Annotated in this window: 67 protein-coding genes and 1 pseudogene; 34 read left to right on the plus strand and 34 right to left on the minus strand. The window is 59.4% G+C overall.

Translation table 11 applies throughout. The annotated features are described in order from the left end of the window. Window positions 1-155: 155 nt before the first annotated feature. The 8 genes from EYE42_RS14785 to EYE42_RS14820 form a co-directional block, all read right to left on the minus strand. Window positions 156-380: a hypothetical protein gene (locus EYE42_RS14785; RefSeq protein WP_130992089.1), complete on the minus strand. Its 225-nt coding sequence runs from the start codon at window positions 378-380 to the stop codon at window positions 156-158. Then, entirely contained in the window at window positions 373-2,751 is a 2,379-nt protein-coding gene (locus EYE42_RS14790; protein WP_130992090.1) for a VirB4 family type IV secretion system protein, read from the minus strand. Before EYE42_RS14790 ends, EYE42_RS14785 begins: the two co-directional genes overlap by 8 nt. Beyond that, window positions 2,741-3,019 carry a VirB3 family type IV secretion system protein gene (locus EYE42_RS14795; protein ID WP_130992091.1) on the minus strand — a complete coding sequence of 93 codons (279 nt, stop codon included), beginning with the start codon at window positions 3,017-3,019 and terminating at the stop codon, window positions 2,741-2,743. Before EYE42_RS14795 ends, EYE42_RS14790 begins: the two co-directional genes overlap by 11 nt. A gap of 4 nt (window positions 3,020-3,023) precedes the next feature. After that, window positions 3,024-3,341, minus strand: coding sequence for a TrbC/VirB2 family protein (locus EYE42_RS14800; protein ID WP_130992092.1), 318 nt, complete (start codon window positions 3,339-3,341; stop codon window positions 3,024-3,026). Continuing rightward, window positions 3,338-3,958, minus strand: coding sequence for a lytic transglycosylase domain-containing protein (locus EYE42_RS14805; protein WP_130992093.1), 621 nt, complete (start codon window positions 3,956-3,958; stop codon window positions 3,338-3,340). Before EYE42_RS14805 ends, EYE42_RS14800 begins: the two co-directional genes overlap by 4 nt. Before the next feature lie 25 nt (window positions 3,959-3,983). Continuing rightward, window positions 3,984-4,325 carry a hypothetical protein gene (locus EYE42_RS14810; protein WP_130992094.1) on the minus strand — a complete coding sequence of 114 codons (342 nt, stop codon included), beginning with the start codon at window positions 4,323-4,325 and terminating at the stop codon, window positions 3,984-3,986. A 169-nt stretch (window positions 4,326-4,494) separates the two neighbouring features. Continuing rightward, a complete protein-coding gene (locus EYE42_RS14815) occupies window positions 4,495-5,124 on the minus strand; it encodes an acyl-homoserine-lactone synthase (protein WP_130992095.1) in 630 nt (209 codons plus the stop codon). Continuing rightward, window positions 5,090-5,404 (minus strand): hypothetical protein, encoded by a 315-nt coding sequence (locus EYE42_RS14820; RefSeq protein ID WP_130992096.1) that lies wholly within the window; start codon window positions 5,402-5,404, stop codon window positions 5,090-5,092. The genes EYE42_RS14815 and EYE42_RS14820 overlap by 35 nt, the downstream gene beginning before the upstream one ends. A gap of 66 nt (window positions 5,405-5,470) precedes the next feature. On the opposite strand from EYE42_RS14820, the gene EYE42_RS14825 reads away from it, so the two are divergent. The 4 genes from EYE42_RS14825 to EYE42_RS14840 all read left to right on the plus strand — a co-directional run bounded on the left by EYE42_RS14825 (window position 5,471) and on the right by EYE42_RS14840 (window position 8,430). After that, window positions 5,471-6,091: a helix-turn-helix transcriptional regulator gene (locus EYE42_RS14825; protein ID WP_130992097.1), complete on the plus strand. Its 621-nt coding sequence runs from the start codon at window positions 5,471-5,473 to the stop codon at window positions 6,089-6,091. Window positions 6,092-6,443: 352 nt separating this feature from the next. After that, window positions 6,444-6,722, plus strand: coding sequence for a hypothetical protein (locus tag EYE42_RS14830; protein WP_130992098.1), 279 nt, complete (start codon window positions 6,444-6,446; stop codon window positions 6,720-6,722). 79 nt (window positions 6,723-6,801) lie between these two features. After that, the gene (locus EYE42_RS16440; RefSeq protein ID WP_246020838.1) at window positions 6,802-7,368 is read left to right on the plus strand and encodes a hypothetical protein; all 567 of its coding nucleotides are present in this window, start codon (window positions 6,802-6,804) and stop codon (window positions 7,366-7,368) included. 312 nt (window positions 7,369-7,680) lie between these two features. Continuing rightward, on the plus strand, window positions 7,681-8,430 hold the full coding sequence (locus tag EYE42_RS14840) for a helix-turn-helix domain-containing protein (protein ID WP_211657956.1): 750 nt from the start codon (window positions 7,681-7,683) through the stop codon (window positions 8,428-8,430). Between the two features lie 528 nt (window positions 8,431-8,958). Here EYE42_RS14840 and lspA read toward each other — a convergent pair. After that, window positions 8,959-9,453 carry a signal peptidase II gene (lspA, locus tag EYE42_RS14845; protein ID WP_130992099.1) on the minus strand — a complete coding sequence of 165 codons (495 nt, stop codon included), beginning with the start codon at window positions 9,451-9,453 and terminating at the stop codon, window positions 8,959-8,961. Continuing rightward, a complete protein-coding gene (locus tag EYE42_RS14850; RefSeq protein ID WP_246020839.1) occupies window positions 9,450-10,319 on the minus strand; it encodes a cation efflux transmembrane domain-containing protein in 870 nt (289 codons plus the stop codon). Before EYE42_RS14850 ends, lspA begins: the two co-directional genes overlap by 4 nt. Before the next feature lie 69 nt (window positions 10,320-10,388). Here EYE42_RS14850 and EYE42_RS14855 point away from each other — a divergent pair, with 69 nt between their 5' ends. After that, window positions 10,389-10,775 carry a MerR family transcriptional regulator gene (locus tag EYE42_RS14855; RefSeq protein WP_119136422.1) on the plus strand — a complete coding sequence of 129 codons (387 nt, stop codon included), beginning with the start codon at window positions 10,389-10,391 and terminating at the stop codon, window positions 10,773-10,775. Between the two features lie 28 nt (window positions 10,776-10,803). On the opposite strand, the gene EYE42_RS14860 is transcribed toward EYE42_RS14855, so the two are convergent. From EYE42_RS14860 to EYE42_RS14880, 6 genes are read right to left on the minus strand one after another with little or no spacing between them, the layout of a single operon-like run. Next, on the minus strand, window positions 10,804-11,214 hold the full coding sequence (locus tag EYE42_RS14860) for a MerR family transcriptional regulator (RefSeq protein WP_246020844.1): 411 nt from the start codon (window positions 11,212-11,214) through the stop codon (window positions 10,804-10,806). Further along, window positions 11,103-11,642, minus strand: coding sequence for an MFS transporter (locus EYE42_RS16445; RefSeq protein ID WP_246020845.1), 540 nt, complete (start codon window positions 11,640-11,642; stop codon window positions 11,103-11,105). The genes EYE42_RS14860 and EYE42_RS16445 overlap by 112 nt, the downstream gene beginning before the upstream one ends. After that, window positions 11,642-12,349, minus strand: coding sequence for an arsenical resistance protein ArsH (gene arsH / locus EYE42_RS14865; protein WP_130992101.1), 708 nt, complete (start codon window positions 12,347-12,349; stop codon window positions 11,642-11,644). The genes EYE42_RS16445 and arsH overlap by 1 nt, the downstream gene beginning before the upstream one ends. Beyond that, the gene (gene arsB, locus EYE42_RS14870; protein ID WP_130992102.1) at window positions 12,346-13,422 is read right to left on the minus strand and encodes an ACR3 family arsenite efflux transporter; all 1,077 of its coding nucleotides are present in this window, start codon (window positions 13,420-13,422) and stop codon (window positions 12,346-12,348) included. Before arsB ends, arsH begins: the two co-directional genes overlap by 4 nt. A 15-nt stretch (window positions 13,423-13,437) precedes the next feature. Then, window positions 13,438-13,863, minus strand: coding sequence for an arsenate reductase (glutaredoxin) (arsC, locus tag EYE42_RS14875; RefSeq protein WP_130992103.1), 426 nt, complete (start codon window positions 13,861-13,863; stop codon window positions 13,438-13,440). Window positions 13,864-13,865: 2 nt separating this feature from the next. Next, the gene (locus EYE42_RS14880) at window positions 13,866-14,225 is read right to left on the minus strand and encodes an ArsR/SmtB family transcription factor (RefSeq protein ID WP_130992104.1); all 360 of its coding nucleotides are present in this window, start codon (window positions 14,223-14,225) and stop codon (window positions 13,866-13,868) included. Window positions 14,226-14,526: 301 nt separating this feature from the next. On the opposite strand from EYE42_RS14880, the gene EYE42_RS14885 reads away from it, so the two are divergent. Further along, on the plus strand, window positions 14,527-15,108 hold the full coding sequence (locus EYE42_RS14885; protein WP_130992105.1) for a recombinase family protein: 582 nt from the start codon (window positions 14,527-14,529) through the stop codon (window positions 15,106-15,108). A 237-nt stretch (window positions 15,109-15,345) separates the two neighbouring features. Here the strand turns inward: EYE42_RS14885 and EYE42_RS16060 are convergent, their stop codons facing one another. Further along, window positions 15,346-15,735 carry an FUSC family protein gene (locus EYE42_RS16060; protein ID WP_165455811.1) on the minus strand — a complete coding sequence of 130 codons (390 nt, stop codon included), beginning with the start codon at window positions 15,733-15,735 and terminating at the stop codon, window positions 15,346-15,348. 153 nt (window positions 15,736-15,888) lie between these two features. Between EYE42_RS16060 and EYE42_RS16065 the strand changes: the two genes are divergently transcribed. Both EYE42_RS16065 and EYE42_RS16550 read left to right on the plus strand, forming a co-directional pair. Beyond that, window positions 15,889-16,233, plus strand: coding sequence for an MliC family protein (locus EYE42_RS16065; protein WP_165455812.1), 345 nt, complete (start codon window positions 15,889-15,891; stop codon window positions 16,231-16,233). 224 nt (window positions 16,234-16,457) lie between these two features. Continuing rightward, window positions 16,458-16,565, plus strand: a pseudogene (locus EYE42_RS16550) (DinB/UmuC family translesion DNA polymerase); the annotation flags it as partial. A gap of 31 nt (window positions 16,566-16,596) precedes the next feature. On the opposite strand, the gene EYE42_RS14905 reads toward EYE42_RS16550, so the two are convergent. Continuing rightward, window positions 16,597-17,169 (minus strand): recombinase family protein, encoded by a 573-nt coding sequence (locus tag EYE42_RS14905; RefSeq protein WP_130992107.1) that lies wholly within the window; start codon window positions 17,167-17,169, stop codon window positions 16,597-16,599. A gap of 254 nt (window positions 17,170-17,423) precedes the next feature. On the opposite strand from EYE42_RS14905, the gene EYE42_RS14910 reads away from it, so the two are divergent. From EYE42_RS14910 to EYE42_RS14920, 3 genes are all read left to right on the plus strand, one after another. Continuing rightward, window positions 17,424-17,672 (plus strand): AbrB/MazE/SpoVT family DNA-binding domain-containing protein, encoded by a 249-nt coding sequence (locus tag EYE42_RS14910; RefSeq protein ID WP_130992108.1) that lies wholly within the window; start codon window positions 17,424-17,426, stop codon window positions 17,670-17,672. Further along, window positions 17,665-18,054 (plus strand): type II toxin-antitoxin system VapC family toxin, encoded by a 390-nt coding sequence (locus tag EYE42_RS14915; RefSeq protein WP_130992109.1) that lies wholly within the window; start codon window positions 17,665-17,667, stop codon window positions 18,052-18,054. Before EYE42_RS14910 ends, EYE42_RS14915 begins: the two co-directional genes overlap by 8 nt. Before the next feature lie 937 nt (window positions 18,055-18,991). Then, entirely contained in the window at window positions 18,992-20,110 is a 1,119-nt protein-coding gene (locus EYE42_RS14920) for an ImmA/IrrE family metallo-endopeptidase (protein ID WP_130992110.1), read from the plus strand. Here the strand turns inward: EYE42_RS14920 and EYE42_RS14925 are convergent. The 5 genes from EYE42_RS14925 to EYE42_RS14945 form a co-directional block, all read right to left on the minus strand. Beyond that, window positions 20,095-21,009 (minus strand): alpha-glutamyl/putrescinyl thymine pyrophosphorylase clade 3 protein, encoded by a 915-nt coding sequence (locus tag EYE42_RS14925; RefSeq protein WP_130992111.1) that lies wholly within the window; start codon window positions 21,007-21,009, stop codon window positions 20,095-20,097. The genes EYE42_RS14920 and EYE42_RS14925 overlap by 16 nt on opposite strands. Before the next feature lie 35 nt (window positions 21,010-21,044). After that, a complete protein-coding gene (locus EYE42_RS14930) occupies window positions 21,045-22,085 on the minus strand; it encodes a thymidylate synthase (protein ID WP_130992112.1) in 1,041 nt (346 codons plus the stop codon). 128 nt (window positions 22,086-22,213) lie between these two features. Then, window positions 22,214-23,203 carry a Shedu anti-phage system protein SduA domain-containing protein gene (locus tag EYE42_RS14935; protein ID WP_165455813.1) on the minus strand — a complete coding sequence of 330 codons (990 nt, stop codon included), beginning with the start codon at window positions 23,201-23,203 and terminating at the stop codon, window positions 22,214-22,216. A gap of 574 nt (window positions 23,204-23,777) precedes the next feature. Next, window positions 23,778-25,055, minus strand: coding sequence for a nitric oxide synthase oxygenase (locus EYE42_RS14940; protein WP_130992114.1), 1,278 nt, complete (start codon window positions 25,053-25,055; stop codon window positions 23,778-23,780). Further along, window positions 25,055-26,608, minus strand: coding sequence for a B12-binding domain-containing radical SAM protein (locus tag EYE42_RS14945; RefSeq protein ID WP_130992115.1), 1,554 nt, complete (start codon window positions 26,606-26,608; stop codon window positions 25,055-25,057). Before EYE42_RS14945 ends, EYE42_RS14940 begins: the two co-directional genes overlap by 1 nt. 357 nt (window positions 26,609-26,965) lie before the next feature. On the opposite strand from EYE42_RS14945, the gene EYE42_RS14950 reads away from it, so the two are divergent. Next, window positions 26,966-28,207 (plus strand): glycosyltransferase, encoded by a 1,242-nt coding sequence (locus tag EYE42_RS14950; RefSeq protein WP_130992116.1) that lies wholly within the window; start codon window positions 26,966-26,968, stop codon window positions 28,205-28,207. A 305-nt stretch (window positions 28,208-28,512) separates the two neighbouring features. Here the strand turns inward: EYE42_RS14950 and EYE42_RS14955 are convergent, their stop codons facing one another. From EYE42_RS14955 to EYE42_RS16240, 6 genes are all read right to left on the minus strand, one after another. Beyond that, window positions 28,513-29,052, minus strand: a complete 540-nt coding sequence (locus tag EYE42_RS14955; protein WP_130992117.1) for a DUF4167 domain-containing protein — start codon at window positions 29,050-29,052, stop codon at window positions 28,513-28,515. Between the two features lie 172 nt (window positions 29,053-29,224). Further along, window positions 29,225-29,500, minus strand: a complete 276-nt coding sequence (locus EYE42_RS14960) for a hypothetical protein (protein ID WP_130992118.1) — start codon at window positions 29,498-29,500, stop codon at window positions 29,225-29,227. A gap of 70 nt (window positions 29,501-29,570) precedes the next feature. Continuing rightward, window positions 29,571-29,738: a hypothetical protein gene (locus EYE42_RS16070; protein WP_165455814.1), complete on the minus strand. Its 168-nt coding sequence runs from the start codon at window positions 29,736-29,738 to the stop codon at window positions 29,571-29,573. 244 nt (window positions 29,739-29,982) lie between these two features. Next, window positions 29,983-30,321 (minus strand): hypothetical protein, encoded by a 339-nt coding sequence (locus EYE42_RS14965; RefSeq protein ID WP_130992119.1) that lies wholly within the window; start codon window positions 30,319-30,321, stop codon window positions 29,983-29,985. Window positions 30,322-30,463: 142 nt separating this feature from the next. Next, window positions 30,464-30,664 carry a VOC family protein gene (locus EYE42_RS16235; protein WP_211657957.1) on the minus strand — a complete coding sequence of 67 codons (201 nt, stop codon included), beginning with the start codon at window positions 30,662-30,664 and terminating at the stop codon, window positions 30,464-30,466. Between the two features lie 3 nt (window positions 30,665-30,667). Further along, on the minus strand, window positions 30,668-30,919 hold the full coding sequence (locus EYE42_RS16240; protein WP_211657958.1) for a VOC family protein: 252 nt from the start codon (window positions 30,917-30,919) through the stop codon (window positions 30,668-30,670). Window positions 30,920-31,216: 297 nt separating this feature from the next. On the opposite strand from EYE42_RS16240, the gene EYE42_RS14975 reads away from it, so the two are divergent. From EYE42_RS14975 to EYE42_RS15030, 12 genes are all read left to right on the plus strand, one after another. Further along, window positions 31,217-31,630 (plus strand): helix-turn-helix domain-containing protein, encoded by a 414-nt coding sequence (locus tag EYE42_RS14975; RefSeq protein ID WP_246020840.1) that lies wholly within the window; start codon window positions 31,217-31,219, stop codon window positions 31,628-31,630. 512 nt (window positions 31,631-32,142) lie between these two features. Beyond that, the gene (locus tag EYE42_RS14980; protein ID WP_130992120.1) at window positions 32,143-32,451 is read left to right on the plus strand and encodes a hypothetical protein; all 309 of its coding nucleotides are present in this window, start codon (window positions 32,143-32,145) and stop codon (window positions 32,449-32,451) included. Window positions 32,452-32,911: 460 nt separating this feature from the next. Then, window positions 32,912-33,415, plus strand: a complete 504-nt coding sequence (locus EYE42_RS16450) for a hypothetical protein (protein WP_246020841.1) — start codon at window positions 32,912-32,914, stop codon at window positions 33,413-33,415. Between the two features lie 777 nt (window positions 33,416-34,192). After that, on the plus strand, window positions 34,193-34,687 hold the full coding sequence (locus tag EYE42_RS16075; RefSeq protein WP_165455815.1) for a DUF3768 domain-containing protein: 495 nt from the start codon (window positions 34,193-34,195) through the stop codon (window positions 34,685-34,687). 263 nt (window positions 34,688-34,950) lie between these two features. Further along, window positions 34,951-35,427, plus strand: a complete 477-nt coding sequence (locus tag EYE42_RS14995) for a ParB/RepB/Spo0J family partition protein (RefSeq protein ID WP_130992123.1) — start codon at window positions 34,951-34,953, stop codon at window positions 35,425-35,427. Between the two features lie 152 nt (window positions 35,428-35,579). Next, a complete protein-coding gene (locus tag EYE42_RS15000; protein WP_130992124.1) occupies window positions 35,580-36,737 on the plus strand; it encodes a tyrosine-type recombinase/integrase in 1,158 nt (385 codons plus the stop codon). Beyond that, window positions 36,727-38,535, plus strand: coding sequence for a hypothetical protein (locus tag EYE42_RS15005; RefSeq protein ID WP_130992125.1), 1,809 nt, complete (start codon window positions 36,727-36,729; stop codon window positions 38,533-38,535). Before EYE42_RS15000 ends, EYE42_RS15005 begins: the two co-directional genes overlap by 11 nt. Window positions 38,536-38,607: 72 nt before the next feature. Next, complete coding sequence (locus tag EYE42_RS15010; RefSeq protein ID WP_211657959.1) at window positions 38,608-40,416, plus strand: site-specific integrase; 1,809 nt, start codon at window positions 38,608-38,610, stop codon at window positions 40,414-40,416. Continuing rightward, window positions 40,406-40,888, plus strand: coding sequence for a hypothetical protein (locus EYE42_RS15015; protein WP_211657960.1), 483 nt, complete (start codon window positions 40,406-40,408; stop codon window positions 40,886-40,888). The genes EYE42_RS15010 and EYE42_RS15015 overlap by 11 nt, the downstream gene beginning before the upstream one ends. Before the next feature lie 95 nt (window positions 40,889-40,983). Further along, a complete protein-coding gene (locus EYE42_RS15020) occupies window positions 40,984-41,613 on the plus strand; it encodes a plasmid pRiA4b ORF-3 family protein (RefSeq protein ID WP_211657961.1) in 630 nt (209 codons plus the stop codon). Between the two features lie 122 nt (window positions 41,614-41,735). Then, a complete protein-coding gene (locus tag EYE42_RS15025; RefSeq protein WP_484217440.1) occupies window positions 41,736-43,256 on the plus strand; it encodes a ParB/RepB/Spo0J family partition protein in 1,521 nt (506 codons plus the stop codon). Between the two features lie 63 nt (window positions 43,257-43,319). Next, complete coding sequence (locus tag EYE42_RS15030; RefSeq protein WP_130992129.1) at window positions 43,320-43,526, plus strand: hypothetical protein; 207 nt, start codon at window positions 43,320-43,322, stop codon at window positions 43,524-43,526. Between the two features lie 168 nt (window positions 43,527-43,694). On the opposite strand, the gene EYE42_RS15035 is transcribed toward EYE42_RS15030, so the two are convergent. From EYE42_RS15035 to EYE42_RS15045, 3 genes are all read right to left on the minus strand, one after another. Continuing rightward, window positions 43,695-44,171 (minus strand): thermonuclease family protein, encoded by a 477-nt coding sequence (locus EYE42_RS15035; RefSeq protein WP_165455816.1) that lies wholly within the window; start codon window positions 44,169-44,171, stop codon window positions 43,695-43,697. A 142-nt stretch (window positions 44,172-44,313) separates the two neighbouring features. Next, the gene (locus EYE42_RS15040; protein ID WP_246020842.1) at window positions 44,314-44,739 is read right to left on the minus strand and encodes a type II toxin-antitoxin system VapC family toxin; all 426 of its coding nucleotides are present in this window, start codon (window positions 44,737-44,739) and stop codon (window positions 44,314-44,316) included. Next, window positions 44,739-44,993, minus strand: a complete 255-nt coding sequence (locus EYE42_RS15045; RefSeq protein WP_090757601.1) for a type II toxin-antitoxin system VapB family antitoxin — start codon at window positions 44,991-44,993, stop codon at window positions 44,739-44,741. The genes EYE42_RS15040 and EYE42_RS15045 overlap by 1 nt, the downstream gene beginning before the upstream one ends. Before the next feature lie 182 nt (window positions 44,994-45,175). On the opposite strand from EYE42_RS15045, the gene EYE42_RS15050 reads away from it, so the two are divergent. Then, window positions 45,176-45,358 (plus strand): DUF3606 domain-containing protein, encoded by a 183-nt coding sequence (locus tag EYE42_RS15050; protein ID WP_130992132.1) that lies wholly within the window; start codon window positions 45,176-45,178, stop codon window positions 45,356-45,358. A 4-nt stretch (window positions 45,359-45,362) separates the two neighbouring features. Next, window positions 45,363-45,620, plus strand: coding sequence for a DUF982 domain-containing protein (locus tag EYE42_RS15055; protein ID WP_130992133.1), 258 nt, complete (start codon window positions 45,363-45,365; stop codon window positions 45,618-45,620). A gap of 4 nt (window positions 45,621-45,624) precedes the next feature. On the opposite strand, the gene EYE42_RS16080 is transcribed toward EYE42_RS15055, so the two are convergent. Both EYE42_RS16080 and EYE42_RS15060 read right to left on the minus strand, forming a co-directional pair. Then, window positions 45,625-45,786, minus strand: a complete 162-nt coding sequence (locus EYE42_RS16080; protein WP_165455817.1) for a hypothetical protein — start codon at window positions 45,784-45,786, stop codon at window positions 45,625-45,627. A gap of 674 nt (window positions 45,787-46,460) precedes the next feature. Then, window positions 46,461-46,712, minus strand: coding sequence for a hypothetical protein (locus EYE42_RS15060; RefSeq protein WP_130992134.1), 252 nt, complete (start codon window positions 46,710-46,712; stop codon window positions 46,461-46,463). Window positions 46,713-47,322: 610 nt separating this feature from the next. On the opposite strand from EYE42_RS15060, the gene EYE42_RS15065 reads away from it, so the two are divergent. The 8 genes from EYE42_RS15065 to EYE42_RS16085 all read left to right on the plus strand — a co-directional run bounded on the left by EYE42_RS15065 (window position 47,323) and on the right by EYE42_RS16085 (window position 52,219). Continuing rightward, on the plus strand, window positions 47,323-47,580 hold the full coding sequence (locus tag EYE42_RS15065) for a hypothetical protein (protein ID WP_130992135.1): 258 nt from the start codon (window positions 47,323-47,325) through the stop codon (window positions 47,578-47,580). A gap of 10 nt (window positions 47,581-47,590) precedes the next feature. Beyond that, the gene (locus tag EYE42_RS15070; RefSeq protein WP_130992136.1) at window positions 47,591-48,064 is read left to right on the plus strand and encodes a hypothetical protein; all 474 of its coding nucleotides are present in this window, start codon (window positions 47,591-47,593) and stop codon (window positions 48,062-48,064) included. Then, a complete protein-coding gene (locus EYE42_RS15075; RefSeq protein ID WP_246020843.1) occupies window positions 48,061-49,410 on the plus strand; it encodes a class I SAM-dependent methyltransferase in 1,350 nt (449 codons plus the stop codon). The genes EYE42_RS15070 and EYE42_RS15075 overlap by 4 nt, the downstream gene beginning before the upstream one ends. Window positions 49,411-49,474: 64 nt before the next feature. After that, the gene (locus EYE42_RS15080) at window positions 49,475-49,666 is read left to right on the plus strand and encodes a hypothetical protein (protein ID WP_130992137.1); all 192 of its coding nucleotides are present in this window, start codon (window positions 49,475-49,477) and stop codon (window positions 49,664-49,666) included. A 320-nt stretch (window positions 49,667-49,986) separates the two neighbouring features. Further along, a complete protein-coding gene (locus EYE42_RS15085; RefSeq protein WP_130992138.1) occupies window positions 49,987-50,208 on the plus strand; it encodes a hypothetical protein in 222 nt (73 codons plus the stop codon). A 780-nt stretch (window positions 50,209-50,988) separates the two neighbouring features. Continuing rightward, window positions 50,989-51,879, plus strand: a complete 891-nt coding sequence (locus EYE42_RS15090) for an ArdC family protein (protein WP_130992139.1) — start codon at window positions 50,989-50,991, stop codon at window positions 51,877-51,879. Continuing rightward, on the plus strand, window positions 51,876-52,055 hold the full coding sequence (locus tag EYE42_RS15095) for a hypothetical protein (protein ID WP_130992140.1): 180 nt from the start codon (window positions 51,876-51,878) through the stop codon (window positions 52,053-52,055). The genes EYE42_RS15090 and EYE42_RS15095 overlap by 4 nt, the downstream gene beginning before the upstream one ends. After that, window positions 52,052-52,219 carry a hypothetical protein gene (locus EYE42_RS16085; protein ID WP_165455818.1) on the plus strand — a complete coding sequence of 56 codons (168 nt, stop codon included), beginning with the start codon at window positions 52,052-52,054 and terminating at the stop codon, window positions 52,217-52,219. Before EYE42_RS15095 ends, EYE42_RS16085 begins: the two co-directional genes overlap by 4 nt. Window positions 52,220-52,481: the final 262 nt, after the last annotated feature.

Consider the following 52,481-nt stretch of genomic DNA (forward strand, 5'->3'; position numbering starts at 1 on the left):
CTGGGAAACCCTTTCTCAGCCTCTAGTGCCGATGTCTCTTGACCTCGCGGCCTGACCGGAGCCAACGTTACATGCTCGGAGCGCGCTGCTCGCCAATTTCCACCACATTCGCGACACGACCCACCGCTGCCGCCAACGGCCAAGGAAACAGCCGGTCAGGGCTGCGCATAAGGACCGTCCTCGACCGCGTTTTCATAAAAGCCGACCTTGCGAACGGCATCCTGCCGCGCCTCGCCCCACAGTTCAGGCAGGGGCCGCAGATCGCAGGTCAGATCGCCCCGCGCGGTGAAGCATTTGCTTTTGATGGGCTGTGACTGCGTGCCTGCGCAGGCCGACAGGGCAAGAGAGCCAAGGAGCGCCAGGAGGACAGGTTTACGCATCATCAAATCCTTTCCAGAAATCAGGCCGGGTTCGGTAATCCGCCCCCACAAGAGCCTCACCGGCCTTCATGCCGCCGAGGATGGTCAGGAGCGGGCCGAGGGCTGAAAGGTCCGTGTCGATCACATGCGAGCCGTCATCGGACCGCAGGAGCGCCACGCGCGAGCCGGGGTTCACCCCCATGAGGATTTCCAGCTCTTTTTGGTTGAGGCCGAGGCCGTCATAATCGCTGACGCTGGCCTCCTTGTTCGGGAGCAGCATTTTCGTGGGCAGGGCTTGCAGCAGCGTGCGCCCATGCGCCGAGGCGTTCAGTTGGTGCGCAAACTGCGTCATCATCACGACAACGGTGTTCTGCTTTCGCGCCGTGACGAGCCAGTTCTCGATACGGCCCGCGAAATAGCTGTTGTCGAGAGCCTTCCACGCTTCATCAATGATGATGATCGTCGGGCGCTTGTCCTCGATCTTCCGCTCGATGCGGCGGAAGATGTAGGACAGGACCGCCATGCGGGCCTTCTGGTTGTCGGTGTCCAGAATGTCGGTCAGGTCAAAGCCGACAAACTGACCGTCGAGGGAAAAGCTGTCCTCGACCTCCTGACCGAAGATCCAGCCAAAGCGGTGTCCGGCGGTCCATTCGTTCATCCTGTCGGCAAGTGCGCCCCCGTCATGGGTGGCACCCACCAGTTGGGCAAACTGGCTCCAGGTCCGCAGCCGCGGATTGCGCACCTCTGCGTTCTGGCGCACGGCATGACGCACGGCGCGGGACTGTTCAGGCTGAAGGGGGCTGTGCCCGCTTTCCATCAGGTGAATGAGCCAGTCGCTCAGCCATTCCTGCCCGGCTGTATCGGTTTCCGTCCAAAGCGGGTTGAGGCCCGTGCGTTCGCCCGCCTTCAGTTCGGAATAGGTGCCGCCGAGGGCGCGCACGGCCATTTCCATGCCCCGGCGATAGTCGAAGACAAAGACCCGAGCGCCGACCCGCTGCGCCTGTGCCGCCAGGAACGCTGCCTGCACCGATTTGCCCGATCCCATGCGGCCGAGGATCAGCGTATGGCCGTTGGAGGGTTCTTTCTGCGGATCGCCTTCCTCGTGGAAGTTGAAGCGATAGGCGCTGCGCGTGATGGTTGGAAACCATGTGATGTTGGTGCCCCAGGGCACCCGAGAGCCGGGCTTGCCCATGGCGGCGCGATGCAGCGCGGCCATGTCGGCAAACTGTTCGTTGGTGATTGCGCCTTCCCGGATGCGGTAGGCCCGGTTGCAGGGATGCTGGCCAAAATAGACCGTCCGCGCGGTATAGCCTTGCGAAACCAGCTTCACGCCCGCCGTGACGGCGATGTTGCGGATCATCGAACTGATGCGGCCAAGCTCTTCTTCGCTGTCGGCATAAACCGCGACCGCCATCTGATGCTGCCCGAAGGTGATCTCTCCCGAGGCCAGCCGGTTCTGGCCGTTCTGCAGGGCAAGGATCAGGTTTTCGGCCTTGTCGTTGATCGCGTCACGGCGGCGCAATTCGCGGGCGACCCGCTCTTCCATGACGCTGTTGTTGACCGGCACGAAGTAGTTGGAGACCACCATATCAACCGGCAGGTCCAGTTCATCGAACATGGTGACGAAGGACTCGCGGGGATATTCCTTGATCGAATAGATGGTGCCGACCCGATCCGGCAGGCTGCCGCCGCTCAGATAGATCTTGTCGCCCTTGAAGGTGACGCGGGTGTTCGAGACGGTTTCCGCAATCGTGCGGTCGAGGGCCGTGTGAAAGGTCGGAACCTCTATGCCCGTGTTGATGCTTTCGAGAAAGCCGAGCAGTTCACCGCTTTCGGCCGTCAGCACACGCGGCTCCATGCCGGACAGGGCCGAGCAGAGAAACGAGACAACCTCGCTCAGTTGCGCCACCTGGGCGCTGATCTGGCCCGCCAGAAGCGCACGGGATTTCTGGATGCTGAACGGGATCTTCGAGAGCACGTCCGGCCGCTTGATGACCGTGATCGTGATCGTGTGTTCGCGCAGGTTCGCGCGGCCCATGTAGCCTTGCCAACGCCGGTCGATCTGCGCCGCCATGCTGTCGCCCGTCACAGGCGGTAGGCTGGTGTCGATGCGCCGCGATACCTTGTGGACCGTGTAGGCGAACTTGTCGCCGGTCTGGGCGATGATGCTGGCAAAAATGTCCTTGGCGCGATCCAGCAGCTCATCGGCCACGGTCAGGCTGTTCAACCCACTGACCCGGATGCACTGGAAAAACTCGTTGCCCTTGGTGCGGATGGTTCGATCATCGACCAGAGACACATAGGGCAGCATGGAGGCCACCGACTGTTCCTTGCGCACCCATGAAGGCAGCACGTCGAGGGCGGCAGGCCCGATCCGAGGATTATGGTTCATAGCTGTCGGCACCCCAGAGGTCTTTGTTTCTGGTCCGGCGGGTCTGACGGCTGACGACAGTGACCACATCGAAGAAATGAGGGTCCCATTCCGCCGCCAGCCAGAAGGCCGGATAGGCAAGGGCCGAGAGCAGAAGCGTCCAGAAGCTCTCGGCCCACACAAAGGCCAGGACGGACCCTGCCATCCAGATCACGGCATAGAACATCGGCAAGCCCATGAGGCGAGGCGGGCGGATGAGACCGAGGAAAAGCAGGGACCGTCTGACCATGGGATCAGGCGCCCCACATGGTGTTCACGATGGTTGCCGCGCCGGCGACGATGGCGATACCCGCCACGACATAGATAACGGTGCGGAAATCGACATAACCCATCAGCCAGGCCGCACCGATGCCGATCACGGCAAGCGTTGCCATGGCCTTGCCGAGCGGCCCGGTCAGGGTGTTTGCGATGCCGGTCAGGATATTGGTGATCGGGCTCAGGTTGATCGTGCCTGCCGCCAGTGCGGGCGAGGTCATCAACATGAAAAGGCCGACCGCCAGGAGCGCGCAAAGCGCCAGATTATAGGCCGAGATCGGCATGGTGTTGTTCATAGGGTGTCTCCGTTCAGTCGGGAAAAAACGGCCATGACCTTGCGGACGTGACCAATGGTTTCGCGGTAAGGGGGGATACCGCCGTGGCGCGAAACGGCCTCGGGACCAGCGTTGTAGCCAGCCAGAGCCAGCTCCTTCGTCCCGAAGCGATCGAGAAGAAGAAGCAGGTATCGGGCAGAACCATCGAGGTTCTGGTGCATGTCGTGGGGGTTTACGCCGAGCGTCGCCGCTGTTGCGGGCATGAGTTGCCCAAGACCGATAGCACCCACATGGCTGCGAGCTTTCGGATTGTAGGCACTCTCGATCTCAATATTGGCGCGGTAGAAGTTTCGCCATTCCGTGACGGACATGCCAGCTTTGCGCAAAGCAGCATGACCGCCGTAGCGCATCGCTGTTTGATCAATGGCACTGAGGACTTCTGGCCTTGCCGCGACTGCCCGTGGCGCTCGAAAACTGGGTTCCGGCTGGGCCAGGAAAGACATTGAGTTGTCTGGAAGCGAAGCCTGACGTTCGGCTTCCCTGATTATCGGTTGCCCACCGGAGCCATAGTGGCGGGCAAAACCGTTACTTTGTTCTCTGTATTGGAAGGTTCCATCGGACCCTGGCACAAGCACCATGCCATTTCCGAGGCAGGCATTTGCGCTAAGTGTCAGACCTCCAATCAGCAGAATAGCTGCCGTCCTTGAAGAGTTCAAACGCTTGTCCCTTTTCCTTAGGTATTATTATTCCGGGGAAGCCCCAAGATATTATTTTTGAAGCAACGCCCGACACTGTGAGCGATGTTTCTGCCTTGTTTCTTACTTTGTAGACCACTAACCGCCGTGATTTTTTATCAGCCGATACGACTTCAAAAATCCACTTGCCTACGACTGCCGTTCCTTTTCTCGAAACACTTTCGAGGCAAATAACGATAACTGATCCGCCCTCGTTTACGACTTGCGCAACATCCTCGCTGAGTATCACTGGAGGTATGACTTGACTCATTGTTGGCTCCTGCTCGTTGACAGGTGCCTTAATGCACTATGTTGGGTTGCTCGCACTAGCTGGTTTCACCTAGATCAACACATGTCTAACAATTCATTTATTGTTAGTCAACAATAAATGAATTGTTTGCGAAGATCATTTTTGTTTGCGCCAGCTTGCGCGGCTAGGGCTACTCCAGCTTGCGCACAGGGCACTCGAAGACCTGGAAGGCTCCGTCGTCGTTGCCGGTTACAGGGCCGAGTTGCTTGACCGGCCAGTTCAGCGAGTTGGCCATACGCTTGAACGCTGGCGACCCTAGAAAGAGCACCGTCTCAGCGCCTTCTTCGCTTAGGAACTCGTTGACCTTCGCCAGGATCATCCGCGAGATTTCACGTGGCCCCTTCACCACCATACGGGTGATCTCCCACATGGAGGTGTCCATCGAAGGAACCTCATAGCAAAGGTTGTCCGGTAGACCGGGAAGGATACCCAGGCACGCATCCCTGATCATGTAGCTGTATTGCAGTTGACCTTTGCCGCTGACCTGGTTGGCACGACGCAGCCGAGCACCCCCGACTGTCACACCGTTAAGAGTGGCAATGACATAGACAGTATCGAAGCTGTCATACTGTTCGAACTCAAGCTCTTCAGCGTGAAAGAGAGGCCACTCCAAGCGGTCCACGAAGACCTCTTTGCGTAGCTTCAAATACTCATTCACCAAGTGCCAGCGATCCAGATTGCTGGGGCAGCGGACAACCTCAACATGGTAGCCGCTTTGCGCAGCTTCACTGAACTTTTGTTTTGCCTGCATCATCATCATTGCCACCTACTTCAAACACTTGTGTCGAACCTATAAACAAACGAATGCCATGGGGGGTCACGGCCCAGACACCGGCATTGGAGAATTTGACAGTAATTTCCTGGCCTTCGGTGAGGTGCGAAAACATCGTGAGCAGGTTTTGAGCCATATCTACTGTGAAGTTTGCCTCCGCAGAGATAGTCACCGCTTTCGGGCGCACTCTGTCCTCAATGCTCTTCATCGTTGTCCGGGCCTTCTGCCGTTCTCTTGCTTGGCTGGCATAGAGGAAGATTTTTGGCATTGACACTCACCTGTCTTTTTAGACAGGAGATAAGGACACTTTCACGAAAAGGCTTGACATTCCGCTATGCTTGAGATCGCGATCCCCAACCACGAAGCTGAGCTTCAACAGCTTGAAGCCATTGGTTTGTCAGGTTATTTTCTTGGCTTCGGACTGCGCTTCGGCCAGCCGGACTTCTTCATGAACAAGTATCCGGACGCGTGGACCAAGGAATACGAGACCGAGAACTACTTCTTCGGAGATCCCGTGGCTGTCTGGACGATCACGCGTGAGGGGATGGTCCGGTGGTCGCAGGTGAAGTTGCCCGACATGCGGAAGATCATGGTTCGGGCCAAGGCACACGGCCTGAAGTATGGAGCTACATTTGTCGTCAAGATAGGATCGAAACGATCATTCTTGTCTATCGCACGGCCTGATCGTGAACTGACAGATGAAGAGATGACGCTGCTCATGTCTAAGGTGAAGATGTGGGCTCAGCTCTTTACGCGGTCGCGGGTTGCCTTGACTGATCAAGAACTAGAGACGTTGAGACTGATGCACAGCGGGTTGCGGCAGAGTGAAGCTGCAGAATTAATGAGTATCAGTGTCTCAGGTTTGAAGGCCCGACTTGATAGTGCGCAAAAGAAGCTGGGTGCCCGGAATACCACCAGTGCTGTCAGCACGGCAGTGAGAATGAACCTGATCTAATAATCAATTATGTTAATCAATAAATAATCAATGCCGCGGTCATGCGGCATTGACTATTTTGGCGCACCTTCTATTTATTTTTTCTTATTACAAAATCATGTATTCGGCGGGGCCGTATCAACCTGTTGATCGGCGCTAGGCTTGGTTAACAGAGAAAGTCAAGGGCAATCGTCTTATTGGCTAAATCTTCTGTCTATTTAGCCACTGGCCTTTAACTTCCAAAACTTCACCCTCAGAACTGGCGCAAATAACTTCTACTGCGTCAAAGAACCATGACCTTCTCTCTTGCACATCTACAGTTGGAGTCGGTCACACCTGGGCGGGCTTTGTCGCACTGCTGGAAGGCAGGTGCATGATCGGTCCACTTGCTGTCATAGCCTTGGTTCAGGTGGCTTCATCAGGACCATACATCCCTGCGCCTCAAGTTCTGCATCTGTGCGTCCCTCCCGCTGATCCCATAGAGGATCAAGCTACTCTGGAGCGGCACGGAATAGAAGAAAGAGAAGAATACATACGATATTTCAATGATTTAAACGCTTATCTCCTTTGCCTGCAGAAGTCCCAGACCGACATCATCCAACAGTCGAATGTCTGGCACGAGCGATACAAAGAAAAATTCCTGAGCGAATAAAGATGAAATCTTTAAATAATTCATTTATGTTGTATGTTGAGACCTACACGTGCTACTGGCCGTCAACAAGGAGGTTCAGATGAAGGTTAAGACCCTCGGTGCTGCCGCATGTGTAGCAACCGCCTTCAGCTTTGCATCGCCTGCTGCCGCCTACCCCATCGACTGCGCAATCCTTCTATGTCTGGCAGGCGGTTTTCCGGCCTCGGCAGAGTGCAGCGCGGCAAAGGCCGAACTAATCCGCCGCATCACACCCTGGCCGGTTGAGCCGCCCCTGCAACTGTGGCGATGCCCCATGGGCGGTCACAGTGTAAGCCTGCCAGGTGGAGGTGGTTCTGACAGCATACCGCCCGAGGTTGCCAAATATCGTGATGCCATCGAACTCTGGCAGCTTTCCAAACATGTGACGAGCGGTAGCGGAGGACGAGACGTTTACACCAGCACGGTTCGCTACGGATATGCGCCTTCGTCTGGTGAGTGGGTCCGATTTCCTTCCAACGACAATGCCTTGCCTGAATGGCTGGATGACACGATCAGGCAGCGGACGGGCAAAGGGTTTCAGGACGAGTATGGCCGAGGCTTCAGGAGCATCGTGGTTCGGATGCAGGACTACACGGGCGCATCCATGACGGAATGGGTGAGCTACTGATGAATCACCGCCGAGGTCTACACAAAGAATTGCCGCTAAGCCCTTGCTGGCGTAGGCTGTTCGGCAAAATACCCAAAACGGGAGGGACGAGCGGAATCGGATAAACCACCAGCCCAAAAGGAAACCCCCCGCGCGGGGGTCCGCACGAGGGGGCTTGGTAGCATAACACAGGTTTGGCGACCTGATTAGCAGCGGATTACACCTGCTATAGTTAGCTGCCTACTCCCGGAAATCAAGAGCAAAAAGCGCATCTGTGCGAACGGATGAGGCTTGCCTGCGGACACCGCGCTTCTTGTGACACAGGAGCAGCACTTGACGACTGTAGCAGCCGCAGCAGGCGGCGATTTTTTCAAGCGCCTTGGCGTTCTGGCCCAGGCTTGCACCGGCGCGCGCGCCCAAGGCAGGACGCGCTTGCACCGCAACTCTCACCGAGCGGGAACCTGCGAAGGCACGTTCTGGCGCAGCACCACCCGGCAGGAGGTGCAGAGGATCATCAGGGCCGCGCAGCGATACGAGCTGCACGGCCGCAAGCCCGGGAGACGCAACGGACCCTTGGGCAGCATCGCCTTGGAGATCCTGGCGCTGTTCGGGAACCTGGTCAGCTTCAAGACCGGCCGCCTAGACCCGTCCCTTGACTGGATCATGGACAAGCTGAAGCGGTCGAGGGACGCTGTTGTTCGCGCCTTGAAGGCACTACGCGACCATGGCTTTCTGGACTGGCTGCGCCGGTTCGAGCCAACCCCGAATGAAGGCCGCGGCCCCCAGGTTCGGCAGGTCAGCAATGCGTATCGTCTTTTCGCACCCAAGCGTGCCCTGGCGCTTCTTGGTCGCTGGTCCGGCCGTCCTTCCTTGCCGGATGATGATGATCTCGCACGGGCTGACAGGAAGGCCGTCGAGGCCGAGCATGTGGCATCGCTCGATCTAGGTAGCTTCGCTAGTTTCCAATGTGGTGACACGCCTCTCGGGAGGGCACTGGCACAGATGGGCCAAGCACTGGACTTACGCGAGTCTGCCAAGCGGACTGAATCCCAGTCTACCTCTTATTCTTATATCCCGATGTAGAACGAAGGCGTGACACAGATGCACTCAGACTGATCCGTCAGCTTTGACGGCACCCAAGCATGGCTATGAACATAGCCTGTGGAAGCCGCACGGCACATTAGAACTGTCGCACAAGCTGAACCATCCCAATGAAGATGGTGTTATAATAATTGGGCAAATCATTGATAGTAAACGATTATTGTTCCATAAATCCGATTATCGACTTACCAGGCTGCCTGCAGCAGCGCCGCGGCATGACACACGCCTTTCAGCGAGGCTAACTCAACTTGATGGGAATCCTGATCAGTCTGAGCGAACGGCGACACATGGAGCAAGCGCTGTGATTACCCCTCTTGCATTGCTACTGCTGATGATCTTTGCGGCCCGGACCAAAGCTCAGACGCTTGTCTACGTTCCCCTGAGGAGCATGAGTCTATTCCGCAGCACTGGTAGACTGCATATGATGGAACATCTTCCTAGCCGACGTCCCGCATAAGCGCACGAATGGGAGTTGGAGCGGGCCGCACGGCGAGAGCATTAAGGCCACGATTACGTGGTTTTAGATGAGTTCCTCACGGCAACGTTGCTTTGCTTCCGGCTGAATTGGCAGAAGACCAGCAAGATAGCCCCGGCCGTGATCCATACATCTGCAAGGTTGAACACAAAAGGGTGCCATGCCCCGAAGTGCAGATCGAGATAGTCGGTCACTGTTCCATACACTGCACGGTCAATGACATTGGCAAGCGCCCCTGCCACGATGGAAGAGGCAGCGATACGTTCCAAGCCTTGCGATCTAAAAGCCCAGAGCCCGAAACTTGCTGTTAATGCGGCCGTAGCAAGCAGCAGCGTGAGCCGTGCAATCTCACCCTCGAATGAAAGCAGGCTGAACGAAACCCCATGATTGAAGGTCAGACGCAGCGCGACAAAGGGCAGAAATTCGGTTGCTGCGCCATAGGGTTCGAGGGAGGCGCGCGCCCATAGCTTTGCTGCAAGATCGAGCGCAGCTCCAAAGGCGATGATGAGTATAGGCCAAGCCATTTTCATGCACGGCCCGCCTGTTTGAGGTCGGAACGCGCATCTCGGATGATCGACCACGCCGATTGCAGGAACAGGCCCGCCACGGCGAACGCCACCAGAAGATCAGGCCAGGGCGAGCCGAGCGCCCAGACGAGGACGGCCGCGACGACCACAGCAAGATTGCCAATCGCATCGTTGCGCGAGAACAGCCAGACAGCGCGCATATTGGCATCCCCTTTGCGGTGCGGCAGCAGCACCAGGGCTGCAGCCACATTGACGATGAAGGCTACGACCGCGAAGCTGCCCATCAGGAAGGTTTCCGGCTGATGCTCGACAAAGACGCGGTAGAGCGTCGAGCCAATTACTCCAAGCCCGAGGAGGCCCAGGAACACACCTTGCAGCAGCGCCGCCTTGGCGCGAGCTGCGAGACCCCATCCCACTGCGATAAGGCCGAGGAAGGAAATCAGGCCGTCGCCTACAAAATCGAGCGCATCCGCCTGTAGGGCCTGCGAACCCGACAGAAAGCTGCCGATAATCTCGATCACGCCATAGCCGACATTAAGCAGGACGACGATCCAGAGTGCGCGCTTGTAGGCGGGGGTAACGTGCGACAGGTCAGGGATCTTGTCGTCATCCTCATCAGCCTCCACCCCGTCCACCTTGGGCTGGCCAATGCGGTCAAGCTGATAACCCAGGCTTGTTACCACTTGCTCAACAACAGGAAGCCGTGCCTGTGGATCATCGACATTGAGCGTCATGATCTGCGAGGCAATCGACACCTTCACATCGCCCACCCCTTCAACCTTGCGGGCCGCGCCCTCGATCTTGGCGGCGCAGGACGCGCAGTCCATGCCCGTGACGTGATAGCGGATTGTGTCGGTTGCAGCGGCCATTCGTTGGTCCTCGAAACTCTAGCCTTGCCCTGCTACAACCTGTAGCGACTACAGGAGCAAGGCAAAAAGATGCAGATCGGAGATTTATCCCGGCAGGCGGGCGTGAACATCGAGACGATCCGCTATTATGAGCGCATTGGGGTTTTGCCCAAGCCTGCCCGCCAGCTGAACGGACGACGCACCTACAGCCCCGTCGATGCCGAACGCTTGGGCTTCATCCGCCATGCTCGCGAGCTTGGCTTTGATCTGCCAAGCATCCGCATCCTGCTGGCCTTGCAAGAGAGGCCGGAAGCATCATGTGAGGATGCGAGCCGTATTGCCCAAGAGCAGCTTGAGGCAGTCGAAAGCCGTATTGCCCGTCTACTTCTTTTACAGGATGAACTGGCCCGCATGGTTAGAGAATGCAAACGAGGCAAGGTATCTGAATGCCGGGTAATCGAGGCTCTAGCTACCTGAGAATGATAGTCAATCAAGCATACGCCTCTCAGACTTCTCCGTGATGTGCATGCAGGCAGTTCTCGTGGTTGCTCAGGACCTCGATGACCTTGCAGCCCGAGATTGTGCCCTGGGCGCATTGCGTCAGCATGCGTTCCAGTTCCTGCTGTAGGGCCTGAAGGCGCGTAATGCGGTCCTTGACCGAGACAAGCTGGCGCGTGGCGATGACATCAGCAGCAGCGCAAGACATGTCGGGCTGGTCCGAAAGACTGAGTAGTTCCCGGATGTCGTCCAGCGGAAAGCCGAGTTCACGGGAGTGGCGGATAAAGGCGAGCCGCTCCTGCTCCTTCACGCCATAGAGCCGCTGGTTGCCCGCGCTACGCTCCGCCTCGGGCAACAGACCAATCTCCTCGTAGTAGCGGATGGTGGGAACTTTGACGCCGGTACGGTGCTGGCAAATCCGCCCCACAGGCTCAGCGCGGTGATCGCGCTTCGGGCCTGGTCCTTGTAGAGGCGGCCGAGCGTGGCAAAGGCGGGATCATAGAGCCCCGCACTCATGCCGAGGCCGATGACGCACCAGCCAAGATAGAAGCCCAGGAGGTTAGGCGCCGCCGCGCAGATCAGAAGTCCAGCCGCCAGAAGCGCGCAGCCCGCCGCCAGAACAGGGCGCCCGCCATAGTCTGCGATCATGCGACCCACAAAGGGAGACGCCATTCCCGCACAGGCAAGCGCTGCCGAGACAGCTCCCACCACCCATGGCAAGGGCCAGCCGGTATCGGTGACAATCGGCTTCGCCAGCACCGCCATCAGATAATAGCTGCTGCCCCACGCCAGGATCTGGACGATGCCCAGACTTGAGACGACCGGCCAGCGGCGGGTGGCGCTCATCAGGTGGCGGCTTTCAAGCTCACTCGTGCTTCCAGCTTTGCCGCCGTTTCCTTCCGCTCGCTGTAGCGGTCGGTCAGGAAGTCTGAGAGGTCGCGGGTCAGCAGCGTGAACTTCACCAGTTCTTCCATTACGTCAACAATGCGGTCGTAGTAGCTCGACGGGCGCATCCGGCCAGCCGCATCGAACTCGTCATAAGCCTTGGCGACCGAGGACTGGTTAGGGATCGTGACCATGCGCATCCAGCGGCCGAGGACGCGCATCTGGTTCACGGCGTTGAAGCTCTGCGAGCCGCCCGAGACCTGCATCAACGCCAGGGTGCGGCCCTGGGTCGGCCGGATGGCCCCCATCGAGAGCGGGATCCAGTCGATCTGGGACTTCATCACGCCGGTCATGGCGCCGTGCCGCTCGGGACTGGTCCAGACCTGGCCTTCGGACCACAGGCACAGCTCGCGTAGCTCCTGCACCTTCGGATGCGAGGCCTCGGCATCGTCGGGCAACGGCAGACCGTTGGCGTGGAAGACACGCGTCTCGCAGCCGAAATGGCGCAGCAGGCGTTCTGCCTCCAATGTGGCGAAGCGGCTGTAGGAGCGCTGGCGCAGCGAGCCATAGAGCAGCAGGATGCGCGGCGGGTGGCCCGCGCGCGGCACCAAGGGCAGGCTCGGCTGGCGGAGGGCGTCGGGCGAGAGGTTCGGCAGGTCCGCGATCATGCACGGGCCTCATTGTGCAGGGCGGGGTCGGAAAACCAGCGGCTGCCAAGCCGCAGGGCGACATTCACCAGCAGGATCAGCACCGGCACCTCGACCAAGGGGCCGATCACGGCGGCAAAGGCCACGGGCGAGGCCAGTCCGTAGGCGGCGATGGCAACGGCAATCGCCAGTTCGAAGTTGTTGCCGGCGGCGGTGAAGGCGATGGCTGTGGTGCGCGGATAATCCCGGGCGATCAGCCGGCCCATGGCGAAGCTGACCAAGAACTGGATGGTGAAATACAGCACCAGGGGAATGGCGATCCGCACCGCATCCAGCGGCAGCCGCACCAGGTCCCCGCCCTTGAGGCTGAACATCGCGACGATGGTAAAAAGCAGCGCTACCAACGTGATCGGACTGATCTTCGGCAGGAAGACCTCCTCATACCACTCCGCGCCTTTGCGGGCGATCAGGATGCGTCGGGTCAGGAAGCCGGCCAGGAAAGGCAGGCCCAGGTAGATCAGCACGGCCTCGGTGACGGTCCAGAAGCTGACATCGATCACGCTGCCTTCCAGCCCGAACAGCGGCGGCAGGACCGTGAGGAACAGCCAGGCATAGGTCGAGAAGAACAGGATCTGGAAGATCGAGTTGAAGGCCACCAGACCGGCGACATACTGGTTGTCGCCTCGTGCCAACTGGTTCCAGACCAGCACCATGGCGATGCAGCGGGCCAGGCCGATCAGAATAAGGCCCGTCATGTATTCGGGTTGATCGCGCAGAAAGATCACCGCAAGGGCGAACATCAGCACCGGCCCGATGATCCAGTTCTGGACCAGCGACAACACCAGAACGCGCTTGTCGGCAAAGACCTGATGCAACTCCTCGTAGCGGACCTTGGCCAGTGGCGGATACATCATCAGGATCAGGCCAATGGCGATTGGAATGTTGGTCGATCCGACTGACATGGCATGCAGGGCATCCGGCAGGCCGGTGAAGATCGTCCCGAGCATGATGCCCAAGGCCATGGCCGCGAAGATCCAGAGCGTCAGGTAGCGGTCGAGAAAGGAAAGCCGGCTCGCCGGACGTGGAGAGGTCATCGCAATATCCTTTGGTCAGGCAGAGCGGGTGCGGTTGCCGTGAGCATCCACAACCTGTTCGCCGTCCTCCTTGCTGAAGGCGGCTTTCTGGGGCGGCAGCAGATCGAGCACCTGCTCCGACGGGCGGCAGAGCCGCACGCCTTCCGGGCTGACCACAACCGGGCGGTTGATCAGGATGGGATGCGCCATCATCGCATCAAGCAGCGCCTCATCGGACAGGGACGGATCGCCCAAGCCAAGCTCGGCGAAGGGCGTGCCCTTCTCGCGCAGCAGCTCGCGCGGCGCGATCCCCATGCGGGCGATCAGGCTTTCGAGCATGGCACGCGACGGCGAGCATTTCAGATACTCGATGACATGCGGCTCGATGCCGGCATTGCGGATCATCGCCAGCGTGTTGCGCGAGGTGCCGCAGTCCGGGTTATGGTAGATGATGACATCCATGCTCAGGCGCTTTCGGTCACGGTGGAGCCGCAGACACAGGACAGTGCTGCAACGGCGGGAGCGCAGATCTGGGGATGGCCCTGGCAGCAATCCTTCAGGAGGAAGCCGACAAGCCCGGCCAAGGCGGAATAAACAGCACTGTAGATGATGTAGCGCCCGTCCCGCCGAGACTGGATCAGACCGGCATGTTCGAGATGGGTTAGATGGAACGACAGGCGCGAAGTGGTCGCGCCGCCGAGAGCTTCACCAATCGCTCCTGCGGCCATGCCGTCCGGCCCGGCCTGAACCAGCAGGCGCACCACGCGCAGCCGCGTCTCTTGAGACATAGCCGCAAAGGCGGCTAGAGCTTGAGGCTCATCCATCGAATCAACTCCTCAACTAACGATGAGATATTGAGCCGATTGTCTTTGAAGGTCAAGGAGCTTCAATGCGGCCATGCAGAGAATGGCAGCTAGGTCCGGCATTGCAACATGCAGCGCTAGCTCTTCGGCTCGCCGCTCTGAACTGTTCCCGCCTGCGTCCGAAAGGGGATCGTTGAGAGAACAGCCAGCTTGCCGCTGAACAGGCCGGTTGAAGACCAGCATTTGCTGGCAGCGCGAAATCTCAGATGAATGGTCCGATATTTTTTGCAATGAAGGGGCGGCTACTGTTACAGATTAGGGCATGACACAGATTTTGATCGGCTACGCCCGCTGCTCCACCGACAAACAGGATCTTGCTGCGCAGAAGGGCATCCTTGTCAGCTTCGGAGTTGCATCCGATCGCATCTACACCGACCACGGCTTTACCGGCACGAACCGCGCCCGTCCTGGTCTCGATCAAGCGCTTGCAGCCTTGCGGGAGGGTGACACACTGGTCGTCCCGAAACTGGACCGCCTGGCGCGTTCCGTTCCCGACGCCCGCGACATAGCTGACAAGCTGGCTGTGCGCGGTATTAAGCTTCAGCTTGGCACCTCGATCCATGATCCGACCGACCCCATGGGCAAGCTGTTTTTCAATATCCTTGCGACCTTTGCCGAGTTCGAGGCCGACCTGATCCGGATGCGGACCCGCGAGGGCATGGCCGTGGCCCGCGCCAAGGGCAAGCTGCGCGGCAAGAAGCCGAAGCTGTCGGATCGCCAGCAGCAGGAGCTGCGGAGCATGTATGACACCGGGGAGTATTCCATCAGTGATCTGGCTGAGGTGTTTTCGATCTCGCGGCCGACCGTGTATCGCACCTTGGGCCGGCAGGCGGCGGCAGCGTGATGGCGGATGATCCAAAGCCCCCACGGCCACCGTCGCTCAAAAGCGAGACCCGCCAGACGAACTGGCGCCGCAGCAACCTGCCAAAGTATCAGGCTCATCTTGCCGTTCAGCGGGCGCTCATCTCAGGCACTTTGGAAAAGCAGACTTGCGAGGTCTGTGGCGCAGCCAAGGTCGATGCTCATCACGACCGATACGATGAACCCTTGAACGTGCGGTGGCTCTGCCGCAGCCACCACGTCAAGCTGCACCATTACGGTGAAGATATGTTTCCTGTCGGTCGCCTCGGAGACGGCCGATCACGAATCCCACGGAAAAAGCCGCCAGCACAGACAAAGGCGCGAGAGCAAGCACGAGCGCGAAAGCAATCGAGGCTGGATCGTCCGGCCGCAGAATAAGGGCCACGACGACACCGACGGCAGCGCCGAAGAACGATCCCGCCCCCTGCTCGAATGCCTTGCCCAATGTGCCGCCGATATTGCTCTGCGTCACGGCAATGGCGCTGATGACCGCCGAAAGCTCCACCGTCAGCCCTAATGCGTAAACCACCGAGAGCGTGGCGACGCCCGCGACAGTCATGCGAAGGGCATGGATCGCCCACCAGCCGTGACGCTTGAACAGATGCTTCATTCTTGGTGCCATTCTCTCCGATATCCCGCAACCGGCAGGATGTCACGGCTATGGGAGGAAGGGGCTTGGTCTCGCTTCAGTAGATGGATAGTAACTCGATCCGGCTGTTATAAGTTCGGGAAGAAGCGTCATTCTCTATGGAAAGGCATCCCCATGCCACGGCCCACTCTGTTCGCCACCCTCTTTGCATTTATGCCCGCCATCGCCTTTGCAAATGCGTCCCTCACCATCGCCTTCGACATGGATGACGTGATCACGGCCCGCTATGATTGCGGCGGAAACATGCCGCTGGCGGTGGTCTACGTTGCCTCCGACACCGATGCCTTGGCGTTGGTCCCTGTGGAAGGAGGTCCCCGGGTTTTTGCGCAGGTAGTAAGTGGATCGGGTGCCCGCTATGTCTCGGGTCCGTACGAATGGATCATCAAGGGGGAGGCCGGTCAGCTGATCGACACGCTGGAGGACAGGACCGTCTTCGACTGCGGACCTGCCGAACAGTAGGCGCAGAACCCGGCAGCGGGCGGATATGCATCGCTCTTTTAGACCTGCTGTCAGCTGAGGGCGAGGGCAATACCTGCAAGGGAAACGCCCGCCCCGAGACTGCGCGTTGCAAGATGGCTGACCGCGCCGACGCGACCAGCAATCCCGCCCGCGACCAATCCGACGATCATACCAACGCGATGCAAGAAGAGGGCAAGGCCGTCACCCGATCCTAAGGCACGCCCATGACGCCATTCGATGTGCTGGCGCAGGCTGTCACTGCCCACGCCACCCGCTCAGCGAAGAAGCTCCGCCAGCACGGCCTTGTCGCAAGAACGCTGACCGTGTTTTTCCACACCAACTCCCGCATCGCTGCCATTGGCTTCACCGAAATTTGGTATCTCCTTTGGTGCCTGCGGCGTCGATCGCCCGATACACCGTCATCCGGGATACGCCGAGCTCGCGGGCGATCTGGGCCTTGGACATGCCGTCTAATGCGAGGTTACGGATTTTCGCATCGTCCACCCGCTTCTCTCGCCCCTTGTAGACGCCCTTGCCCTTTGCGGCGTCGATACCGGCACGCTGACGATCACGAATGAACTTCAACTCCATGTCGGCCACCATGCCGAGAACGGTGATGACCATTCGCCCCAGGTCCCCGGCCGTGGAAATTTCGGGTTCGAGAACGCGGAGCGACGCTCCTTTGGCATCCAGCTCATGCACGAGGTTCAGCACGTCGCGTGTAGACCGGCCAAGACGGTCGAGACGATGCACGACCAGCTCGTCGCCCGCGCGCAGAAACTCCAGAACTGTTGCCAATTCGCTGCGACCGTCGCGAGATACTCCCGACCCGGTTTCGGAGCGGATGATGTCGCAGCCTGCTGCCTTCAGCCTGGCTTTCTGGATGTCGAGATCCTGGCTTGACGTGCTGACGCGGGCGTATCCAATCCGAGGCATGGGCAATCTGTCACGTTAGGGTGGTTGAGGTCCTGATGCTGTCACAAGCGCTACTATGCCACTCATTTGTGACATCCTGAGCTGTCACATCCAACTGTCACCTGAAGGTGTGCCCAAACGTGACAACGCATGATGGAACATCTGCTCAAACGGGACGTGCCCATCATTGTGGTTGTGACTTTCATATATGCGCAATACCAACTACAATCATAGGTATCAAATCAGACGAGATGACCCAAGACAGGATGCAAGCCATGACAGCCCAACGGGTCCGGATCATCGAAGGTGGCAAGCTCGTCATCCCCGCGCTCATGCGGCGTGAACTGGGGATTGCCACAGGCGACACCGTGCTTGTCGAGGTCGAGGGTGGCGAGTTGCGTGTCCGCTCGCTTCCGCAGGCCGTTGCCAGGGCTCAAGCCATATTGCGGCGCCATGTGCCCGAGGGCGTGTCACTGGCGGACGAGTTGATCGTCGACCGTCGGCGCGAGGCAGAGCGTGAGTAAGGCCGCCGTCCTGGACGCCTCGGCCCTGCTCTGCCTCCTGAATGGGGAGCCGGGCAGCGAGCGTGTTGTGCAGGCCCTGCCTTCCGCAGTGATCGGCGCCGCCAATCTTGCCGAGGTCGTGTCCAAGCTGCGCGAGCGCGGCCTGAGCGCCGAGGAGGTGGAAGACGTTCTCGGAGGCCTTCCTCTCGATGTCCGGCCTCTCACCGCTGCCCAGGCGTATGCCATTGGCCATCTTCGCCCGGCAACCCGGACCCTTGGACTGTCTCTTGGAGATCGGGCCTGTCTTGCCCTGGCGGCCGAGCTCGGCATGCCCGCCCTGACCGCGGACCAGGCTTGGGGCGGTCTGGATATCGGTGTAGCCGTCGAAGTGATTCGAGGCTGACAGGCGGTGGAATGGGACCATCGTCCTGCACCCTGCCCTTCTCGGGCCGACAGGCAGATGGAACTTCCAGATCGGAACCAAAAAAGGGTTTCCTGGACGACTGATTTCCAGACACGGTTTCCAGACAGGAAAGAATGCCATGGCGAGGCTCAGGCGCCCGCCGGCAGCCAGGTCCGGCAGAGGAGCGTTTTTCTGACAGAGAAAAGGTCAGAGTGGAATGTATTCGATGTGCATCTCGGCCCCTTGCCGCCTCTCGCATCATTGAGTGCTTCGCTCCAAACGAGCCGTTTGAGCGCGACGCAGCGACGGGGCAAGCAGCCCTCTAGCTGTCGGTCGGCAAGTCGCCCTGCTTAGACTGGAAGCCGCAGCTTGCTGAACATCGAAACACCGCTCAAGTAGGGCCGGTCGCTCAGCTGGCGGACGCTTCTATATGCATTGCCTAGTTGCCAAACCTGTGTGGCGGATGACGGGCGCCCCCGTGCCTGGCACGAGTTCGCGCGTGACTTTTGTAGCTTCGCTAGCTACAACTACTTCATGTATGATCTTTGGGAATATATTGAACGATTTAAGCCCACTAAGGCCCCATTTTGTGCAATTTTTAGGATGCTGGGTCCTTGGAACCGACATTTTCGAGCAAACTCATGAGAGACTTGGCGACAGAACCCAAGAAGGCTTACCGTCACCTTGGAAGTGAAAACGGTCAGGCATTCATCGGTTTGGTGGCGGACTTTAGAGCGGCCATCTTTGCCGGAGATGTGCCAATGGGCCCAATTTTGGTCACCAGACTCGAAGACGCTTTCGAGTTAGAGTGGTTCGTATCCTCTGATTGCACGCTGAAAACAGTGATAGTGGCGCGCGGCGCTGGGGACGAAGCATGGAAAGAATCTCATAGAATCCAGCTAGAGGCTCTAAAGATTTGTGGGGAGATATTGGCTTAATGTTTGAACCAAACTGGGCTTCCCCGCCGGGTGATACGATCTCTCGACTGGCTGCCGCAGGGCATGTATCGGTACACGATTTGGCCGAACGCATCGGGTGCGAAGAAGACGTGTTCTCTGGAATCATGGAGGGGCGAGTCGCGATTGGTGATGAAATCGCGGACGCGCTATCTGCGGAGCTTGGTGCTTCACGCCAGTTCTGGATCGAACGTTACAACCAGTTTCTTGGCGACAAAGTGCGCATTTCCAGTTCTGGACCAGCAGAAACGCTGTCCACGTGGGGGCAATCTTTTCCAGCGAAAGCGCTGCGCCAACTTGGCTGGCTGCCGAAGGGCTCTAGAGGCGAACGATTGTCCAAGGACATCCTAGACTTTTTTGGATGCGATAGCATCCGGGACTGGAATGAACGTTACTCTTCGGGAATAGGCCAAGTTGCGTTTCGAACGTCTTTCGCGTTTGAGGCTGATGAAATGGCAACTTTGGCTTGGCTGCGTGTCGGTGAGGTTCAAACCGAAAGCCTAACTCTCGCGAAGTTTTCTAAAAACAGCTTCAAAAATCGTTTGCCTGATTTGAGGAAGTTGTGCGCACAAAAGCACCCTGAGCTGTTCTTTCCAAAACTGCAGAAAGCTTGCGCCGAACTCGGCGTAGGTCTTGTTAGTTCGAAGGCTCCGACAGGTTGTCGAGCAAGCGGTGCCACTTGGATGTCAGCCAAAGGCAACCCCATTATTATGCTAAGTTTCCGTTATTTGAGTGAAGACCATTTCTGGTTCACCTTTTTTCACGAAGCTGCACACGTAGTTCTTCATGGAACTGACCATATTTCGGTAGATGGAAGCGACCCGTCACCTCTGGGAGCATCAGTATTCGAAGACGAAGCTGACACCTTCGCTCAAGACGCGCTCGTCCCGGCTGACTTGCGAAACGAGATTCTAAGCGCCATACCAACCCGTCCTCATGTACGGAGGATCGCTCGCAAAGCCGGGGTGACACCGGGCATTATTGTCGGGCAGCTTCAAAAATTTGGGGTGCTCCAACCACACCAGTTCAACGAACTAAAGCGCCGGTACAAATGGGACGGGGACACTACGCTTCCGGTCCTTTCTCAACCTCGGAAATAAACGTAGGCATCTGGGCTTTTTTGCCAGTTGCAAAGGCTATCCTCAATCACCTGCTTTCCTACTCCGAGTATTTGGTCTAATGCGTCAACGCGCGGCTCCAAGGCTTTACCGGTGATGCTGTGGTCTCGATTGTTGAAAAACAGTAGCCGTGCCCCAGCAAGTGGTCCTGTTGCCTTGTCCAAGTAGACGCTACCCGGCACAATAGGAGCAAGTTGAAGCTTGCCGAGCATGGTAACGAAGTCAAACCTGCCGAGGCGGCCTCCCCCAAAGCCATACACCCCCTTCATGGATTTATAGAGAGCATCAAAAGCCGCATGCGGCTCCTGACCGACACTTGCATGTGTCGCGATCATTAGATCACGAAAGCCGCCGAATTCAGTCTGCCACTCGTAGTAAGTGCGAAACGTCTCGGCAATTGCTTGCGGCTTCTTGCTCTGGAATTTTCGGTGGTTAGAAAAACTACCCGATATGCTGGCGTCCGCCAACCGGCCGGAATTTGCATCCAACATGTTCCCGAACCCCGCAGGATCTGCAGCATATTGTGCGAATGTCCAAACTGGTCCCACACCAAACGAACCATAGACATTTGCAGCCAGCTTCCATTCGTCCACCGCGTGTTTCCCGAAATGAGTTAGGACGAAAGTTAGCCAGACCGCCTCGTCAAGTTGTCCGTTTCGCTGAAAGTGAAGCGACCCTCGTACGGGGTCGAAAATACCAGAATGCGGATCACACCTCGCCGCGTCCACACCACGCACAATCAGCGCGTCAGTATAGGAAATTCGACGTAGGCTGGAAACGATTTGTTGCGCCCAACAGCATCTCCGCTGGGCACCCGCAATGCTGGGAAGGGGGCCAAATTGGGCGTCGATCTGCCCTATCTTTCCGACAATCTCGTTCATTCTATCTTTGTGGATACCGTTCATGTGCCGCTGCCCTAACCAACGTTCTCAAATAGATCCCTAACGGGAAATTGTTTTCTCTCTAGCCTGCCGAGAATATATATACGATAAGTCGGCGAAATACTCTTCATAATATTCACAACTCTACGTAGCTCAGGCCTCTCTGCTCTGAGGTCATCTTTGCGATTTTTCATCTCCTCAAATATTTTGTGAATTCTGAAAAGTTCAATGAAATCTCTCCAGTATGGGTCAAGGTCATCTGGAGCAACATAATCTGAGTTTCCAGACCGAATTTCCTGCTCTGCTATCTTCACTTTTTCTATGCTGGGCCATGGGTTTCCCATTGGCATTTCTGGCATTGGCGAGAAATCATGGAAGCCTTCCCTGTAGTATTCTTCGGCACCAGATGTCGAAGTGTTCGCCGGACGATCCTCACTTGCCACACAGTCATGGTATAGGTGTAGACTTGTCACAGAGTGGGTGTATTTACCCAGCCCACAGCCAAGTTCGCGTGCTGCAACCTCCTGAAGCATGGTAAACGTGAAAATGTCGTGCGGTAGGCCAAAGAACGCATCATTGGAACGCATATGAGTGTGCATCAACAACTGCCCATTCCTAACTGCAAATTGAATGGTACAGGTGCAAGGCTTGTCACCGTTCTTGGGCCTAGCATCGGAGTTGACGTAAATCTGTATCAGTGCGTTGCGCGAACCTTCTCGCTCACGCAAAGTACGGATCACCCGGTCCCACTCACTAACACCGTCACGCTTTTGTAGTGCCCCTTTTCCGAAAATTCGCGGTCCGTAGGCTCCGCTTGCAGTAACTTCGTCCTTTATTAGCTTTGGATAATTGGGGATGTAGTGTTTGATGAAGCCAACGCTATCACTACCTGCTAGATACCAGAAAAATTCGCCGAGTGGGCTGAACGCTTTGGCCTTTGAAAATGAACGACTCAGCCGCGCCCGTGGCTTTTTTAGCTCTAAGAGCGCACCAAATATCTCGGTAGTTCTGCCCTTGTTAGAGTCGACTTCAAAATTTCCGCGCCCGTTGAGAAGCTGTTTGAAAACAGCCCTCATCAGATCATCCAGGCTGTCTTCGCTCGCGTGAAACAAGTTTTCTCAACTTCTTCTTCAGGTTGAACTTCGTACTTCTTCGGCAATTCTTCAAGTGTTATGGGCGGACGAGCGTGGTCCGGCTTTCGAACTCAGTTCATTCGCGTGACACTCACGACCACACCGTGCTCAGCGACGTTTTCAGAAATCTTCTTTGCTCGGTCCAAAATCCAATCAAAACCCACAACTTTTAGTCTGTGGCGGGCATCGTTCAGCGACGCCAAGGCAGCCTTTTGATCTTTGGTTAGGACTCCCTCCAAGCCGACAACGACCAAGCAGTCTGGTTCGGAAAACCCCGGAAAGACATCCTTCACGTTCGCGATGTGTCCCAACATATACTTGCGATAATCCGTTGCTTGGTGTTCGGCATGAGTGACATCTGCGGAGGGATGTCCTGCCTTTGTTATCATGACTTTGCTTGGGCACTCGATTTCCACTACAAGGTAGCTTCCGTCTGAACGCTTCACTACAAAGTCGGGTTTTCGGGAGCCGAACAAATTAGGCTCTGGCCACACCTCGACTGCCATAGGGTCTAGTAATTGCGGATTGGCTTCAAAGAACTTCTGAAAGCTTGGCTCGTCGTCTGAGAAGGCTTCGATCAACTCTTGATATGCTTGCAACGTTCGGTCGCCAATAGCGAACCATCTGCTCGCAACGGCCTGTACCAAGTTCTTCGCGGCATTCGCGCCGTTCATCTTTGCGTAGTGGCGCTGAAAGACGCTTGCAAGCGAGAGCATAAGGTCATCTTCATCTTTCGCTGCAAGAACGAGTTCGACCAGTGTTCGCCGTGCGTAATGCTGAATTTCGGCCGACAAACCTCCCGCGTTGGTGACGCGCTTTTTCAAGTCCCCCCACCAATGATCAGAAAGCATAGTTGAGAATTCACCTGAAGCCGCAGATGACAAGATGTCGAAAGCTATGTTGGAGTTTGAGGATCTCGGGCTATGCGCTACGGATCGAGCTAATTGCTCTAGTCCAGCTTGCTGCCAATAGAGTAAGGCAAACCCTGCGGGCTCTTTCAGCTCCCACTTGTAGGTCATCCCATCGTAGTCATCCTCGAAAAGACGGCTGACATAGCTCATAGCTTTGGCTCCGCCATCATCCATACAACGTTGAAGCAGAGAATTTAGAACTTGGGGACTAGCTCCGTTTTCTATGAATTCGCTCACCTGAAGTTCTAGCATTCTGTTATCCATATGAAATTCGAACCGTGGCCAGAGGGCAGTCACATATGAAAACATGCCTCTGTCGCGCTCAAGTGCGAAAATGATGCCCTCGGTGCTAGCCAAGTCGAAAAGCACACTTGACTGTCACGATAAGGTTCCGGAAGGCAGTTCTGCCCGCGGTTGGGTCGATCAGGGGAGGCGTGGCTACCGTCCGCAAATGCGCTTAGCAGTCGTCCTGATTGCCTTCGCGACAGGCAGCTGCCTGCGCAGTGTGTCGCTTTATGAGCGAGGCGTGAGTGCCTGCTATTGCCGATTGCCGCGGGTGCGATGCCGCAGCCTCCCAGGCCGCTGTCCGCCCTTTCTATCAATTGCTCTTCAATCGAAAGGAGTTTGCCAGGTCATCGCCGCATGTCCAGGGAGAATGTCCAGTAAACGGTCGTTAGGCTGACAAGCCTTGAGAAATTGAACCGCCAAGGTGCATCAAGCACGGCTATCCCGCCATTCGTTTCCAGATCTTCCATCGGCGCAGTATGCGGTCGAGCCAGACAAGACCCCGGCGCCGGTGGCGGTCGCCATACCATGGCATCATTCGCAGTCCCTCGTCACCACGATCGCGGTAGAAGTTCGGGACGGGGTGAAAATTCCGCATGCGCAGATGGAAGACATCGCAGGATGCCGATGCTTGGGGTGGCACGATCCATCGCCAATCGGCAGCGACGCAACGTCCTGCCGCCTGCTCCCGGCGGTGGAACGTCATGAACTGATCCGATGCGCTGTGATGATCCACGATTGTGATCCCAGCTTGCCCGTATGAATGCAGCACGGCCGCATTCAATTCGGTCAGCGCCCGGTCTTTCCACAATGGGTCGTCCTTGGTGTCGGGTGATATCCCGATCGCGCGAGCCACCTGAGGCAAGACGTCATAGCGTTTCCTGTCGACGAAATCTCGCGAGGCAATTTCGGTTGCCATGTAGAAGCCGTTGAACGGCGCGCAAGGATAGTCGATCCCACCAATCGTCATGATGTGGCCCGTGACGAGCGGAACGGAATACCACCGCAAACCCAGTCCGGCGATGGCGGGAAAGGCAGGATGGGTGATAGGAACTTCGCGTATGCAGGCTGGAGGGATATCAAACATGTGCCGGCGGTCGTTCTTGTCCCTAACCAGCAGTGGCAGGGGGTCAAATGCACCTTCGAGAACGGGTTGCCGCCATCCTAGAGACATGGCAATGCGCGTCATTTCCTGGTTCTGCCGATCACCCACCACCCGTCCGTCCGCTTGGACATGTGCCGCATACTGGATGGCCTGGGAGCTCTCGATCCAAGCCGGCAGCTCTGCTCCCCGGACAGGCGCAAACACCGAGATGATCGACCGGATACGGCCGTCGCCATGCGCCTCGTCCAGATGCGAGAAGACCCGGCCAGCGATCTGCGCGGGATCAGTCAGGTGCCGGCAATCCACGACATCCAGACTTTCCCACATCAGCCGCCCGATGCAGCGGCCATTGTTGCGCCAGGAAAGACGCGCACCATACGCCAGTTCTTCGGGCGTATGCTCGTAATGCCCGGATCTTGAAAGCTCGCGCCGCACCTCGGACCACCGCGCTTGCCGCGTCGCCTTGCTGGCACTTGTCGCATCATGGAAGGCGTCGAGAAAGGCACGCGCTTCCTCCTTTTTCTCCATCGCGGACAGGCGACGCAGCCGCCGCTGAAGCGGGCTTCCCTGCAGCGCATCGGCGCGCTGCCAACGTTCTCGGATCATGTACATCACATAAGTCCGTCGAACTGCCGGGCCGAGTCGCGCAGCGGGCGCCTGTTGATCTCGTGGACAATGGACAAGACTCGAGCCTTCGAGCGCCGGTAATCGCGCCCAAAGGGCTTGAGCCGCCGGTAACGGAACTGGGCGCGGGCATGGTCGCTGGCGGTCAGTTCCAGTTCAGCACCTGCTCCCGACTTGCCGATCATTTCCCGCCATACCGGCGTGTCGGTGTACAGGCTGAAATTGTTGAACCGCACCCGGTCCAGCATATGGCCGTGCTTTTCCAGGAAACGCTCGGTCGCCTCCATGTCCATGGCGGTCTCTCCGGGAAAGCCCTTGAACATTGTGCAGCGGATTGACAGGCCGGCGGCATGTGCATCGTGGATGAACTGCGCGTTCCGCTCCACGCTGCTGCCTTTCTGCATGCGATCAAGCAATTCTTGGCTGCCCGTCTCCAAACCAAACGATATCCTGCGCATTCCACCATCTACGGCGGACATGAGATCCCGTCGCGACAAGCCGTTATCGGTACGTTGGTCGACATGAACCGTTCCCACCCATTCGGCCCCCTGCACATAGGACTGGATCTGGCTCGCAATCCCCCGGATCATGTCTGGCCAGGAATTCAGCTTGAGATCCAGAAAAAGGAAGCTGGTGGTGTTGTGGCGTCGCGCTTGCTCCTGCATTTCCAAAAGAACGCTGTCGATGCTGCGGGTGCGGAACTTGCGACCTGAGGCGGAGATGACATCTGAACAGAACAGGCAGCGATCCCACTGGCAGCCCCGGCCCGACATCAGGGGAACGATCCGAACCGGATAGCGGTCCCATGGAAAGTCGGTAAAATCAGGAATTGGGGTTGCATCCAGGGGACGCAATGGCGGTGCCGCGGACGAGCTGCGCCCATTGGACAGCGTGACACCTGGGTACTGCAGCACGTCACCGCCCGTCAGGAAGGTCTGCAGCAGATTGGGCAAAACCAGATCGGCCTCGCCGCCAAACAACATCTCGATGCCCGGGATTTGGCACCATTCCTGTGCAACATGAGGCAGGTTGAACATCGGGCCGCCGACGATCACGGGAACACCCGCCTGACGAGCAAGCGCAGCAAGCGCCCGGATCGTTGTCATGTGCTGCAAATAGGCCGAAATCAGGATGACGTCTGGCCGCCGCGCAATGGCCTGCGAGGCTTGCTTCAAAACAATCGGATGGGGACGCTCGTGGCGTGCGCGATGGGCTTTGCGCAACAAGTCGCGCAGGGCATAGGCTTGCGGAAGATCCGTCAGGCTGACGCGGCGGCGTAGATGATCCAGGATGTTTTCCTGCCGCTCACGGGCTGCCGCTGGCACATCGTGGGCAAGTGGGGAAAGTAGCTCGACCGTCTGGCCCCGATTTCGCAGCGAAGCGATCAGAAGTCCAATGGCAAGGGTCGGAAAGGTTGAAAAGTTGTTCAGGTCCACGAGCAGGATGCGATGGGCCGAAGGCGCTTCCTGATCCACCACTGGATCAATGGAATACCGCCTGGCGGGCACCAGGCTCCGCGGCACACGAACACTCTGGTTCATAATAGACTTGCTCCAAAAACTTTACCAATCACGACGCACTTGAGAGAAAATCACGCGACCTGCGTTTCGCTTCTGCCGCATAGTCGTTGGATGATCACAGAAAATTCAATTAATTCTTACAGCGTGGCCTGCTTCAGAACACCTGTCCATTTAGACAGAACGAGACTGCAGCGGTAATTAAGTTTCTAGCCCTGGTTGCAGCATTGCTTTCCAATTCGGCTTTGAATGAACGTGACTCAAGAATGCAATCACATGCTCTTTTGTTAACCATCCTGATGCGGTGGCAAAAGCGCCTGGCTCGGATAGAAACACCATGAATGGTCGTCGAAGGGCGCTACATCGTGTCGAGGTTATTGCTTGTCCACCATCGCTCCAGAACCAGGTTCAGATCACATCGTCTATCTGACCGGTCTTTATCCTGCCGTATCGCACACCTTCATCCTGCGCGAAGTAGTCGCCCTTCGTGCGGCAGGGCTGCATGTGACGACCTGCTCGGTCAATCGGCCTGGATCCCACCATCTGATCGGCCCGGATGAGGCCGCAGCTGCCCGTTCAACCTTTTACCTGCTAGAGAACGTCCGCAAGCCCGCCGTTCTTCTGGCAGCCATTGGAACGGCGCTCAGACGGCCGCGCCGCTTGGCACAGGCGCTGTCCTTGCTCAGGCGGAGTGGCGCCACTGGGATGAAGGGAAACCTGCGGCAAGTCGTTTATCTCATGGAAGCCATGGTGCTGGCGCGATTTCTACATCGCTGCGGGGCAAGCCGGATCCACAATCAACTGGGCATGGCTTCGGCTTCCGTCAGCATGTATGCCTCAATCCTCGCCGGGATTTCGTTCAGCTTCACGCTTCATGGGCCCGACGACTTCTTCGACGCACCCGCACGGCAACTGGCCACGAAGATCGCGTCTGCGGACTTTGTTGCTTGCATCAGCGACTTCTGCCGCAACCAGGCTCGGCAACTTTGCAGTCAAGGAGATTGGGCCAAGCTCCACGTTGTCCGCTGTGGAATTGATCCCGCCGCGTATTCCAAGCGCGACCGAACGCCACCGCTCCGGCGCATTCTGTTCGTTGGCCGCCTTGTGCCGGTCAAGGGGGTGTCTGTTCTGATCGGTGCATTCGGCAGCATTGCCCATGCCTTTCCAGATGCAACCCTGACGATCGTCGGCGACGGGTCTGAACGGGCCAAGCTGGAGGTGATTGTGTCAAGCTTGGGACTGGGCAACAGAGTCGTGTTCACCGGTGCCCTCAGCCAGCAGCAAGTTGCCGTTCAAATGGCTGAAGCAGATGTGTTTGTCCTGCCTTCCTTTGCCGAAGGTCTGCCCGTCGTTCTCATGGAGGCAATGGCATCCGGGTTGCCTGTGATAGCTACAAGCGTTGCGGGCACGCCTGAACTTGTCGAAGACAATACAACTGGACGACTTGTCGGGCCAGGCGAAGAAGAGCAGCTGGCGCGAGCTATGCGCGACTATCTGACTAATCCGCAGCCTGCGTTAGAAATGGCCAATCACGGACGAAGCCGCGCATTAAGGGACCACGACATGTGGAAGGAAGGGCAGCGTTTGGCTGGTTTTTTTAGAGCACACTCTTCCTTATTATAATCAAGAGATATCGGTCGAGCCGGCGTCCATCTCGTCGGGGCCATCTTCATATGCTAGCGGCGTTCGTCTTGCAGCATGCCAATAGGGGAGGGTGGCAAAACTGAAGTTCTATTCCGTGGTCCTTTCAGGGCTCAACCCAATGTTGAGCACAGAAAGTCGCATTTCAGGATAGAACCCACCTAGCGCGGCAATTTTCGACAATAATTCATTTTATGGAACAATAGCTTAGATAAAGAAGCTTGGCGTCCAGAGATTGCGTATCAGTCTAAGCTCAAGATCACGCGTGCTGGCCTCTCATTGCCAGGTCATTCTAACCTGAGGGTCAAGCCAAGTTGCGCCAAGGTATATCCATGCTGCAGGGCGACCCGCTCAAGTGCCGCAGCGGCCAATGCGCGTCTTGAAGCAATTCCGGCGTCTTCCGGGCTTTCAACTTCCTGGCGCCTCGACGCCTCCTTGAGGATGATGGATTCCGGTTCAGGTGCTGGGTCCGTGAATGCCGGTGGGACTGAAATTTCCTCCGGTGTACCCGTTGCAGGAAAACGCTTCACGGCTGCGACTGGCGCGCGTGCAGGACGCGTTGCGGTCACAGGTTCATCTGTGGTGACAGGAACGGGATTGCTGATGCGGATATAATGCTCGGCCGATTGCAGGAATGCTTCGGACGCCACGCGATCATTCGCAAGCCGCGCCTCTTCTGCGAATTGAAGATAACGCTCGATGAGTTGCCGTGCGGTCCCGCGGATCTTGCCCCTTGCGCTCGTGCTTTCAAAGACACGGTTGCCGGGATCGCGCTGCTGCTGCGGCAAACGGGATTTGCCGCTTCGCCGGATGTAATATGGTTTCATGAGCCGATTCGATAAGGCAGCGGGAACGCCTGTCGCTGCATTCTTCCGAAATAAGCTGAACCTGGCTTGCCAGCAAGAAGGCCTTGGGGCGCGACAGCTTTTTCAGCATCGCTCTCACCATGGCTGTGGGCGTCTAAGCGATGAGCGGAAGCTGTGTAAGCCTAGATGAGGATTAGTGGCATGCCCGCATCCGCTGCCTGGCTATGTCTGTCCAGATGCGTTGGACCGCGATCTCGATCTCATCTGCCATGACGTCATAGCAGCAGAACTCTGATTTCAAGCTGTCAGACGCAGTCATGATCATCGTGTGCAGCTCCTGCACGCCGTCATCAAGGCAGGCCCTTACCCATCCCCGAAGGAGGGTGGCTAGGTCATCTTGGGCAGAAGCTTCGCCGTCTTGGCGCGTTGAAGGATCGGCGCTTGAGAAGCTAACGGGCTTATCGATCATCTGTTCTCCGCCGTGTTCTTCACCCGAACCTCGGTACGACTGTGAAAATCAGCAGCTCAGACCGCCCGTCCTAGCCGCAGACCGTCTCTGCCTCACGCACAGGTCCAAACAGCGAAATCCGCCGCAGCGAGTCCACCAGGGCCGCGCCTATGGTCTCCGAGGCCTTGTACCCGCTGCCGTCTTGCGCCTGCCTGTGGTTCTGCATGAACGCGATGATGCTGGGATCAATGATACCCATCAGCGCACATCCTTCCGTTGTATACTGCCCGATGTTTTCTTGTTTCTTGCGGGCATTTACTGAAAGAGAGCTTCAGAGGGCAACAGTTCCAGTGACTTACTCAGTGTTACGTTTCAAAATGTTGCCTAAAAAGCCAAATTGCCGCCCACGTCATCCCCAGACAGAAGAGGCTTACTAGCCGGGCGGCACCTGTGTTGTTTTCATGTTCCCGCCCGGCTGGAAGACAATGGTGCTGGCGCGCAGCTTAAAGGCCGGGCAGATCCAGCGGGGTGTATCTCAGCGAGGTCGGCGTGCATTCATGCCACTGCATCTCGGCATTGGGTTGATCGTCCCTGCCCCAGCACCAGCCTTTCTCGTTCAGCGTCTGGCCGTAGATGGCGCGTGCCATGCAGGCCACGACCGTTTTTGCTTCCTGACTTCCAGGGACGCGGCACGTGTCATCGGCCTCATCGTAGAGGTCTCGCAGTTCGGCCACTGTTTCCGTCGCATTGGCGAGAGGCGATTCAGCTTGCGGCGCTTCCGCTTGCGCGAGGCTGGGTCCGAGCAGGGCCAGAACGGCCAAGGTGGTGTTCAGGATATTCATGGTTCTTCTTCTGAAATCAGCAGGCTGACCTGACCCGAAACGACTACATCATCGCCACCCAGGCCACTAGGAGGAGCGAGGCCACGGCAAGCGGAAGGCCTGGTTGTTGGCACGGATCAGCAAGTTGCCGACCGTTCGGGTTTTAGGCCCTGCGAGACGGCAGCGGTTCATAAAACCTGAGCAGGTAGCCATCGGGATCGGCAACCACAAACTGCAGAACGCCGGTTTCGCCGTCACCTGTGCGATACCATTTTTCTTCGAGATCAAGAAACAGCGGTATTTTTGCTCCGGTCAGTTTCAGATGCAAAGGCAACAAGTTCAGGATGCGGATTTGGAGGTTCATGCCTCAACCAAGCGGATGCTGCCAAGGTCCGTCACCGTTATCAAAGGTGCGACCCAAGCCAATCTGGTCCAGCATCAGTTCGACCTTGTGATATTGCCGCACTTCAGGAAGCAGATCCGGCTCTTGGCGACGGAGGTAGCAAAACCCTTCCTCTGGACGCTCGTAGACGCACTCGAAACCCAGCCGGTCACAGTAGAACCGCTTGCTTTCCTGCCAGTCCGTTACAGCAAGTTCAGGAACAACCGCGTTTTCCATGCTTCCAACTGCTTTGGTGTCATCTGGGCTTGCCATACCCTCGGAACGCGCGCCTGTGCCAGCCCAGCTTAGGGCAAGCGGAGATCCTGGCTGTTCGCCAGGATCAAGGCCATCCCGGGAGGAAGGGTAAGGATCAGCGCGGCCTGTCGGCCGCGCAGTCCCTGGCCCACCAAGCCATTGTTGGTGTTGAACTGCATAAATCTGCATATGATTTGGCGATTGATGATGATAATTCGCACATTTATGCGTATAATGAGACAAGTAAGGTTAGTAACCGACGCGCGACAAGAGCAGACGATGATCGACAATGAATCCTCTGAAATTGGGACGCGGCTGAGGATGTGCCGGAATGATAGGGGTTTTACACAAGCGCAGTTTGCGGAGGCGCTTGGCGTGTCATCGAGGTCTTATCAGCATTACGAAAAGGTGACGCGGGAGGCGCCTGTGAGTGTGTTGAGGACTGCGGCGCATCTTTCAGGCCGTGATTTCATGTGGCTGGTCACGGGCAAGATCGGAGGCCAGGTCGGTCTTTATGAGCAGGCAGTGCTTGCCACAGTCGAGTGTCTGGAACGCGAAGGGCTGTCGCAGCAGCCAAAGACGATCATGGCGATCGCGCGACGGGCGCTTGAACTGGCCCTGGAGAAGAACACGAAGCCTGCGGATGAAGTGCCAAAGCTGGTGCAGGACTCTAAGTATTTGCTGGCGTCTTGAAGCCATCCAGAGACGATTTGGAAAGGTGATAGAAAATGGGATTTGATTGCGTTTCCTGCGGACGAGATAGCTACCTCGGCGGGGGATGTCCCTGCTGCGGAGGCGCGACCGTGCCAAGCGATGATGGATCGAAGAAGGGTGAACAGTCAGGCGGGAGTGGCCTATGGGCTTTGTTCATCTGGACCACGGCCCTTGGTCTTCTGATGCAGGTTTCGGCGCTGTTCCTCGAATAAACAGGGCGTCCCCCTTCGGGTCGCGCCCCCGGTTCCGGCCGGCAAGCCGGCCTCCACCCGAGCTGGTCAGGGCAATGCTTCCGGCTGCGGCGTGCGGATGCCTGTCTCGTCCCGAGCCAGTCCCTCGCCCGCCGGTCCTGGTCGCCCTGCCCTGCCCCTCTCGTCCCTTCGGGCGGGACCCCTGACGCAGGCCGTGAGCGTCAACGATGCGGACGAAGCGGACGGTTGCTGTTTCACCCGTCTTTTGTGAAGATCCCTCCTATCCAGCAAAGTTAGGCCATGGTGCGGCTTTCAATCAAAGAGGCTATTTTTGTCTTAGGGCGCCAGAATGTGCCGGAAGGCCATCTGATATGGCCGCGGCAATGTCCCGAGCTGTTCCTAGCAAATCTTAACCTCGATCAAGGCTATCGAGGCAGTTGTGAAATCCTCGATCACGGAAAGGTGGTCTTTTCTGGTTTGGCTCTGGTGAAACGCCGTCACCAATACGGAAAGGATCTACTCGTAATCTTGCTGCCTGATGTGGATCTAGGAGGCCTCTCGCCAGATGCCACCGTCGAGATGAACCCCTGTGCACTCGAACTTGAATGACGGCTTTGGGCTCCAAGTAACCTGCATACCTAGGAAAACCAAATTGAGCGCAAACGAGCCTCCTTCTGACTGGTCGAGTGATGTAATCGAGTTCCTGTCTCGAAACTTACCCGTCTCTGATGAGGGCGAAGGTTGGGACCATATGTTCTCATCGTCCTATCAAATCGGCTGTATGGCGCTCGTAGCCCTCGGCCAGGCGGAAGAAACGGAGCGGGGCGCTATCCCCCGAGCGGCGCCCCAGTTGCCGTTCGTGCTTCCACGATGGGATGATATTTGCGTTGTGGTTCTCCGCTTGGCAGAGCAGCAAGGCCAGCTCGAATACCGTGCCCGGGACGGGAGCTTGCCTCCTTCAAGAGGGGGCACATTCGTGGTGCGAGCCTTGAACGCGCCTCCTCCTCCGGCGCCAAACATAGCCGCCGCTTACAGCCTCGGTCCCGCGCGTGCCGCTGCAGAGGTTCTGATGGTTCTTGAAGCTCTGGGACTTGTCGGACAGGGCAGGTGGACAGAAGCATCAGAAACTGTTCTTTGGCGCGATCTTCCCAGCCACTGGGACATAGATGTCGTGTCCGATCCACGCTTTGCCCGTGCCGTGGAGCAAGCCTTGGCAACGATGCCGGAAGGCATCAGCGCGGAGATGGACCGATTGGTGGCGATCAGCGAAGAAGACATCCAGGAGGCGATTGACCAGAGCGTTGCATCCTACAAGGAATTGCGTGCAAGGTATGGCTCCAAGGCGCGCCTAGGACAGCCCTTTTCAACCGAAAAGGCACGAGAGAGCGTTGTGTTCATGCGCCGCAACGACCTCGACTGGTTGTTCTTTCGTCACTGGCGCCTAGGGAACGGCTGGCTGTCCTTTCATGAGGCAGGGCGAGCGTTGGAGATATTTCACGACCCGCTTGCAATTGCGATGCGTCGAGCTGTCATAATGAAACGCTATCCTGACCTGCTTTTTATGGCCAGTTGACAGAGATATCCCATGTTTCCTGTAGCTTGGGGTCACAGGACAGGCTTTCTGTTGTTTGAGCGCCTTTGACCGGTCCGCATTGGGCTCGAAGCGGACGTTTAGGGCAAAATCAAGTAAGCGATCAGCAGGAATGCTCCAGCTACTGCAAGGCTTCGGAGCCAAGTATTCCCTTCCCCAAGTTTTCCGTAGGAATCCCAGTGAATGCGCTGGATGCGTTTATAAGCATGCACGGCTCGATCTACGAACGAGTGCAGCCATGAAGAATTTTCATTTGGGTCAAGCACAAGGCGAACATAGCATGCCTTTGAGTGACAGCTAAGGGCTCTTCGCGTCGATAGCATGAACCCAGCTCAAGCGCCGGCTGAGGAGTTTCGACCTTACAAAGATACCGGAGAGGCCCGCGCGCGGCGCGGGTCAAGATGATTCATGTGTCGTTCCGGGGGATCGACGGGCTTTCGCCCGCTCACCCCCGTCCGCAGCCTTTTTGTTTTCCTGTCCGCCACGCATCCCCGCCCGAGCCGGTCAAGGGGCAAGCGCCGCCCTGTGGGCGTCGTCGTCCAGGCGGGCCGTGTCCTCGCCCGTTGCCGGGCTGCGGGCCGCACCACCCCGCCTTCCCGACCCCGTGACAGTCTCGGCCGGGGCCACGGGCAGGGCTGCGCCCTCCCCGCTCTGCTTTCCGAAAGGCATGGGCCTTTCAGAAATCAGAACAGGAAGGCTCGCCCATCGGCGGAACGGGCAGAAGACCCGGCCGCCCCCGTCGCTAAAGGAGAGCCACACATGGCACATCTCAATGCTGCCCCGGCAAACACGAACACGGGCGTTTTTCGCTGCGCGTCCTGCCGGGATCACTACGAGTCCGAGGATGCAGGCCCCGGCCTCTGCCCCATCTGCAACCCCGCCGAGCAGGCCCGCGACCACATGCTGCGGGTTATGATCGCGGAGCAGAACGATGCCTTCCGTCGCGCCCTGGGCTTTGCGGCCCTGTGGCGCGGCCAGCATCTGAAAGGCCGCACCGTCGCCACGCCGGGCTTCCTCGCCATTCCCGAGCGCACCCAAGCCGCGCTGATGAACGCGGTGATCACCTTCACGGACTGGACCGAGGACAACGATCCTTACGAGGATCATTCCTTTGGCCGCGTCGAGGCGCATGGCGTGGCGATCTACTGGAAGATCGACCTTTACGACACCGCCTATCACTTCGGCGCGGAAACCCCGTCCGACCCCGAAGGGACGCGCCGTGTTCTGACGCTTTACCTGCCGTCCGAACACTGACCCGCAATCGGCCTGCTGTGGCTCCGTCAGCAGGCCGAACCATCCCGCACTGACAGCCTGAAAGGGGGTGAACTTATGAGCAGAGAAACCTTGCAGCGCCGTCTCGCAGAAGCGTGGGCGCTTGTCAGGAAGGGCGACAACTTCGGTATCGGCCGCCGCTTCCTGATCCAGCACGGCGCACTTTGAAAGCCCGCCCTGCCCCCACGGTCATGAGGGCAGAGCATCCATAACAAAAAACCATCCGTCGCAAAAGGACCATTCCCATGAAACGCGAAACCATCGCCCCCGCATCCATCCAGTATTTTCCGCTGGCGCAACTCTATGTATCCGACCTGAACCCGCGTCAGGACGCCGACCCGGAAGGGATCGACCTGCTGGCCGACAGCCTTGCCATGATCGGCCTGATCCAGAACCTGTCGGGCATCCTCGATCCGGAGGGCCGCGTGGGCATTGTCGCCGGAGGCCGCAGGCTGCGGGCCATCGCCCGCGCCGTCGAGCGTGACGCCACCGTGACCGAACGCCACCCGGAACTGGCCTCCATCCCGGTTCGCATCGCGTCTGATGAGGCCACCGCCCGCGCATGGGCCAGTGCCGAGAACGCGGCGCGGGAGGACCTGTTAGGTTTTGTGTTGCAACTGTCCCGTTGGGTTCGTGCAGCTGTCATGGTTGTGAGCGATACTCGCGGGCATATCGAGGAAGGCAAACGGACATTCGGGGCAATAGCCACGGCTGCACGGTAAAGAGCGCTTCAGGTGAGAAGAGGAAGCCCAAGGCGTTCTCTGGCATATAACATCCGGTTCCGGAAACTGTCTTTCTTGTTGCTGTGTAGGGCTTTGGCTCCTGCCCAATGTCTTTTGCTGTTTCGGAGGTCGGGGAGCAAAGAGGACAGATCATGGTGCGGATTATCAAGGCTGCGGCAGGTTATGCCGCAGTTCCGGCGGGTTTTCCGATCCTGGTATCGGAACGGATGGCGATCATCGAACCGGCGTTTGCCTGGCTGATGGCACTGGCCACGATCCCGGGCCGCTGTCATGCGGCGGAGACGGTCCGAACCTATGGTGAGCACCTCCACGACTGGTTTGATAGCCTGGAGCAATCCGGCCTCGATTGGTGCAGCGTGGGGGAGGCAGAGATTGCCGGCTGGCGCAACCGCATGCTGTCACAGCCAAGCCCGCACACCAAACGGCCATACGCGCGCTCGACGGTGAATGATCGGGTCCGCACGGTCTGCCGGTTCTACGCATGGGCGCAGGATCGAGGGTGGATCGACAGCCTGCCGTTTCACTTTGTCGACGTGCGTGTGAGCTCCAGTCGACGACAAGCGTTCCTGGCGCATGTGGATGGGCGTGCGGGAGTCGTGGCGGCGAACATCCTGACGGTTGCCGAGTACGAACGTTTGCCGAGACCATTGCGTCCCGATCAGTTGCGCCGGGTCTTTGCGCACTTGGAGATGCCTTACCGCCTGATGGCGGAATGGGCATTGGCAACAGGATTACGGCGCAAGGAGCTTTGCGGTCTGGCCCTCTTCCAGGTGCCAGAAACGGCGCATCTGCACGACGAGGATCACCCGCTGATCGGTGTGCCCCTGACGATAACCAAGGGGGACAAGCCGCGCACGATCTATCCGCCGATCCGCTTGGTGGATCGTACACAGCACTATATCGACGAGGTTCGCACCCCGCAGGTTCGGGCATTGCGCCGCCAGCGGCGGGACTACCAGCCGTCCTCAGCCCTGTTTCTCAACACTCAGGGAAACGCCGTCAGCACCGCACGATTGACGGCGGTGTTTGCCGAAGCCTTCCGGGCGGCCGGTGTAGCAGGGACACTGCATTATCTGAGGCATACCTTTGCAATGACGATGCTGGTGCGGTTGCAGCGGCAAGCATCGGTCACGCCTGATCTCAATCCGCTGAAGATCGTGCAGGTCCTGCTGGGCCACAGTTCGATCCAGAGCACGGCCGTTTATCTGCGCTGTGTAGAACTCAATGCCCCGGAATTGGCCGAAAGCATCGACTATCTTTATGGCGAGCTGATCCCCAATGACCGTTAAACGTGAGCGCATCGACCGGCGCTTCTCGCAAGCGCCTCCGATCCTCCAAGAGGCAGCCAATAGCGAGGTGATCTTCCGCGATGGCTGGGGTGACATTGTGAAGCGCTATGATGTGGGCAAGCTCGGCTTGCCTGCCGATATCGCGATGCTGCTGGCGGATGCGTTTCGTCACCATCATGCCGCATCGAGTCACGACACGCAGCGTCATTGCTGGATGGCGATGCGTGCGTTCGCGCGCTTTGCCGCGGAGGACGGCCTTGTTCGATCCACCGGTGATCTGACCTCGGCGATGGTGGGACGCTATATTGCCTGGCTGGATTGCCAGGTGGGAGCACAGACCAACAAGCCCTGGTCAAGGGGATCCCGGGCGAATGTGCTGATGCAGCTTCGCCAGATGATCGACTGGACGAAGCGCCGGCATCCGTCAAGGCTTCCGGAACGGATCGACTTTCCTTCGCGGGTTTGGCCAGACCGCCAAGCTGATCCCCGGCTGCGGCTTGGCGCCGAGGACCTCAAGGCTATCCTTTCTGTGTGCTATGAGGACATTGACGAGGCTTGGGACCGTTTCGAAACGGGGCGAGCCATCCTTGCGACAAGCGGCTTGGTCGAAGGCGTCGATCTTGAACTGTGCGACTTGGTTCGGGCGCTCGCCGTTGTCGATGGTGGCGTCCTGCCCTCGCAAACGCTTGCGATCCGCAGCGGCGTCAGACTCTCCGCCGTCAACCGTCACGGCGGCCTTCGTTATCTTGGTGGCTATCTGCATCTTACCGGGGAAACGGTTGCGGCGTTCTTCATTGCACTGGCGATCCAGACCGCGGGTAATCCGGATGCGCTGCGGATGATGACACGCGATTGCCAGATGGCGCACCCGCTTGATGAGCATCGCATCCTTGTCGAATGGGCCAAGCCCCGGGCTGGCGCGAAGGTAAAGCGCCCCCAGAAGCGGTCCTTCGACCGCCGTCGCCCCTATGCAGCTCCAAATCTGATTGACAGGTTGCTGGCAATGACCGCGCCCCTCGCGATCCGGGCCAGCCGGCAGGACCGCAATCGGCTGTTCTTGGTGAAGAGCGAGAAGAAGAGTGCGGTAACGCTCATCGCTGGATCGACCTTGGCGCATGCCTTGAAGCCGTTCATCAGACGCTCCAATGCCCGGATCGCTCTCTGGAACAAGGCGGCGCCGGAACGTAGCCGTCCCTTCTTGCCGGATTTTGCGGCGGTGCTGCTGCGAGGCAGCGTCGCCACCGAGTATTACAAGGCATCCGGCGGCGATATCCTCGCGACACAAGACGTGCTTAACCATACCCGCACCGATACGACCGACCTTTATATCAAAGGACCGCAGACATGTCGCATTCAGCGCGAGACCATTGCCAGATTACAGGTGCTGATGCTCGGCTGGATCGTTGGCATGAAGGCGGACGCCGAGGAGCAGGTGCCGTGCGACCAGATCATGTTGGCGAAGGATGCCACGGTTCCGTTCAGCCATGGTTGCCTCAACCCGGCCGCAGGCACAGCGCCGGGGTCTGTGGCAGGCCGGGTGTGCCGGCACTTCGGCGGTTGCCTGCGCTGCCCGGGACTGGTCATTCCGATCGATGCAGAACACATGGCGCGTGTTCTTCAGGCGAAGGAGACGCTGGAGCGTGCACGTGAACGTATCGATCCACGTCGCTTTGAGCTTTTGTACGCGCCAAGCCTGCGCATTCTGATCGAGGACATCTTGCCCGACTTTCCGCAATCGCTGCAGGCGGGGGCCGAATGCCGGATGGCATTCCTGCCAGCCCTTCCGACCTTGGAGTAAGCGATGCAAGCATCCGCTGCATGTGATCTTGCGGTCCAGGCGAGGCTCACTCTTCGCATATCGGCCCGCTCAGTGTGGTCAGACCAGACTTGGCATCTCGATGGCTACCGTCCCGGCGCCAACCGGGGCGACTTCTCGCTCTCTTGGGGCTTCTACCTGAGCGACGACAGCCGCTTTGACGATCCGCAATGGACTGACTGGCGAGAGGCGGCAAAGCTGTTCTTGTGGAGCCTGAAGCTCGATCCGCCTCCAGGCCGTCGTGCTGTGCATGACTCGACAATCGTTTCCGTCTTCAAGGCGCTGCGGATGCTGATCCGCTGGATGGTCGCTCATGGATACCGACGCTTTGCCGATCTGGACCGTGATGCCTGCGAGCGGTTTCTGGCAGCGATGGCGCAACGTCCTGGCAGCAAGCCAGGCAAGACGCTGTCGGCGACCACGCTGCACGCTTACGCTGATCTGCTGGCACGGCTGTATCTTCAGGGAGCGAAGTTCCCGGAAGTAGCCATCGACGATCCCTTTCCCGGAACCGCACCCCCGTTCGCCCGGCGCGACCGAGGCTGGCTTCCTTATACGCCAGATGCCGTCGCCGTTCCCTTGCTCTCAGCGGCACTGCGGCTGATCGAACAGCCAGCAGACGACGTCATTGCTTTGCAAACGCAGGCGCAGACTGCCTATGATGACGCCCTTGCCCGGGGGCTCAGTCAAACGAAGGCCAGCTTCATCGTAACCGCCGCAATTGCGCCCTTCGTCTTCTCGACACTGCCCGAAGAAGAACTCCCGTGGCATGAAGCACCCATTACCAGCACCAAGCAGGTACGCTATCTTGCCGATCGCATCTACGACGCCTGCTTTGTTGTGATTGCGTACCTGGTCGGCGCTCGGGTCTCGGAGATCCTTGGACTTCAGGCCGGTTGTATCGAGCAGCATCCCTTAGGGGATGGCGGCGAGAGCTTCGCCTATCTCGGCGGCACGATCTACAAGACGGCGCGCGAGGCCGGTGGCCAAGCCCACCGTTGGGTTGCTCCAGCGCCTGTTGAGCGAGCCATTGAGGTCATGGAACAGCTGAGTGCGCGTTTGCGGGCGCAAAACCAGCGATCCGAACTGTTTTTGGTAATGGCCAGTACGGGCTTGGTGGGTCCGGCCGCCCGCATCAACCTGCCCATTGTCTCGACCATCATACGGCGACTGAATGAGTTGTTCGCACCATTCATCAATCTGCCGGAGCACGAGGGAGAGCCCTGGCATCTGAACACCCATCAGGGCCGGAAGACCTTCGCGCGCTTTGTCGGCAAGCGCGATCGGACCGGACTGCATGCCCTTCAGGCGCACTTTGGTCACGTGTCCCGGGCCATGACCGATCGCGGTTATGTCGGAACCGACTTTGCGCTTGATGACCTCATTGACCGGCATGCACAGGAAGAAACCTGCGCGGCCTTGGAAGAGGTCCTGACGGCGACGGCGCTCGCCGGCAAGGGTGGACGAATGATCGCCGCCCGATCGCAGTTCCGCGGGCGCACACGCGACGGCGACGTTCAGGCCTATGTTCGCTTTCTGATGGACGAGACAGATCTCCGGCTTGGGGTTTGCGATTGGGGCTACTGCGTTTATCGCGCCGAAACAGCTGCGTGCTTGGGCGACGAGCGAGGCCCAAACCCGGTGCTGAGAACCGAAAGTACGTGTCTCACCTGCGCCAACTTCGCCGTCACGGCCAGGCATCGGCCAGTCTGGCAGGCCCGCCGCGACCGCAATGCTGATCTGCTCGGTCATCCCGAGCTCGATCCCGTCAGCCGGAGACTTGCCGAGACACGGATTGCCGAATGCAATCGCATCCTCGGTGAACTTGCTGGTGATGGAAAGGATGGCCGCAGTGGCACGTAAGTCTCGCGAGACACCCGAGTTGACCCCGCACGAAAAGCGCCTGCGCAACACAGGCCGCAAGCTGCGGGACGCCTTGGAGCGCCTGGTGAAGGGATTGCCCACGCATCCGGATCTGCAGAAGCGCGCCTATGGCTTGACCATTGCCACGCTTGCCCGCGAAGCGCGGGTCGGCCGCAATGCCATCTACACCAATCATCGCTCGATGATCGATGAACTGCGGCGCGCCCGCGAGCGTAAGATCATCCCAGACAAACTGGTGGCTTGGGAAGATAAACTCATTCAGCAGCGCGCGCTGATCCAGGTCTTGCAGCTCGAGGAGCGGCGCATGATGACGGAAAATGCCGTCCTGCTGAAGCGCATCCTTGACGCTGAAGCAGAGCTTGAGCGGCAGAAGCGTCACAATGCTCGCCTCATCGCCGAACGCGATCGCGCTGCAAAGCCAATACCCCTGCCGCGCGGTCCGAAGTCCTGATGTTGTCTGCGACGTCTGGGGGTGCTGCGCTCATTATAGGACAGTGAGCGCACGATCTCTTGCCTGCGACAACCTTGCCCGGCATGATCTGCACCATGCTTGACCCCTTCGATCCAGACAGCCTTATCGTACGCGCCGAGGTTCATATCCTCGACATCGAGCCCAGGATCAGCCGCACGCTCGAGCTGCCCATGACGCTCAACCTCGCCCAGCTTCACGAGGTGCTGCAGGCCGCCTTTGGCTGGACCGACAACCATCTGCACCAGTTCAATATTGGCGGTCTTGTTTATGGAGCCCCGGAGTTCGATGAAGACGGTCTGTCTGACAGCCGAACCTTCGAAGCGACCGAGGTCCGGATGAGCGACTTTCAGTTTCCTTACGATCCGCGCGGCAGCTCTCTTACGATCCTCTACGAGTACGACTTTGGCGACAACTGGCGTCATCTTCTGCGCTTGGAGCAGGTTGCGCGGGAAGAGGGAGCCAAGTATCCGCGCTGTATCGCTGCTGCCCGTTCAGGACCTCCTGAAGACGTCGGCGGGCCTTCAGGCTATGCCGGCTTCCTTGAAACCTGGCTTGATCCGGATCATGAGGACCATAAAACCATGCGCCTGTGGGCCGGCAGGAAGTTCCAGCCGGAGGCCTGCAATCTCGATACCATCAACAAGGCCATCGCCAAAGCATTGCGCGCATCAAAGGGTGACTATCGCTTCCGTCGAGAAAGCTAGCGGGATTGGCGCCCCGGCTGTGCTTCAGCGCCAAGAAGACATTCAGAATGCGAAGCGCAGCTAAAAAGACCCACGTGTCAATGATGTTCAGCCAACAGGACACTTGACGCATAACCTAACCGCTGGCCCCCGCTGACGAAATCCGCGCCTATGGCCGGATGAAGGAGGCAGGCGCGGACGTGTCGGCCATTGCCCGCAGCTTCGGCAAGACCGAGGCCCATGTTTATCGCCGCCTTGCCTTGGCCGCCCTGCCCGCCCCGGTTCTGGATGCGCTGAAAGCGGGCGCGATCAGCCTTGGCATGGCGAAAGCCTTTACCGTGTCGCAGGACGAGGCATTGACCCTGACTGTTCTGGCCGAGGTAAAGGGCCGCGACGTGTCGGAACACCGCATCAAGCAGGCATTGCAGCCCGCCGCCATCAGCGCCACCGACCGACGCGCCCGCTTTGTTGGACTGGATGCCTACGAGGCCGCAGGCGGCAGGCTGACCCGCGACCTGTTCAGCGACACCGTGGCGCTGCACGATGCCGACCTGTTGCAGGACCTGTTCACCGAGCGGCTGAACGCCGAGGCCGGGAAGCTGGCGGCAGGCTGGAAATGGGCCGAGGTCATGGCCGACGAATATGTCTCCTATTCCGTCACTGAGAAGCTGGCCCGCCTTTATCCGGTCGAGGGTGATCTGACGGAGGAACAGGCCGAGCGGTATGACGAACTGGCCGAACTGGCGAACGCCGACGCCTTGGACGAGGCCGGGCAAGCCGAACTTGAGGCTCTGGACGCGATCATCAAGGGCGACTTCACCGACGCGCAGCGCGCCGAGGCGGGCTACTATGTCTATGTCAGCCACAGCGGGACCGTGCAGTTGAGCGGCCCGTGGGTGCGGACCGAGGACCGGGCCGCAGCCATCGAGGCCGGGACTCTCGCCGGCCATGCCGCCCATGCGGACGGCGGCGATGCCGCGCCCGCGCCAAAGTCGCCCTATTCCGGCGCACTGGTCGAGGACATGAAGGCGATCCGGCTGGCCGCGATCCAGACCGCCCTTCTGGACAAGCCGGACATGGTGTTCGACCTGCTGGCCTTCGGCTTGTCGCTGGCCTCTGGTGTCAGCACGAATGTCTTTGACCTGTCGCCGGGACGCCCCATGAACTGCCCGAGCAAGACGGATGGTCTGGAATGGTCCGACCGGCTGGCCCATCCCCCGGCAGGACATGAGGCATGGAGCCGCCCGGAGTTGCGCATCAAGGATCTGGCGCAAGCCTTCCGCGACTTCACGGCGGCAGGCAAGAAGGCCCGCAATGCCGCACTGGTGGAAGGCATGGCTCGGACCCTGCCCTATGGCGCAGGCAATGCCGATTTCTTTGCGCTGATCGAGGCCGACAGCGGGGCCAGCATCCGCAAGGTCTGGACGCCGACCGCCGAGAACTTCTTCAACCGCGTCAGCTCCGACTATCTGGACAGCCTGCATCTGGACCTGACCGGCTGCGATCCCGAGGGCCGCGGCTTCAAGGCCCACAAGGCGCAGAAGAAGGCGGAAAAGGCCCGCTGCATGGAACGGCTGTTCAGCGATGCCGAGTATCAGAAGGCATGGCGCCTCACAGCGGAGGCAAAGGCCCAGATCGACGCTTGGGTGCCGGATTGCTTCTGATCTGAAAAGCCGGGGGCGGCACCGCCTTGCCACCCCCGGCCCAACAACAGGGAGAGTTCCATCATGAACACACAACCGATAGGTAATCAAGGCCCGAGCGCGGAACAGATCGACGCCTTGCGGGCCTATCGCGCCCAGCATGGCAGACGCTGGAAAAGCCGCCTTCTGGCCGAATGGCTATCCTCGACGGGCGACGAAGGGCCGGAGCTTCGCCAGGTCCGCAACACCTTCGGCCCGTCCTGGCTGCTGAACTATCGCCTGCCCGACTGACATTCCCATTCCTTCAGCGACGAAGGTTCACCTGGCCCCGCCCCGCGCGGGGCTTCTTTTTGCCGCTGCTGGCTGATGTCCCCTGCCCCATCACCGGCGAGCCGGCGCCAGGACAAGGGCGGCGCTCAGGCCGCGCCGGGCCGGCGCTACGCGCAGTCCCCTGTTTCCTTATCGCTGTTGGCGCCGCCAATCCTCTGGCGGAATGAACGACCCGGCGAAGATCCCTCTGTTCTCGGCGCGGGCCTTGGCTTCGGCCTGTTCATAGTCCCGGCTGTAGCGGGTGTAGGCCACGGCCCATCCGTTGCGGACCACCCAATAATTCACGTCTTTGCCACCGGCTTCGCAGAGGGACACCGCCCGGCCATAGCGGTCCGTGTCTTGCACGAGGCACCGCACATTCTGCCCGTCGAGAGTGGCAGCCAGTTTCTCGGTTGCGTGACGACCGCACGGCCATTCCGTGCCCGTCCTGTCCTGGCACGTCTGGTTCTTTTCCACCGCGTCGATCCCGAACAGGCGAACCGACCTGCCGTCCATGTCCAGCGAGTCGGCGTCGATGACCCGCACCTGTCCTGACAGGATCTCGCCTTGCGGGCGGAAAAGATCGCCAAGAAGCCTTTCCGCTTCCTCCGTCAGTTCATCAGCCATGCCTGTGAGGAACGCTCCAAGCAGGACAACCGCGATCGCAGCGCCACGCCCAACCCAGTTTTGCCGCCCTTTTACCTGGCCTTTCCGCTGCCGTTTCCTTCTGCCGCGCATTCCATCTTCTTCAATGCCGTTGGCTCAATCCCTATGCGAGATCGGTTTTTGAGAAATCATCGCCCTTGTAGAGCAAGGGCACATGGAAGGCTTTCGCGCAGGCATAGGACAAAGCATCGCCCATGTTGAGTTGCGCCGGATGCCCGACCACCTTGCCATAAACCGACAGCGCCCGGATCGCCTCGGCCCCCATGCTGCCCGTGATGTGCATTTCCTTGGCCTCAAGCGCCTTCAGCAGCTCATCGACAAGATCCGTCGCGGCGGCAAAGTCCTCGGCTGTCGCCGGGCCTTTGCCGCGCTGCTCGACCCGCTTGCGCACAAGGGCAAGTGTCGCTTCCAGGCGCACAATGGGCGAATAGCGCAGGGTGCCTTGTGCGGCCTCCATCGCCTTCAGGAACGCGGGGCCATCTTCTTCCTTCAACAGCACGGCGGCGACAACGCTGGCGTCGAGAAACATCAGTCCTCGCCCCACTGTTCGTCCATGAATGCCTTGTCTGCTGCAATATCGCTGCCGCTGGACACAAAACCGGCCTCCGCTGCCCGGCGCTGTATCCGCGCAACCCGGTCCGTCAGGGTCTCCTTGGCTGCGAGAGCGTTCAACTGATCGGACAAGGCGCGGCGAACAGCCTCCGTCTTGTTCGTCATGCCGGTGGCCGCAAGATACTGATCGACAAGCGTATCCACCGCAGGGTCTTTGATGTAGAGTGGCATCGTATATCCTTATTTTAAGCTAAGTATATCTTCTAAGGATATATAGGCAGCCTCGAATGGGATATACACATGGGGTCTGCATTCTGGAAAACTGGACCGCAGCCTGCCCCAGCCTTCCGTTGAGCCGGTTGGAAACAAGCCACAACCTACCGCGTTGATCCTTTGAAGATGCGGAGGACGCCATGAGCAAGGAACAGACAAGCCGGGGCCGCGCCCAAGATCGCCGTCAGGTCGCAGCCGGACAGGATCACGAAGTCCGCTACGAGGCCGAGAAGATGGACGTGTCCAAGGATGAGGTGCGCGAGGCCGTGAAGTCCGAAGGCAACAGCCGCAAAAAGGTCGAGCGCAAGCTGTCCGAGGACTGAAATCATGGCAGACGATGCAAGCGGGCTGCGCACGATCCGGCCGGTGTCCTATCAGGAGACAGACAGTCGGTTTCGCACCGTCAACGATGCCAACGGCATGGGCCGGGCGCTGATGGAACAATGCGATCCGGCCGATCCTGCCTATCGGCAGGCGGCCGGTTCCTGCATCGCCTTTGCCGAAGGCACCGTGACACCTGAACAGGTCAGGGCCGACTTCATCCAGGCACTGATGTCAGCCGGGGTGTTCGTTCGCGAAGGATAGCAGCTCATGCCCCTGCGTCAGCGGTCGTGTCGCTGCTGGACGGCGCATTGCACAGGCGAAGAGCCAGACGCGCTTCGAGCAGAACACCGTCGAGGTCGCCTTTTTCCGCCAGCTTCTCGATCTGGCGGAGATAGCCAACCACCTTGCGAACAACATCATCTGCCATCTTCCATTCCTTCCGTTTCCGCTGTCTGGTCGGCCATAGACCTCACACAACACGAGCAGACAATGACAGGTATAAACGTAACGATCGCAAAGAAGGCTCGCAACGAAGCGGCTGCACTAAGGAATGAAGCAGGCATATCGACCCTATCAAAAGGTAAAGTGGCTAGTTTGATAGCGGACGCTGAATTGTTGGAGGCAAACGCTACCCGCGCGCTTCAAGGCGACCCCGAAGCCATCAAATGGATATGCGGAATACTAAATCTGTCCGGCGACTGGGAAAAATATGTGCTGGAAACACGCACAGAGCCAGACTCGGGGCCAGATGAGCCTTGAAATGCCGCCTCCCTCTGTTCGTTCGGTCTAGGGCTTTCGCCCTGGACCTCCCGCCCGAGGGACCGCGCTCTAGGCTTCGGCCGGCTGCACCGGCCTGCGCCCCGAGCCTGAACCCCTTTCCCTCCTTTGCGGCTTTTCCCGCGCTCTCTGTCTCGTCCCGAGCCAGCCTTTGCGGGGCCGCAATAGTCGGTCCAGCGGCCCAGTCTCGGCCCTGTCGGGTTGCGATCGCTTGCGCGGGTAGCCCGGTTGTCCAGCCTCGCACTGGCCCGACCTTGGGAGGGACAGGGGGAGGCCGAAGCAGGCTGTAAGCGAGACCACAGGGATCGAGCACACAGCCTGTGGTCAACCGGGCGGGCAGTTGCGTGGTCCGGTTAAACCTTTCCACCATGAAAAACCCAGGCGGCGTCCGCGCCTGGAGGGCGAGAATGACTGTGAAATCTGGACCGACTTACCGCTTACGGACGCTGATCGCTGTTCTTCGTTGAGCTTCGCGACCTTGGCGTCGAACAGTTGCCTGACCTCATCATCCGACAGTTCCGAGACGGATTTTGCTTCCGACCAAGGCTTGTCGTGCTGCTCGGGGGAATGGAACATGTCACACCCTCCTTTGCACCCAGAGAGCCTAGCACGACAAAAGTCGTATGCCAGCTTTCCCTTCGCTAGTTCTGTATGGTGGCACAATCCCGCCGAACCTTCCCACAGGGCGGCTCACTTCCCTTCGCTCCATGATGGGCGCGTCCAGCTCGCCGCCCTGCAAGGCCCGCCGCCAGGAGAGAGGCGGCAGGCTGGATAGCTTCACCCTCAAGAAGAATACACGGGAGAGGCCCGCGCGCGGCGCGGGCCACGATGATTCATGTGTCGTTCCGGGGGATCGACGGGCTTTCGCCCGCTCACCCCCGTCCGCAGCCTTTTTGTTTTCCTGTCCGCCACGCATCCCCGCCCGAGCCGGTCAAGGGGCAAGCGCCGCCCGTTGGGCGTCGTCGCCCAGGCGGGCCGTGTCCTCGCCCGTTGCCGGGCTGCGGGCCGCACCACCCCGCCTTCCCGACCCCTTGACAGTCTCGGCCGGGGCCACGGGCAGGGCTGCGCCCTCCCCGCTCTGATTTCCGAAAGGCATGGGCCTTTCAGAAATCAGAACAGGAAGGCTCGCCCATCGGCGGAACGGGCAGAAGACCCGCCGCCCCCGTCGCTAAAGGAGAGCCAAAAGATGGCGCTTTTCGAGATCGTCACCATGACCGATGACTGCGGCATGAGCCGCGTGTTGACCGATGACCTGGCCGCATGGGTCGAGGACATGGGCACGGAAATCACCGGAACCGAGACCCGCACCCGCCTGCGCCCCGAGTTGCAGGGCCAGCCGAAGATCGCGGGCTTTGTCGGCCCCTGCTGGGGCGGCCTGTCCAAGACCGGCGAACCCATCATCCGCTATGAAGATCGCGGCACCTATGCCGCCCTGAGCCAGTAAGGAGGCGGCGATGACCCATTTTTCCGTGGTCCAGATCGACATGCACCCGGCGCCCTATGTTGCCGCCACCGGCAGCGCCCGCAGCGCACAGATCCTGGCCCGCCTTGTGGCCGAGCGTTGCCCCGGCAACGTGTTCGGCGTGCGCGACACCGCCGACTTCAAGGGGCTGAGGAGCAACGGCTTCATTCGCGATTGCGCCCGGTCCGTCGAGGTTCAGACCCTGGCCGCACAGGAGTTGATGGCCGAGGCAGACGACAACCCCGACCAGCTTCCCAAGTGGCACGTCTATTTCTACGACAGCGGCGCAGGTGAAAATCGCTTCGCGGTCAACGCCTATCTTGACCATGACAGGCGCGTCCGCGCCAAGTGCGAGGCCGACCCGACACTGGTTGGCCGCGACGTGATCTATGGCGACGCACCCACCCTGGAGACGCTTTATCTCATGCTTGATGCCTTCGCCGCCCGGCAGGAGGCGACCGCATGACCTATCACAACACCGAGTTTCCGAAGATCGGGGAGACGCAGGAACATGCCGCGCCCGCCATGCGCCGCAGCCTGTCCGAGATCGTGGCCGAGTATGACGAGAAGGCCGCGGCCATTCCCGAGGTGATTGCCGAGTTCAACCGGGCCGAGGCAGCGGTCAACGTCGCGGCCTGCATCGGTGGAGCCTATGGCGGTCAGGTCTTTTCTCGCAGTCCAAGCCTTTACGAACGCGACGTGCGCCTTGCCCTGCTGCGTTCGGCCTGGAAGCATGTCTATGACGGCTTGCAGATTGAGCGCATTGCCAGTGCCAAGGACCGCAAGCAGCTTGATCTGAAGCTGACCAACCCCCTGCCCTTCACCCTGCCCAATCTTGCGGAAGTGTTCGGGGATTATCTGCTGGACCCCCGGTTTCACGTCCTCAAGGGTCTGGCCGAGTGCTTTTGCGATCTGGACCCAGCCTACAAGAGCCATTCCAAGGTCAAGATCGGCGTCGAGGGCCTGCCCAAGCGCATCATCATCGGCAGCGCGACCGGCTGGAACGGATGGGGCCAGGAGCGGCTGAAGGACACCTTGAACGCCCTGCGCGTCTATCGCGGTCAGCCGCGCTATGAATACCGCGAGTTTGCCGACATGATGAAGGAGGCTGAACGGCACGGCGAAGCCGATTGCTGCGCAGGCTTCATCCGCGCCTTCAAGAACGGCAACGTGCATCTGATTTTCAACGAGGATGGACGGCGCGACATTAACCGCGCCCTGGCCGAGTTCTATGGCGAGGTTCTTCCCGACGCGCCGACCGAGACGGAAGCCAAGCGGCCAAGCACCGAAGTTGCCCGCGACCTGCAATTCTACCCCACGCCCCGCCGCGTGGCGCAGGAGATTGTCAGCGCCCTGCACCTGTCAGGCGGCGAACAGATCCTTGAACCGTCCTGCGGTGACGGCCGGATCATGGACGAGCTTGCAGCGTGGAACGACAACCCCGAGGAACGGCGTGGCCGCGCCCCTGTCATCGTGACCGGCATCGAGTATGACGCAGCCCGCGCCGAGCAGGCCCGCGCCAAGGGCCATTCCGTCATGACCGCCAATTTCTTGCAGGTCGCGCCCGATCCGCGCTTTGATGCGGTCGTGATGAACCCGCCCTTCTATGGCCGGCACTACAAGCTGCATCTGGATCATGCGGTGAAGTTCCTGAAGCCGGGCGGCGTCCTGGTCTGCATCCTGCCCGCGACGGCCCACTATGACCACGGCACCACCATAGGCCGCTGGACCGATCTGCCCGTGGGCAGCTTCGCCAGCTCCGGCACCAATGTTCCGACCGGCTATTGCGTCTATCACAAGCCCAAGGCGTAACTGAAACTGACAGGGGCAGGCGATGCGCCTGCCCCTGTCCTCGCCCCATTGCACGGATCGCCCCATGAACCTTTATCTGCGCATCTATCTGGCGGGACATTCCGGCCGCGTCATGCCGCGCTGGCTGCGCCGCCTTGTCGCGCGCAGCGAATTGCACCGCGCCTGGCTGTGCGGCTTCAAGGGCTGTTTCGAGCAGGACGGTGTGCGCTACGGACCCGCGAACCCCTACCCCGGCCCTGTCCTACCGGACTGCTGAGCCAGATCCTTCACCAGAAGACCGTAGTGCCGACACTCGAAAAGTGCTAAGGACCGCAATGCTCCATCTAGCGACGGAGTAACTTAAGGCCCCGCTTGCGCGGGGCCTTTTTTTCCCGCCTCTCCATTGCGGCATCGAACCAGGCTGAGTCGCAGCTTGGAAAAACCCAAAACATGCCAGCTAGTTGGCAAGTGACGCTCTGGTAAGGTTGTCAATCGAAATCTGAAAACTGGCTTTTTGGACTGGCTTTTTAGCCAGTGGCATAGCTTTGTCAGACAGGACGGTTAACACCCGTTTTACTTACAGAGGGATGGGTTTCGATGTTTGCGGCACGAGAGACAGCAACCGATTGCAGGGCTGAAGTTACCCGAGACATGATCGAGTTGATGCTGTCGCAGTTTGACAGCTTGAGTGATCCAGAAGGCATCATTCAGTTGGAACTGCGGGGCAACTGCCTCATGATCCTCAATCCCGAAACCAAAGCCTACGAAGTCGTCGGAGTGGCCCGCCTCCCGCCTTCCATGCGTAAAGTCATCAAGTAGGGCGTCCCCCTTCGGGTCGCGTCCCCGGTTCCGGCCGGCAAGCCGGCCTTCACCCGAGCTGGTCAGGGCGATGCTCCCGGCTGCGGCGCGCGGATGCCTGTCTCGTCCCGAGCCAGTCCCTCGCCCGCCGGTCCTGGTCGCCCTGCCCTGCCCATCTCGCCCCTTCGGGCGGGACCGCTGACGCGGGCCGTGAGCCCGGTTGTCCAGCCTCGCACTGGCTCGATCTTGGGAGGGACAGGGGGAGGCCGAAGCAGGCTGTAAGCGAGACCACAGGGATCGAGCGTCAGGCTGTGGTCAACCGGGCGGGCAGTTGAGTGCTGCCGGTGAAGCCCAGAGATAGCTGCTTTCCCTTCTGACCTGCCTTGCCGTCGCTGTGCGGCCCAAGAAGACACGGGAGAGGCCCGCGCGCGGCGCGGGCCACGATGATTCATGTGTCGTTCCGGGGGATCGACGGGCTTTCGCCCGCTCACCCCCGTCCGCAGCCTTTTTGTTTTCCTGTCCGCCACGCATCCCCGCCCGAGCCGGTCAAGGGGCAAGCGCCGCCCGTTGGGCGTCGTCGTCCAGGCGGGCCGTGTCCTCGCCCGTTGCCGGGCTGCGGGCCGCACCACCCCGCCTTCCCGACCCCTTGACAGTCTCGGCCGGGGCCACGGGCAGGGCTGCGCCCTCCCCGCTCTGCTTTCCGAAAGGCATGGGCCTTTCAGAAATCAGAACAGGAAGGCTCGCCCATCGGCGGAACGGGCAGAAGACCCGGCCGCCCCCGTCGCTAAAGGAGAGCCACAAATGGCTGACAAGTTCGATCTCTACGCCCACGTCACCGACAGCATCATTGCCAGCATCGAGGCAGGCACCCCGGCATGGCGCAAGCCGTGGACCGGCGACAAGGGCGGCGCACCCTTCCCGCTGCGGAGCAACGGCGAACCCTATTCCGGCATCAACGTCCTGATGTTGTGGCTTGCCGCCGACGCCAAAGGCTACCGCGCCGCCCGCTGGTTCACATACAAGCAGGCCCAAGAGGCAGGCGGACAGGTGCGCAAAGGCGAGAAATCCTCAACCGTCGTGAAATACGGCACCTTTGAACGCGAGGACGCGGACACCGGCGAGGAACGCCGCCTGCCCTACCTGAAAGCCTATCGCGTGTTCAATGCGGAGCAGATCGACGGTTTGCCCGCTGAACACTACGGCACCCCCGCCGAGCCTGCCCGCGACCTTGGCACCGAGGCCGACCCCGCCCTTGACGCCTTTTTCGCGGCCACCGGCGCGGACATTCGCACCAGCGACGAGCCGCAAGCCTTCTACAACCCCGCCGACGACTTCATCCACATGCCGCCGATTGCGACGTTCCACAGCGCGGCAGGCTACTACGCCACGCTTGCCCACGAGGCGACCCACTGGACCGGACACAAGAGCCGCCTTGACCGCTTTTCCCGCTTCAATGACCGCAAGGCTTACGCCTTCGAGGAACTGATTGCCGAGATTGGCAACTGCATGACTTGCGCCCGGCTTGGCCTGACCCCGGATTTCGATCAGTCCGGCGCTTACGTCCAAAGCTGGTTGCGGGCCTTGAAGGACGACAAGCGGCTGATTTTCAAAGCCGCCAGCGAGGCGCAGAAGGCCGCCGAATGGCTGATGAAGGGCCAGCAGATCGAGGCAGAAGAAAAGAGGGCCGCATGAGCGGCCCCCACCCCCTGCCCGTCCTGTCCTGCCGCAAATGCGGCAGGAGCAATCCTTGGGTCTATCTCGCGCCGGTCGTGGTCGAGGGGACCGGAACCTGCATCTGCATGGATTGCGCCGAGGCGCGCGGCTGGCTGAATGCTGTCGGAAATCTCAAGCCGGGAGTCGCGCTTTGACCACCTACGAGATCCGGGACGACCCCGACGACCTGCCCATCATCTGCGCGACCTTGGCGGAAGCGGAGCGGCGCGGCCAACGCCGCGCCGTCCGCCTCGGCATCGAGGTTCTGATTTACGAAATGCACCCCACGCGCGGAGAGCGGCTTATCAGCGCGATCTGACACCCGGCCCCCGCAACAGCAGCGGGGGCTTTCCCTTGACTATCAGGTTGACCAGGCGGGGCGGAGCCGTCGAGCCGGCCCCGCCCCGCCTGGCCCTGCGCTATCCGCGCGGGAGCCGCGTGCGCGGCGATGCGGAGACGGTTGCGCCGTCAGCCCATGAAGAAGCCCCGCCCTTTCGGGCGGGGCGAGAGTCAGGGAGGGAGTGCCGTTCAACGTAGGGTTGCCCCAAGGGTTCCTTTTGTGCCGCGGTATGGCGGCAAAC

Origin of the sequence: Paracoccus subflavus, assembly GCF_004310345.1 — a bacterium.
GTDB classification, from domain to species: domain Bacteria; phylum Pseudomonadota; class Alphaproteobacteria; order Rhodobacterales; family Rhodobacteraceae; genus Paracoccus; species Paracoccus subflavus.

Excerpts from the sequence above, each read along its gene's own strand:
- EYE42_RS14965 (WP_130992119.1), bottom strand. The coding sequence starts at position 30,321 with ATGAATATCCTGAACACCACCTTGGCCGTTCTGGCCCTGCTCGGACCC.
- EYE42_RS15085 (WP_130992138.1), top strand. The coding sequence starts at position 49,987 with ATGTTTGCGGCACGAGAGACAGCAACCGATTGCAGGGCTGAAGTTACC.
- EYE42_RS14795 (WP_130992091.1), bottom strand. The coding sequence starts at position 3,019 with ATGGTCAGACGGTCCCTGCTTTTCCTCGGTCTCATCCGCCCGCCTCGC.
- EYE42_RS15000 (WP_130992124.1), top strand. The coding sequence starts at position 35,580 with ATGGTGCGGATTATCAAGGCTGCGGCAGGTTATGCCGCAGTTCCGGCG.
- EYE42_RS15040 (WP_246020842.1), bottom strand. The coding sequence starts at position 44,739 with ATGTTTCTCGACGCCAGCGTTGTCGCCGCCGTGCTGTTGAAGGAAGAA.
- EYE42_RS14930 (WP_130992112.1), bottom strand. The coding sequence starts at position 22,085 with ATGAGGGCTGTTTTCAAACAGCTTCTCAACGGGCGCGGAAATTTTGAA.
- EYE42_RS14815 (WP_130992095.1), bottom strand. The coding sequence starts at position 5,124 with ATGATGATGATGCAGGCAAAACAAAAGTTCAGTGAAGCTGCGCAAAGC.
- EYE42_RS15080 (WP_130992137.1), top strand. The coding sequence starts at position 49,475 with ATGAACCTTTATCTGCGCATCTATCTGGCGGGACATTCCGGCCGCGTC.
- EYE42_RS14825 (WP_130992097.1), top strand. The coding sequence starts at position 5,471 with ATGCTTGAGATCGCGATCCCCAACCACGAAGCTGAGCTTCAACAGCTT.
- EYE42_RS16240 (WP_211657958.1), bottom strand. The coding sequence starts at position 30,919 with ATGGAAAACGCGGTTGTTCCTGAACTTGCTGTAACGGACTGGCAGGAA.
- EYE42_RS14995 (WP_130992123.1), top strand. The coding sequence starts at position 34,951 with ATGAAACGCGAAACCATCGCCCCCGCATCCATCCAGTATTTTCCGCTG.
- EYE42_RS15020 (WP_211657961.1), top strand. The coding sequence starts at position 40,984 with ATGCTTGACCCCTTCGATCCAGACAGCCTTATCGTACGCGCCGAGGTT.
- EYE42_RS15030 (WP_130992129.1), top strand. The coding sequence starts at position 43,320 with ATGAACACACAACCGATAGGTAATCAAGGCCCGAGCGCGGAACAGATC.
- EYE42_RS14960 (WP_130992118.1), bottom strand. The coding sequence starts at position 29,500 with ATGATCGATAAGCCCGTTAGCTTCTCAAGCGCCGATCCTTCAACGCGC.
- EYE42_RS15065 (WP_130992135.1), top strand. The coding sequence starts at position 47,323 with ATGGCGCTTTTCGAGATCGTCACCATGACCGATGACTGCGGCATGAGC.
- EYE42_RS14805 (WP_130992093.1), bottom strand. The coding sequence starts at position 3,958 with ATGGTGCTTGTGCCAGGGTCCGATGGAACCTTCCAATACAGAGAACAA.
- EYE42_RS14830 (WP_130992098.1), top strand. The coding sequence starts at position 6,444 with ATGATCGGTCCACTTGCTGTCATAGCCTTGGTTCAGGTGGCTTCATCA.
- EYE42_RS14920 (WP_130992110.1), top strand. The coding sequence starts at position 18,992 with ATGTTTGAACCAAACTGGGCTTCCCCGCCGGGTGATACGATCTCTCGA.
- EYE42_RS14955 (WP_130992117.1), bottom strand. The coding sequence starts at position 29,052 with ATGAAACCATATTACATCCGGCGAAGCGGCAAATCCCGTTTGCCGCAG.
- EYE42_RS14800 (WP_130992092.1), bottom strand. The coding sequence starts at position 3,341 with ATGAACAACACCATGCCGATCTCGGCCTATAATCTGGCGCTTTGCGCG.
- EYE42_RS14850 (WP_246020839.1), bottom strand. The coding sequence starts at position 10,319 with ATGGCCGCTGCAACCGACACAATCCGCTATCACGTCACGGGCATGGAC.
- EYE42_RS15075 (WP_246020843.1), top strand. The coding sequence starts at position 48,061 with ATGACCTATCACAACACCGAGTTTCCGAAGATCGGGGAGACGCAGGAA.
- EYE42_RS14820 (WP_130992096.1), bottom strand. The coding sequence starts at position 5,404 with ATGCCAAAAATCTTCCTCTATGCCAGCCAAGCAAGAGAACGGCAGAAG.
- EYE42_RS16445 (WP_246020845.1), bottom strand. The coding sequence starts at position 11,642 with ATGAGCGCCACCCGCCGCTGGCCGGTCGTCTCAAGTCTGGGCATCGTC.
- EYE42_RS15070 (WP_130992136.1), top strand. The coding sequence starts at position 47,591 with ATGACCCATTTTTCCGTGGTCCAGATCGACATGCACCCGGCGCCCTAT.
- arsB (WP_130992102.1), bottom strand. The coding sequence starts at position 13,422 with ATGACCTCTCCACGTCCGGCGAGCCGGCTTTCCTTTCTCGACCGCTAC.
- EYE42_RS15035 (WP_165455816.1), bottom strand. The coding sequence starts at position 44,171 with ATGGCTGATGAACTGACGGAGGAAGCGGAAAGGCTTCTTGGCGATCTT.
- EYE42_RS14940 (WP_130992114.1), bottom strand. The coding sequence starts at position 25,055 with ATGTACATGATCCGAGAACGTTGGCAGCGCGCCGATGCGCTGCAGGGA.
- EYE42_RS14785 (WP_130992089.1), bottom strand. The coding sequence starts at position 380 with ATGCGTAAACCTGTCCTCCTGGCGCTCCTTGGCTCTCTTGCCCTGTCG.
- EYE42_RS14885 (WP_130992105.1), top strand. The coding sequence starts at position 14,527 with ATGACACAGATTTTGATCGGCTACGCCCGCTGCTCCACCGACAAACAG.
- EYE42_RS14810 (WP_130992094.1), bottom strand. The coding sequence starts at position 4,325 with ATGAGTCAAGTCATACCTCCAGTGATACTCAGCGAGGATGTTGCGCAA.
- EYE42_RS16065 (WP_165455812.1), top strand. The coding sequence starts at position 15,889 with ATGCCACGGCCCACTCTGTTCGCCACCCTCTTTGCATTTATGCCCGCC.
- EYE42_RS14935 (WP_165455813.1), bottom strand. The coding sequence starts at position 23,203 with ATGAGCTATGTCAGCCGTCTTTTCGAGGATGACTACGATGGGATGACC.
- EYE42_RS16060 (WP_165455811.1), bottom strand. The coding sequence starts at position 15,735 with ATGAAGCATCTGTTCAAGCGTCACGGCTGGTGGGCGATCCATGCCCTT.
- EYE42_RS15055 (WP_130992133.1), top strand. The coding sequence starts at position 45,363 with ATGGCAGACGATGCAAGCGGGCTGCGCACGATCCGGCCGGTGTCCTAT.
- EYE42_RS14880 (WP_130992104.1), bottom strand. The coding sequence starts at position 14,225 with ATGGATGAGCCTCAAGCTCTAGCCGCCTTTGCGGCTATGTCTCAAGAG.
- EYE42_RS15050 (WP_130992132.1), top strand. The coding sequence starts at position 45,176 with ATGAGCAAGGAACAGACAAGCCGGGGCCGCGCCCAAGATCGCCGTCAG.
- EYE42_RS16235 (WP_211657957.1), bottom strand. The coding sequence starts at position 30,664 with ATGAACCTCCAAATCCGCATCCTGAACTTGTTGCCTTTGCATCTGAAA.
- lspA (WP_130992099.1), bottom strand. The coding sequence starts at position 9,453 with ATGAAAATGGCTTGGCCTATACTCATCATCGCCTTTGGAGCTGCGCTC.
- EYE42_RS15060 (WP_130992134.1), bottom strand. The coding sequence starts at position 46,712 with ATGTTCCATTCCCCCGAGCAGCACGACAAGCCTTGGTCGGAAGCAAAA.
- EYE42_RS15095 (WP_130992140.1), top strand. The coding sequence starts at position 51,876 with ATGAGCGGCCCCCACCCCCTGCCCGTCCTGTCCTGCCGCAAATGCGGC.
- EYE42_RS14790 (WP_130992090.1), bottom strand. The coding sequence starts at position 2,751 with ATGAACCATAATCCTCGGATCGGGCCTGCCGCCCTCGACGTGCTGCCT.
- EYE42_RS16440 (WP_246020838.1), top strand. The coding sequence starts at position 6,802 with ATGAAGGTTAAGACCCTCGGTGCTGCCGCATGTGTAGCAACCGCCTTC.
- EYE42_RS16450 (WP_246020841.1), top strand. The coding sequence starts at position 32,912 with ATGGTTCTTGAAGCTCTGGGACTTGTCGGACAGGGCAGGTGGACAGAA.
- arsC (WP_130992103.1), bottom strand. The coding sequence starts at position 13,863 with ATGGATGTCATCATCTACCATAACCCGGACTGCGGCACCTCGCGCAAC.
- EYE42_RS15045 (WP_090757601.1), bottom strand. The coding sequence starts at position 44,993 with ATGCCACTCTACATCAAAGACCCTGCGGTGGATACGCTTGTCGATCAG.
- EYE42_RS15005 (WP_130992125.1), top strand. The coding sequence starts at position 36,727 with ATGACCGTTAAACGTGAGCGCATCGACCGGCGCTTCTCGCAAGCGCCT.
- EYE42_RS16075 (WP_165455815.1), top strand. The coding sequence starts at position 34,193 with ATGGCACATCTCAATGCTGCCCCGGCAAACACGAACACGGGCGTTTTT.
- EYE42_RS16080 (WP_165455817.1), bottom strand. The coding sequence starts at position 45,786 with ATGGCAGATGATGTTGTTCGCAAGGTGGTTGGCTATCTCCGCCAGATC.
- EYE42_RS15090 (WP_130992139.1), top strand. The coding sequence starts at position 50,989 with ATGGCTGACAAGTTCGATCTCTACGCCCACGTCACCGACAGCATCATT.
- EYE42_RS14975 (WP_246020840.1), top strand. The coding sequence starts at position 31,217 with ATGATCGACAATGAATCCTCTGAAATTGGGACGCGGCTGAGGATGTGC.
- EYE42_RS14925 (WP_130992111.1), bottom strand. The coding sequence starts at position 21,009 with ATGAACGAGATTGTCGGAAAGATAGGGCAGATCGACGCCCAATTTGGC.
- EYE42_RS14905 (WP_130992107.1), bottom strand. The coding sequence starts at position 17,169 with ATGCCTCGGATTGGATACGCCCGCGTCAGCACGTCAAGCCAGGATCTC.
- EYE42_RS14910 (WP_130992108.1), top strand. The coding sequence starts at position 17,424 with ATGACAGCCCAACGGGTCCGGATCATCGAAGGTGGCAAGCTCGTCATC.
- EYE42_RS14980 (WP_130992120.1), top strand. The coding sequence starts at position 32,143 with ATGGTGCGGCTTTCAATCAAAGAGGCTATTTTTGTCTTAGGGCGCCAG.
- EYE42_RS16070 (WP_165455814.1), bottom strand. The coding sequence starts at position 29,738 with ATGGGTATCATTGATCCCAGCATCATCGCGTTCATGCAGAACCACAGG.
- EYE42_RS14855 (WP_119136422.1), top strand. The coding sequence starts at position 10,389 with ATGCAGATCGGAGATTTATCCCGGCAGGCGGGCGTGAACATCGAGACG.
- arsH (WP_130992101.1), bottom strand. The coding sequence starts at position 12,349 with ATGATCGCGGACCTGCCGAACCTCTCGCCCGACGCCCTCCGCCAGCCG.
- EYE42_RS14945 (WP_130992115.1), bottom strand. The coding sequence starts at position 26,608 with ATGAACCAGAGTGTTCGTGTGCCGCGGAGCCTGGTGCCCGCCAGGCGG.